The sequence below is a fragment of the Streptomyces sp. NPDC104761 genome, from assembly GCF_055583445.1.
Genome location: NZ_JBVJNZ010000027.1, coordinates 1 through 57,671 on the forward strand (window position 1 = coordinate 1; position 57,671 = coordinate 57,671).

At 71.4% G+C, this 57,671-nt stretch carries 46 protein-coding genes, 1 tRNA gene and 1 pseudogene; 30 read left to right on the plus strand and 18 right to left on the minus strand.

The features are described from left to right. Positions 1-135: 135 nt before the first annotated feature. On the minus strand, positions 136-2,439 hold the full coding sequence (locus ACZ63F_RS40900; RefSeq protein ID WP_469718932.1) for a transglycosylase domain-containing protein: 2,304 nt from the start codon (positions 2,437-2,439) through the stop codon (positions 136-138). A 560-nt stretch (positions 2,440-2,999) separates the two neighbouring features. Here ACZ63F_RS40900 and wblA point away from each other — a divergent pair. Beyond that, complete coding sequence (gene wblA / locus ACZ63F_RS40905) at positions 3,000-3,338, plus strand: transcriptional regulator WblA (protein WP_132856581.1); 339 nt, start codon at positions 3,000-3,002, stop codon at positions 3,336-3,338. A gap of 11 nt (positions 3,339-3,349) precedes the next feature. Here the strand turns inward: wblA and bagB are convergent, their stop codons facing one another. Next, a complete protein-coding gene (gene bagB / locus ACZ63F_RS40910; protein WP_469718934.1) occupies positions 3,350-4,771 on the minus strand; it encodes an ATPase BagB in 1,422 nt (473 codons plus the stop codon). Beyond that, positions 4,768-5,745 carry an ATPase BagA gene (gene bagA / locus ACZ63F_RS40915; RefSeq protein WP_352366999.1) on the minus strand — a complete coding sequence of 326 codons (978 nt, stop codon included), beginning with the start codon at positions 5,743-5,745 and terminating at the stop codon, positions 4,768-4,770. The genes bagB and bagA overlap by 4 nt, the downstream gene beginning before the upstream one ends. Before the next feature lie 107 nt (positions 5,746-5,852). Here bagA and ACZ63F_RS40920 point away from each other — a divergent pair, with 107 nt between their 5' ends. From ACZ63F_RS40920 to ACZ63F_RS40935, 4 genes are all read left to right on the plus strand, one after another. Then, a complete protein-coding gene (locus tag ACZ63F_RS40920) occupies positions 5,853-6,011 on the plus strand; it encodes a DUF4177 domain-containing protein (RefSeq protein WP_019992579.1) in 159 nt (52 codons plus the stop codon). After that, on the plus strand, positions 6,011-6,475 hold the full coding sequence (locus tag ACZ63F_RS40925; protein WP_093500161.1) for a RidA family protein: 465 nt from the start codon (positions 6,011-6,013) through the stop codon (positions 6,473-6,475). The genes ACZ63F_RS40920 and ACZ63F_RS40925 overlap by 1 nt, the downstream gene beginning before the upstream one ends. A 73-nt stretch (positions 6,476-6,548) precedes the next feature. Continuing rightward, on the plus strand, positions 6,549-7,424 hold the full coding sequence (locus ACZ63F_RS40930; protein WP_469718936.1) for an NUDIX hydrolase: 876 nt from the start codon (positions 6,549-6,551) through the stop codon (positions 7,422-7,424). A 2-nt stretch (positions 7,425-7,426) separates the two neighbouring features. Beyond that, complete coding sequence (locus tag ACZ63F_RS40935) at positions 7,427-8,269, plus strand: MBL fold metallo-hydrolase (protein WP_469718938.1); 843 nt, start codon at positions 7,427-7,429, stop codon at positions 8,267-8,269. 7 nt (positions 8,270-8,276) lie between these two features. Here the strand turns inward: ACZ63F_RS40935 and ACZ63F_RS40940 are convergent, their stop codons facing one another. Both ACZ63F_RS40940 and ACZ63F_RS40945 read right to left on the minus strand, forming a co-directional pair. Beyond that, on the minus strand, positions 8,277-9,107 hold the full coding sequence (locus tag ACZ63F_RS40940; protein WP_469718940.1) for a nucleotidyltransferase domain-containing protein: 831 nt from the start codon (positions 9,105-9,107) through the stop codon (positions 8,277-8,279). A 95-nt stretch (positions 9,108-9,202) separates the two neighbouring features. Next, on the minus strand, positions 9,203-9,877 hold the full coding sequence (locus ACZ63F_RS40945; protein WP_018547939.1) for a Crp/Fnr family transcriptional regulator: 675 nt from the start codon (positions 9,875-9,877) through the stop codon (positions 9,203-9,205). 276 nt (positions 9,878-10,153) lie between these two features. Between ACZ63F_RS40945 and nth the strand changes: the two genes are divergently transcribed. From nth to ACZ63F_RS40960, 3 genes are all read left to right on the plus strand, one after another. Further along, positions 10,154-11,254, plus strand: coding sequence for an endonuclease III (nth, locus tag ACZ63F_RS40950; RefSeq protein ID WP_469718941.1), 1,101 nt, complete (start codon positions 10,154-10,156; stop codon positions 11,252-11,254). Between the two features lie 100 nt (positions 11,255-11,354). Next, the gene (locus ACZ63F_RS40955) at positions 11,355-12,059 is read left to right on the plus strand and encodes an NUDIX hydrolase (protein WP_351960862.1); all 705 of its coding nucleotides are present in this window, start codon (positions 11,355-11,357) and stop codon (positions 12,057-12,059) included. 122 nt (positions 12,060-12,181) lie between these two features. Beyond that, complete coding sequence (locus ACZ63F_RS40960) at positions 12,182-13,381, plus strand: MarP family serine protease (RefSeq protein ID WP_469718943.1); 1,200 nt, start codon at positions 12,182-12,184, stop codon at positions 13,379-13,381. 27 nt (positions 13,382-13,408) lie between these two features. On the opposite strand, the gene ACZ63F_RS40965 is transcribed toward ACZ63F_RS40960, so the two are convergent. The 6 genes and pseudogenes from ACZ63F_RS40965 to ACZ63F_RS40990 form a co-directional block, all read right to left on the minus strand. Then, on the minus strand, positions 13,409-13,588 hold the full coding sequence (locus tag ACZ63F_RS40965) for a hypothetical protein (RefSeq protein ID WP_351960864.1): 180 nt from the start codon (positions 13,586-13,588) through the stop codon (positions 13,409-13,411). Positions 13,589-13,715: 127 nt separating this feature from the next. Next, positions 13,716-14,636, minus strand: a complete 921-nt coding sequence (locus tag ACZ63F_RS40970; RefSeq protein ID WP_351960865.1) for an alpha/beta fold hydrolase — start codon at positions 14,634-14,636, stop codon at positions 13,716-13,718. Further along, positions 14,633-15,121, minus strand: a complete 489-nt coding sequence (locus ACZ63F_RS40975) for a phage holin family protein (protein WP_352367006.1) — start codon at positions 15,119-15,121, stop codon at positions 14,633-14,635. Before ACZ63F_RS40975 ends, ACZ63F_RS40970 begins: the two co-directional genes overlap by 4 nt. Before the next feature lie 77 nt (positions 15,122-15,198). Then, positions 15,199-16,650: pseudogene (gene nhaA, locus ACZ63F_RS40980) on the minus strand (Na+/H+ antiporter NhaA). Positions 16,651-16,859: 209 nt separating this feature from the next. Next, on the minus strand, positions 16,860-18,818 hold the full coding sequence (acs, locus tag ACZ63F_RS40985) for an acetate--CoA ligase (RefSeq protein ID WP_469718945.1): 1,959 nt from the start codon (positions 18,816-18,818) through the stop codon (positions 16,860-16,862). A 430-nt stretch (positions 18,819-19,248) separates the two neighbouring features. Beyond that, positions 19,249-21,687: a SulP family inorganic anion transporter gene (locus ACZ63F_RS40990; protein ID WP_469718947.1), complete on the minus strand. Its 2,439-nt coding sequence runs from the start codon at positions 21,685-21,687 to the stop codon at positions 19,249-19,251. Between the two features lie 281 nt (positions 21,688-21,968). On the opposite strand from ACZ63F_RS40990, the gene ACZ63F_RS40995 reads away from it, so the two are divergent. After that, positions 21,969-23,231, plus strand: coding sequence for a polysaccharide deacetylase family protein (locus ACZ63F_RS40995; RefSeq protein ID WP_469718949.1), 1,263 nt, complete (start codon positions 21,969-21,971; stop codon positions 23,229-23,231). A 24-nt stretch (positions 23,232-23,255) separates the two neighbouring features. Here the strand turns inward: ACZ63F_RS40995 and ACZ63F_RS41000 are convergent, their stop codons facing one another. After that, the gene (locus tag ACZ63F_RS41000; RefSeq protein WP_469718950.1) at positions 23,256-24,236 is read right to left on the minus strand and encodes an ATP-binding protein; all 981 of its coding nucleotides are present in this window, start codon (positions 24,234-24,236) and stop codon (positions 23,256-23,258) included. A 100-nt stretch (positions 24,237-24,336) separates the two neighbouring features. On the opposite strand from ACZ63F_RS41000, the gene ACZ63F_RS41005 reads away from it, so the two are divergent. Then, a complete protein-coding gene (locus ACZ63F_RS41005; protein WP_469718952.1) occupies positions 24,337-25,161 on the plus strand; it encodes a Fic family protein in 825 nt (274 codons plus the stop codon). 392 nt (positions 25,162-25,553) lie between these two features. Here the strand turns inward: ACZ63F_RS41005 and ACZ63F_RS41010 are convergent, their stop codons facing one another. Further along, a complete protein-coding gene (locus ACZ63F_RS41010; protein WP_469718954.1) occupies positions 25,554-26,378 on the minus strand; it encodes an HAD family hydrolase in 825 nt (274 codons plus the stop codon). Between the two features lie 584 nt (positions 26,379-26,962). Here ACZ63F_RS41010 and ssd point away from each other — a divergent pair. The 7 genes from ssd to ACZ63F_RS41045 all read left to right on the plus strand — a co-directional run bounded on the left by ssd (position 26,963) and on the right by ACZ63F_RS41045 (position 32,008). Further along, a complete protein-coding gene (gene ssd / locus ACZ63F_RS41015) occupies positions 26,963-28,063 on the plus strand; it encodes a septum site-determining protein Ssd (protein ID WP_469718956.1) in 1,101 nt (366 codons plus the stop codon). Then, positions 28,060-29,241 carry a TadA family conjugal transfer-associated ATPase gene (locus ACZ63F_RS41020; protein ID WP_469718958.1) on the plus strand — a complete coding sequence of 394 codons (1,182 nt, stop codon included), beginning with the start codon at positions 28,060-28,062 and terminating at the stop codon, positions 29,239-29,241. Before ssd ends, ACZ63F_RS41020 begins: the two co-directional genes overlap by 4 nt. An 88-nt stretch (positions 29,242-29,329) precedes the next feature. Continuing rightward, positions 29,330-30,190 (plus strand): type II secretion system F family protein, encoded by an 861-nt coding sequence (locus ACZ63F_RS41025; protein WP_469718960.1) that lies wholly within the window; start codon positions 29,330-29,332, stop codon positions 30,188-30,190. Continuing rightward, positions 30,187-30,975, plus strand: a complete 789-nt coding sequence (locus tag ACZ63F_RS41030) for a type II secretion system F family protein (protein WP_469718962.1) — start codon at positions 30,187-30,189, stop codon at positions 30,973-30,975. Before ACZ63F_RS41025 ends, ACZ63F_RS41030 begins: the two co-directional genes overlap by 4 nt. A 94-nt stretch (positions 30,976-31,069) precedes the next feature. Next, positions 31,070-31,258: a DUF4244 domain-containing protein gene (locus ACZ63F_RS41035; RefSeq protein ID WP_352363449.1), complete on the plus strand. Its 189-nt coding sequence runs from the start codon at positions 31,070-31,072 to the stop codon at positions 31,256-31,258. 28 nt (positions 31,259-31,286) lie between these two features. Next, a complete protein-coding gene (locus ACZ63F_RS41040; RefSeq protein ID WP_469718964.1) occupies positions 31,287-31,601 on the plus strand; it encodes a TadE family type IV pilus minor pilin in 315 nt (104 codons plus the stop codon). A 23-nt stretch (positions 31,602-31,624) separates the two neighbouring features. Next, positions 31,625-32,008, plus strand: coding sequence for an Rv3654c family TadE-like protein (locus ACZ63F_RS41045; protein WP_469718998.1), 384 nt, complete (start codon positions 31,625-31,627; stop codon positions 32,006-32,008). A 93-nt stretch (positions 32,009-32,101) separates the two neighbouring features. On the opposite strand, the gene ACZ63F_RS41050 is transcribed toward ACZ63F_RS41045, so the two are convergent. Then, complete coding sequence (locus ACZ63F_RS41050) at positions 32,102-34,474, minus strand: DEAD/DEAH box helicase (protein ID WP_469718966.1); 2,373 nt, start codon at positions 34,472-34,474, stop codon at positions 32,102-32,104. A 162-nt stretch (positions 34,475-34,636) separates the two neighbouring features. On the opposite strand from ACZ63F_RS41050, the gene bldG reads away from it, so the two are divergent. The 11 genes from bldG to ACZ63F_RS41105 all read left to right on the plus strand — a co-directional run bounded on the left by bldG (position 34,637) and on the right by ACZ63F_RS41105 (position 51,472). Further along, positions 34,637-34,978: an anti-sigma factor antagonist BldG gene (bldG, locus tag ACZ63F_RS41055; RefSeq protein ID WP_010986038.1), complete on the plus strand. Its 342-nt coding sequence runs from the start codon at positions 34,637-34,639 to the stop codon at positions 34,976-34,978. A gap of 249 nt (positions 34,979-35,227) precedes the next feature. Then, entirely contained in the window at positions 35,228-35,662 is a 435-nt protein-coding gene (locus tag ACZ63F_RS41060; protein WP_469718968.1) for an ATP-binding protein, read from the plus strand. 340 nt (positions 35,663-36,002) lie between these two features. Continuing rightward, positions 36,003-38,414, plus strand: coding sequence for a sodium-translocating pyrophosphatase (locus ACZ63F_RS41065; protein ID WP_469718969.1), 2,412 nt, complete (start codon positions 36,003-36,005; stop codon positions 38,412-38,414). A 341-nt stretch (positions 38,415-38,755) separates the two neighbouring features. Further along, positions 38,756-39,412, plus strand: coding sequence for a small secreted protein (locus ACZ63F_RS41070; protein ID WP_469718971.1), 657 nt, complete (start codon positions 38,756-38,758; stop codon positions 39,410-39,412). A gap of 142 nt (positions 39,413-39,554) precedes the next feature. Continuing rightward, positions 39,555-41,084 carry a DUF7059 domain-containing protein gene (locus tag ACZ63F_RS41075; protein WP_469718972.1) on the plus strand — a complete coding sequence of 510 codons (1,530 nt, stop codon included), beginning with the start codon at positions 39,555-39,557 and terminating at the stop codon, positions 41,082-41,084. Between the two features lie 352 nt (positions 41,085-41,436). Continuing rightward, the gene (locus ACZ63F_RS41080; RefSeq protein WP_352363464.1) at positions 41,437-41,634 is read left to right on the plus strand and encodes a hypothetical protein; all 198 of its coding nucleotides are present in this window, start codon (positions 41,437-41,439) and stop codon (positions 41,632-41,634) included. Positions 41,635-41,889: 255 nt separating this feature from the next. Further along, positions 41,890-44,724: a type I DNA topoisomerase gene (topA, locus tag ACZ63F_RS41085; RefSeq protein WP_469718974.1), complete on the plus strand. Its 2,835-nt coding sequence runs from the start codon at positions 41,890-41,892 to the stop codon at positions 44,722-44,724. 168 nt (positions 44,725-44,892) lie between these two features. Next, positions 44,893-48,093: a dTMP kinase gene (gene tmk, locus ACZ63F_RS41090; RefSeq protein ID WP_469718975.1), complete on the plus strand. Its 3,201-nt coding sequence runs from the start codon at positions 44,893-44,895 to the stop codon at positions 48,091-48,093. Between the two features lie 263 nt (positions 48,094-48,356). Further along, positions 48,357-49,562 carry a DNA polymerase III subunit delta' gene (locus tag ACZ63F_RS41095; RefSeq protein WP_352363470.1) on the plus strand — a complete coding sequence of 402 codons (1,206 nt, stop codon included), beginning with the start codon at positions 48,357-48,359 and terminating at the stop codon, positions 49,560-49,562. Positions 49,563-49,671: 109 nt separating this feature from the next. Further along, positions 49,672-51,288, plus strand: coding sequence for an alpha/beta hydrolase (locus tag ACZ63F_RS41100; RefSeq protein ID WP_469718977.1), 1,617 nt, complete (start codon positions 49,672-49,674; stop codon positions 51,286-51,288). Positions 51,289-51,395: 107 nt separating this feature from the next. After that, positions 51,396-51,472 (plus strand) — tRNA-Thr (locus tag ACZ63F_RS41105). Positions 51,473-51,514: 42 nt separating this feature from the next. Here the strand turns inward: ACZ63F_RS41105 and ACZ63F_RS41110 are convergent. The 4 genes from ACZ63F_RS41110 to ACZ63F_RS41125 form a co-directional block, all read right to left on the minus strand. Further along, positions 51,515-52,921, minus strand: a complete 1,407-nt coding sequence (locus tag ACZ63F_RS41110) for a tyrosine-type recombinase/integrase (RefSeq protein WP_469718979.1) — start codon at positions 52,919-52,921, stop codon at positions 51,515-51,517. 65 nt (positions 52,922-52,986) lie between these two features. Further along, positions 52,987-53,187: a helix-turn-helix domain-containing protein gene (locus ACZ63F_RS41115; protein WP_469718981.1), complete on the minus strand. Its 201-nt coding sequence runs from the start codon at positions 53,185-53,187 to the stop codon at positions 52,987-52,989. 447 nt (positions 53,188-53,634) lie between these two features. Then, positions 53,635-55,107 (minus strand): ATP-binding protein, encoded by a 1,473-nt coding sequence (locus ACZ63F_RS41120; RefSeq protein ID WP_469718999.1) that lies wholly within the window; start codon positions 55,105-55,107, stop codon positions 53,635-53,637. A 2-nt stretch (positions 55,108-55,109) separates the two neighbouring features. After that, complete coding sequence (locus ACZ63F_RS41125; protein WP_469718982.1) at positions 55,110-55,949, minus strand: bifunctional DNA primase/polymerase; 840 nt, start codon at positions 55,947-55,949, stop codon at positions 55,110-55,112. 231 nt (positions 55,950-56,180) lie between these two features. Between ACZ63F_RS41125 and ACZ63F_RS41130 the strand changes: the two genes are divergently transcribed. Both ACZ63F_RS41130 and ACZ63F_RS41135 read left to right on the plus strand, forming a co-directional pair. After that, on the plus strand, positions 56,181-56,576 hold the full coding sequence (locus tag ACZ63F_RS41130; protein WP_469718984.1) for a MerR family transcriptional regulator: 396 nt from the start codon (positions 56,181-56,183) through the stop codon (positions 56,574-56,576). Between the two features lie 106 nt (positions 56,577-56,682). Continuing rightward, a complete protein-coding gene (locus ACZ63F_RS41135; protein WP_469718986.1) occupies positions 56,683-57,606 on the plus strand; it encodes an NADP-dependent oxidoreductase in 924 nt (307 codons plus the stop codon). Positions 57,607-57,671: the final 65 nt, after the last annotated feature.

Consider the following 57,671-nt stretch of genomic DNA (forward strand, 5'->3'; position numbering starts at 1 on the left):
AGGGGGGAGCACCCGCCCAAGGAGTGAAAGAACAGCCACGGCGCCGCGCCCCCACCCCCCCCCCCCTCCCCCCCCCCCCCCCCCCGCCGTCGTACCGGGTCGGAGCTGAGGATCAGCCCCGACCCGGGCCGAGGATCAGCCCCGGTTCCCGCCGTTCCCGTTGCGGCCCCCGTTCGCGTTCCCCTGGATGAAGCCGGCGGGGAGGGAGAAGGTCGGGTTCGGGTTGGCGCCGCCGTTCGTCGAGCCGTCCGTCGTCCCGCCGGTGGCGTTGCCACCGGTGTCGTTGCCGCCGATGAGACCGCCGATCAGGCCGCCGTTGTCGTTGCCGCCGTTTCCGTTGTCGTTCCCGTGGCCCTTGTCGTGGTTGTTCTCGTCCGGGATGTCCACGAGGTTGAAGGACTCGTCGGCCTTGCCCTCCAGGGCGCCCGTCATGGCGTCCTTCCAGATCGGGCCCGGGGTGTCGGCGCCGAAGACCTCGGAGTGGTAGACGCCGCCGATGGTGATGTTGGTCATCTCGACGTTCTGCTTCGCGCTGCCGACCCAGACCGCGCCCGCGAGGTTGGGCGTGTAGCCGACGAACCAGGCGTTCTTGCGGGAGTCCGTGGTACCCGTCTTGCCCGCGCTCTCCCGGTCGTCGAGGCCCGCCTGCTGGCCGGTACCGGAGTCGACCACACCGCGCAGCAGGGTGTTGATCGTGTCGGCGGTCTTCTCGCTCATCGCCCGCGAGCAGGTCGACTTCGGGACCGGGATCGACTTCTGCTCGTTGCCGACCTTCTGGGTGATCGACTCGATGGCGACCGGGGTGCAGTACATGCCGCGGTCGGCGAAGGTGGCGTACGCGCTCGCCATGGTCAGCGGCGACAGGCCGATCGCGCCGAGGGCGATCGACGGGGTCTCGGGGAGCTTCGAGCCGTCGCCCTGGTGCACGTGGAGCGCGTCGGTCATCTTGACCACCGGGCACAGGCCGATGTCGGAGATCAGCTGGACGAAGTAGGTGTTGATGGACTTCGCCATCGCCTTCTTCATCTGGTACGGCCCGACCTCGGACTCGTTCTCGTTCTGAACCTGCTCGCCGTCCGTGTTGACCCACTGCTTGCCGTTGCACTGCTGCACGGGGCTCGGGTAGTTCATCTTGTACGGCGACGAGTACTCCTGTGTCGCCGGCGTGCCGCCCTCGATGGCGGCCGCGGCCACGAACGGCTTGAACGTCGAACCCGTCGGGAAGCCGTAGTTGGAGCCGCCGTAGTCCCGGTCGACCGAGAAGTTGTACTCGGTCTCGTTCTTGTTGTAGCCGTACGGCTTCGACTGGCCCATCGCCAGGATCTTGCCGGTGCCGGGCTCCACGAGGGTGGCGGCGGCCGCGACCGAGTCGGACTTGTAGACGTGGTCCTTGATCGACGCCTGCACCGAGTCCTGCGCCTGCGGGTCCAGGGTGGTGCGGATGGTCAGGCCGCCCTGGTTCCAGAGCTTGGCGCGCGCCTCGCGGGTCTTGCCGAAGGTCGGGTCGGTCAGGAAGACGTTCTCGACGTACTTGCAGAAGAACCCGGCGCCCTTGACCGCGGTGATGCAGCCGTTCTTCGGCTGGGTGACGTGCAGGCCGAGCGGGGCCTCCTTGGCCTTGTCGGCCTCCGCCTGGGAGATGTCGCCGAGTTGGGCCATGCGTTCGAGGACGACGTTGCGCCGCTTGGTGGCCTCGGCCTCGTCGTTGACGGGGTCGTAACGGCTCGGCGACTGGACGATGCCGGCCAGCAGGGCGGACTGCTGGAGGTTGAGGTCCTTGGCGTGCTGGGAGAAGTAGCGCTGGGAGGCGGCCTCGATGCCATAGGCCTGCTCGCCGAAGAAGGTGATGTTCAGGTAGTTCTCGAGGATCTTCTTCTTGCCGAGCTTCTCCTCCAGCTGGATCGCGTACTTCAGCTCCTTGACCTTGCGGCCGAGGGTCTGCTGGGTGGCCTCGGCGACCTTGGTCGGGTCGTCGCCGGCCTCCTCGATGAAGTAGTTCTTCACCAGCTGCTGGGTGAGCGTGGACGCGCCCTGGGCGACCCCGCCGCTCTGCGCGTTCTTGTTCAGCGCGCGCAGCACGCCCTTCAGGTCGATGGCGCCGTGCTGGTAGTAGCGCGAGTCCTCGATCGCGACGATCGCCTTCTGCATGTACGGCGAGATGTCCTTGAGCTCCACCACCGTGCGGTCACGGGAGTAGACCTGGGCGATCTGATTGCCCTCGCTGTCGAGGATCCTGGTGCGCTGGCTCAGCTGCGGGCTCTTCAGGTTGGCCGGGATCTCGTCGAAGCCCTGGACCGAACCCTTGGCCGCGAGACCCAGGGCCCCGGCCGCGGGCAGCGCGATGCCCGCCATCACGGCTCCCGCGAGCACACTGACACCGAGGAACTTGGCGGCCTGCTGTGTGGTCGACAGACCACCGCCCGAGCGCTTCTTTGGCATGGAGGCAGCCTAATCCGTAGTCCTGGCCGTTCCCGGGGAGCGGGTGGCTCTCGGGATGTTCGAGTGCCGGATCGTGACATAGAGGGCGACCCGGCGCACCCCGACCGACCGCACGGCATGCTCTGCCCGACGGCACGACGACATGAACGGTCTACCTTGCCATTCGCCGGACACGCGTACAGGCCTTGGCCTAAGCTGCTCTCAACTGTCACAGCAGTGCGGCCACGTATCAATACGTCCGGCGACCCCGAATCGTTCCGGAACCTGCCCGATTTTTTTCGGGTCAGGTGTTGATGGCGTGTCCGAATCCGCCTCGTGTGTCACTCGGCGTCCGTTGTGACGCATCGCAGCTGTCCGGTTTTGCCGCGATCATCACGCATGTCGCCAGCTCACTCCCGCGGGTGATCTGCCGCTTACCCATAGTCCGTTCGGGCCATTCAAGATTGGGCCCGAAGGGGGTGTTGCGCTGTGCCCACCTTCCGTAACGTCCTCAACTGGCGGCGGTGAATATGCCGCTGCCGCCGTGGGGGAGCCTCGATTCGGGAGAGGACGGCGCCGGTATGGGCTGGGTAACCGACTGGAGTGCGCAGGCTGCCTGCCGCACTACCGATCCGGATGAACTGTTCGTTCAGGGAGCAGCGCAGAACAGGGCCAAGGCGGTGTGCACCGGGTGTCCGGTACGCACGGAATGCCTGGCCGACGCGCTGGACAATCGCGTCGAGTTCGGCGTGTGGGGAGGCATGACGGAGCGGGAGCGTCGCGCACTGCTGCGCCGCCGGCCCACCGTGACCTCCTGGCGCAGGCTCCTGGAGACAGCGCGCTCGGAGTACGAGCGGGGGACCGGGATCGTCCCCCTCGACAGCGACGAGGTGTACGAGAACTACGCGGCCGTGAGCTAGACCGGACAGGTCTACGGCAGCTCCGGCCGGCCGGCCGCGAGCCGGTCGCCGATGTCCCGCAGCCCCGTGAGGTCGTGCACGTCGCCGGGCAGCGCGGCCACCTCCACCACGGCCACCTCGGGGTGGCGCGCGGTGAAGCGGTCACGTGTGCGCTGCTCGCGGGAGAGCAGCTGCATGCGCTCGGCGTGCAGCCTCAGCAGGCCTGCGGTGAGCTGGTCGACGGTGCGGTCCGGGCTTTCCGACGACGGACTTTGTGACGACAGGCTTGCTGACGAGGGGGATTCGTCAGCCGTGTCCGCCGTCATGTCCGCAGTCATGTCCACAGTCGTGTCCGCGGGCCCTGACGAGGGGGATCCGTCGGGCCGGGACTCGGACGGCGCGGGCGCGGGTGATTCAGAACTGCCGTACGTGTCGGGAGAGTTACGAAGTCCAGCTTTCCCGCCCCCCTGATCGACAATGCGGGGCTCCTCAAGATTTTCCGCGGCGGCGACCGCGCGCTCGGCCGACAGCCGGGCGGCGCCGCTTCCGTGGACCCGGTTGAGGACCAGACCGACCAGGGGCATGTCCTCCGCAGCCAGCCGCTCCACGAAGTACGCGGCCTCACGCAGCGCGTCCCGCTCCGGAGCCGCCACCACCAGGAACGCCGTACCCGGCGCCTGAAGCAGCTTGTACGTCGCGTCCGCGCGGGTGCGGAACCCGCCGAACGTCGTGTCCATCGCCGCCACGAACGTCTGTACGTCCTTGAGCAGCTGCCCGCCGAGCAGTTTGCCGAGCGTGCCGGTCATCATCGACATGCCGACGTTCAGGAAGGCCATGCCCGCACGGCCGCCGAGCTTCGCGGGGGCGGTCAGCAGCCGGATCAGCCGGCCGTCCAGGAAGGAGCCGAGCCGCTTCGGCGCGTCCAGGAAGTCCAGCGCGGAGCGGGAGGGCGGGGTGTCGACCACGATCAGGTCCCACTCGTCCCGGGCCCGCAGCTGGCCCAGCTTCTCCATCGCCATGTATTCCTGCGTGCCCGCGAAGCCCGCCGAGAGTGACTGGTAGAAGGGGTTGGCCAGGATGGCGGCCGCCCGCGCGGCGTCCGCGTGCGCCTCGACGACCTCGTCGAAGGTGCGCTTCATGTCGAGCATCATGGCGTGCAGTTCGCCGGGGCCCTCGGTGCCCTTCACCCGCCGCGGCACGTTGTCCAGCGAGTCGATGCCCATGGACTGCGCGAGCCGCTTGGCCGGGTCGATGGTCAGTACGACGACCTTGCGGCCCCGCTCGGCCGCCCGCAGGCCCAGGGCCGCCGCGGTGGTGGTCTTCCCGACGCCGCCCGAGCCGCAGCACACCACGATCCGGGTCTCCGGATCGTCGAGCAGCGGATCTACCTCGAGCGCGGGCGCGTGCGACAGGCGCCGGGCGTCGTCCTGCGCCTCGGCCGGGTCCGGAGTCATGACATCCCCTGTTTCCGCAGTTCGCGGGCGAGTTCGTACAGGCCCGCCAGGTCCATCCCCTCGGCGAGCAGCGGCAGTTCGTGCCGCTCCAGGTCCAGCTCGGCGAGGACCGCGCGCTGCTCGTGCTCCAGCGCGTACCGCTCGGCGTACTCGGCGGCCTGCGCGAGCAGCGGGTCCACCAGCTGCTCGGCCTTCCCGCCGCGCCGCGCCCCGCCGAGCCCGGCCGCCGACAGCGTCTGCGCCACGGCGGTGCGCGGCACGGTCCGTACGAGTTCCAGATCGGCGGCGTCCAACACCTCCGGCCGGACCATGTTCACGATGACCCGGCCCACCGGCAGCCGCGCGGCCCGCAGTTCGGCGATGCCGTCGGCGGTCTCCTGGACCGGCATCTCCTCCAGCAGGGTGACCATGTGCACGGCCGTCTCCTTGGACTTCAGCACCCGCATCACCGCCTGCGCCTGATTGTGTATCGGGCCGATCTTGGCCAGCCCGGCCACCTCGTCGTTGACGTTCAGGAAGCGGGTGATGCGGCCGGTCGGCGGGGCGTCCATGACGACGTAGTCGTAGATGAAGCGCCCGGCCTTGTCCTTCCGGCGCACCGCCTCGCACGCCTTGCCGGTCAGCAGCACGTCCCTGAGGCCGGGCGCGACGGTGGTGGCGAAGTCGATCGCGCCCAGCTTCTTCAGCGCCCGGCCCGCCCCGCCGAGCTTGTAGAACATCTGGAGGTAGTCCAGAAGGGCCAGTTCGGGATCGATGGCGAGCGCGTAGACCTCACCGCCTCCCGGCGCCACCGCGATCTTCCGCTCTTCGTAGGGCAACGCCTCCGTCTCGAAGAGCTGGGCGATGCCCTGCCGGCCCTCGACCTCCACGAGAAGCGTCCGCTTCCCCTCGGTCGCGAGGGCCAGCGCGAGTGCGGCGGCGACCGTCGTCTTTCCGGTCCCGCCCTTGCCGCTGACGACCTGGAGCCTGCTCACATCTTCGAGACTAACCAGTCGGCCGGAGACTCACGCGGGAGGCTGTGGATAACCGTGCGTGCGGTGGGCCACGTGTCCCGTCCGTCACAGCGGATACAGTCGGCCCCATGACCAAGTGGGAATACGCAACCGTGCCGCTGCTCGTCCATGCCACGAAGCAGATTCTGGACACCTGGGGCGAGGACGGCTGGGAGCTCGTCCAGGTCGTCCCCGGGCCCAACAACCCCGAGCAGCTCGTGGCCTACCTGAAGCGGGAGAAGCCGTAATGGGCGCCGTGGAGGCCAAACTGGCCGAACTCGGTCTCACGCTGCCCGCGGTCGTCCCGCCGCTCGCCGCCTACCAGCCGGCCGTGCGGTCCGGTGCGTACGTCTACACCTCCGGCCAGCTGCCGATGGTGGACGGCAAGCTCCCGGTCACCGGCAAGGTCGGGGCCGAGGTCACCGCCGAGGAGGCCAAGGAGCTGGCCCGCGTCTGCGCGCTGAACGCCCTGGCCGCCGTGAAGTCCGTCGCCGGTGACCTGGACCGCGTCGCGCGTGTGGTGAAGGTCGTCGGCTTCGTCGCCTCCGCGACCGACTTCACCGGGCAGCCGGGCGTGATCAACGGCGCCAGCGAACTGCTCGGCGAGGTCCTCGGCGACAAGGGCGTGCACGCGCGCAGCGCGGTGGGCGTCGCGGTGCTGCCGCTGGACGCGCCGGTCGAGGTCGAGGTCCAGGTCGAGCTGGAGCCGTAGCCGGACGGAACCGCGGGGGTGATCCGCCGAGGCACCTCTCGAACATTCGCTCCCCACGGGATAGCCTCCGGTAATGGCCGATGGACAGTGGTATCCCCCCGAGTGGCCGGACCGCATCCGCGCACACGCGGAGGGCACCCTCGTGCCGGTGGCCCCGAAGCGCGCGGCCACCGTGCTGCTCCTGAAGGACACCCCGGACGGTCCCGTCGTCCACATGCTGCGCAGACGCGCCTCCATGGCCTTCGCCGGAGGCGCGTACGCGTATCCGGGCGGTGGTGTCGACCCGCGCGACGACGACCACCAGGTCCGCTGGGCGGGCCCCACGCGCGCGTGGTGGGCCGAACGGCTCGGTGTCGACGAGGCGGGCGCCCAGGCGATCGTCTGCGCGGCCGTCCGGGAGACGTACGAGGAAGCCGGCGTGCTGCTCGCCGGTCCCGCCCCGGACGCCGTCGTCGGGGACACCACCGGGGACGACTGGGAGGCCGACCGCGCGGCCCTGGTCGCCCGTGACCTGTCCTTCGCCGAGTTCCTGGACCGGCGGGGCCTGGTCCTGCGCTCGGACCTGCTGGGCGCCTGGACGCGCTGGATCACCCCGGAGTTCGAGAGCCGTCGCTACGACACCTGGTTCTTCGTGGCCGCCCTGCCCGCGGGCCAGCGCACCCGCAACGCCTCCACCGAGGCCGACCGCACGGTGTGGATCCGCCCCGCGGAGGCCGCCGTCGGCTACGACAGGGGCGAGCTGCTGATGATGCCGCCCACCATCGCCACGCTGCGCCAGCTCCTGCCGTACGGCACGGCCGCCGAGACGCTCGCGGCGGCACCCGCGCGGGACATGACCCCGGTGCTCGCCAGCGCCCGGCTGGCGGACGGCGAGATCGTCCTGACCTGGCCGGGCCACGACGAGTTCACCAAGCGCATACCGACCGACCTGACGACCGGTGGAGCCTGACCATGACGGACGCAGCAGCCCTGCCCGGCCAGCCGCGCGGCGGAGTCCTCCCCGGGCCCGCCACCGTGCGGGCCGTCAACGTGCTGGCGCCCAACGCCTCCGCGATGACCCTGGACGGCACCAACACCTGGATCGTCGCCGAGCCCGACTCCGACCTGGCCGTCGTGATCGACCCGGGTCCACTGGACGACGGCCACCTCAAGAACGTCGTCGACACGGCCGAGAAGGCCGGCAAGCGCGTCGCGCTCACCCTGCTCACCCACGGCCATCCGGACCACGCCGAGGGGGCCGTACGGTTCGCGGAACTGACCGGCACGCGCGTGCGTGCCCTCGATCCGGCGCTGCGGCTCGGCGACGAGGGCCTGGCCGCCGGTGACGTGATCACGACCGGCGGCCTCGAGCTGCGGGTCGTACCCACCCCGGGCCACACCGCGGACTCCCTCAGCTTCCACCTCCCGGCCGACCGCGCGGTCCTGACCGGCGACACCGTCCTGGGGCGCGGTACGACGGTCGTGGCGCACCCTGACGGCCGTCTTGGCGACTACCTGGACTCGCTGCGACGGCTGCGCTCGCTGACGGTCGACGACGGCGTCCACACCGTCCTGCCGGGCCACGGACCGGTGCTGGAGGACGCCCAGGGCGCCGTCGAGTTCTACCTGGCCCACCGCGCCCACCGGCTGGCCCAGGTCGAGACGGCCGTCGAGAACGGCCACCGCAGCCCCGCCGAGGTCGTCGCCCACGTCTACGCCGATGTGGACCGCTCCCTGTGGCCGGCGGCGGAACTGTCGGTGCGGGCCCAGATGGACTACCTGACCGAGCACGGGCTGATCCAGGCCGAGATCTAGGACCGATCTAGGACCGGTTCTGCGGTTGTGGCGCCTTGACGCCGTGCACGCGCGCGTATTCGTCCGCCAGCCAGGGGCCGAGGTCGTCCACGTACGACAGCAGTACGGCACGGTCGCCGACCGGCTCGTACCCCAGCACGGCCGCCCGGCGCAGCTGCTCGGCCCGCTCCGGGTAGTAGCCGGCGAACGCCTCGGCCATCTCCCGCAGATCGCTGGTCCAGCCGTTCCAGCGGGGCATGACGAGGGTGAAGCCGGTGCGGACGAGATGGCGCGACATGAAGCGCACCAGGGGCCGCAGGGCCTCCTCGGTGCAGTCCGTGGCCGAGATCCGCTCCCGCCAGCGCGGCAGGTACCGGGCCAGGTCGCCGTTGGTCTCGCGGGCGAGCAGCGAGTCGGGGCGGTAGCGGGGCAGGAACTCGGCGAGGTCCTCGCCGAGCAGCGGGGTGCACAGGCAGGCCACGAACCAGCCGATGTCGTACCGCTCCGGCTCGCTGAGCACCCGCGCGCGGGAGTAGAGCAGGGTCCCGACGCCGTCGATCTCCGGGAACTCCTTGTCGACGGCCTCGCCGAGCAGGCGGGCCGCGTCCCGGTCGGCGCCGGTCGGCTCCTCGCTCAGCACGACCAGCAGATCCAGGTCGCTGCGCCCGACGCGCGCGGTGCCGCGCGGGATCGATCCGTAGAGGTAGGCACTGTCCAGGCGCGCCCCGAAGACGTCCAGGAGCCGGTCGCGGGCGGCGGCGACCACGGGCCGGAAGACGCGCGGCACGCGCGCGTGCGAGCCCTCGCGCTCGATGAAACCCAGGGGATCGAGGCCCCGGGACGCGACTTCTTCAGACATGGGAAACCACATATCAGCCCGCCCGGCGCTCGAGGACGGGGCCGGAGGCCGATGATGCGGGGGTCCGGGGGCAACAGCCCCCAGAGATCCGGCGCCTACCGGGACCGCTTCGCCAGCCGCTCGACGTCCAGCAGGATCACGGCCCGCGCTTCCAAGCGCAGCCAGCCGCGCTGGGCGAAGTCCGCCAGCGCCTTGTTCACGGTCTCGCGGGACGCGCCGACCAGCTGGGCCAGCTCCTCCTGGGTGAGGTCGTGGACGACGTGGATGCCCTCCTCGGACTGCACGCCGAAGCGGCGGGAGAGGTCCAGCAGGGCACGTGCGACCCGGCCCGGTACGTCGGAGAAGACCAGGTCGGACATGGCGTCGTTGGTCTTGCGCAGCCGGCGGGCGACGGCGCGCAGCAGGGCCGTGGCCACCTCGGGACGGGCGTTCAGCCAGGGCTGGAGGTCGCCGTGGCCGAGGCCCAGCAGCTTGACCTCGGTCAGCGCGGTGGCGGTCGCCGTGCGCGGGCCCGGATCGAACAGCGACAGCTCGCCGATCAGCTCGCCGGGGCCGACGACGGCCAGCATGTTCTCCCGGCCGTCGGGGGAGGTGCGGTGGAGCTTGACCTTTCCCTCGGTGACGACGTAGAGCCGGTCGCCCGGGTCGCCCTCGTGGAAAAGGGAGTCGCCACGCGCGAGGGTCACCTCACTCATGGAGGCACGCAGCTCCGCGGACTGCTCGTCATCGAGCGCCGCGAAGAGCGGGTTGCGCCGCAGAACGTCGTCCACGAGTTCTCTCCTTGTCGACCTGCTCAGGGGATCTTGCTCCCCCTTGGTACCAGGGGACCGTGTTCCCCATCTTGCCGGACCGTCCAAACAGTGTGATCTGTCACAAGGATGCCGCACAGGTGTGCCGAGGTAAGCGGCAGGGGTCCAATCGGGGGCTGATCTTCCGGGTCCGGGGCGGATGTCGGTGCCGGGCTTTAGGCTGGCCGGGTGTCCAAAACGCCGGTGAGAGCACAGGCCAAGGGGGCTGGGCGGGTGGTTGTACGAGGTGATTCCGCTGTGGGCGAACAAGGGTCCGATGCAGCCGCCGGTGAACCGAAAAAGGCGGCAAAGGCGGTGAAAGCCGCGAAGAAGGCTGCGGTGAAGAAGGCGGCGGTGAAGAAGGCGGCGGTGGAGGAAACGGCGGTGGAGGAAACGGCGGTGGAGAAGACCGCCGCGAAGAAGACCGCCGCGAAGAAGACGGCGCCGGCGGCGAAGAAGGCGGCTGCCAAGAAGACCGCGGCCAAGAAGACGGCCGCGAAGACGGCGACCGCCAAGAAGACCGCAACGGTCGCGAAGGCTGCCGTCGAGCAGCCGCAGCCCCAGCCGGCCGGGAAGCCCGAGTCGCCGGCCGCGCTGGTGCGCCGGGCCCGCCGGATCAACCGCGAGCTCGCCGAGGTCTACCCGTACGCCCACCCCGAGCTGGACTTCGAGAACCCCTTCCAGCTCCTGGTCGCCACGGTGCTGTCCGCCCAGACCACCGACCTCAGGGTCAACCAGACCACCCCGACGCTGTTCGCGAAGTACCCCACCCCCGAGGACCTCGCCGCCGCCAACCCCGAGGAGGTCGAGGAGATCCTGCGGCCGTGCGGGTTCTTCCGGGCGAAGACCAAGTCGGTGATAGGGCTGTCCAAGGGCCTGGTCGAGCAGTTCGGCGGCGAGGTGCCGGGGCGGCTCGACGACCTCGTCAAGCTGCCCGGCGTCGGCCGCAAGACCGCGTTCGTCGTGCTCGGTAACGCCTTCGGGCGCCCCGGCATCACCGTGGACACGCACTTCCAGCGCCTGGTGAGGCGGTGGCGATGGACCACGGAGACCGACCCCGACAAGATCGAGGCGGCCGTCGGCGCGCTGTTCCCCAAGAGCGAGTGGACCGACCTGTCGCACCACGTCATCTGGCACGGCCGCCGGATGTGCCACGCCCGCAAGCCCGCCTGCGGCGTCTGCCCGATCGCCCCGCTCTGCCCGGCCTACGGGGAGGGCGAGACCGACCCGGAGAAGGCGAAGAAGCTGCTCAAGTACGAGAAGGGCGGCTTCCCCGGCCAGCGGCTCAAGCCGCCGCAGGCGTATCTGGACGCGGGCGGCAGGCCGGCGCCGCCACTGGGCGCCGTATCAGGGACATGACCCAGGGGTCTTCCCAGGGACGGAGAACGGAACGATCAAGGAGACTGCGGGCGTTGGAACGGGCAGCAGGGCGGGGGAGCAGGACAGGACGGGGGATGCCGTGACACACAGCAAGGCACAGACGGGCGGTGCCCGCGGGGATGTGGCACTGAGCAAGGAGGGGCTTCCGGAGTGGCTCGGCCCGGTGGTGCGGGCCGCCGAGACGGTCAAGCCCCTCCAGCTGAGCCGCTTCCTGCCGCCGGAGAACGGGGCGGGGCGGCAGTCGGCCGTGCTGATCCTTTTCGGCGCGGGAGAGCAGGGGCCCGAGCTGTTGCTGATGGAGCGGGCCGGTTCGCTGCGCTCGCACGCCGGGCAGCCCTCCTTCCCCGGCGGTGCCCTCGACCCCGAGGACGGCGACCCGAAGGCCGACGGGCCGCTGCGGGCCGCTCTCCGCGAGGCCGAGGAGGAGACCGGGCTGGATCCGGCCGGGGTCCAGCTGTTCGGGGTGCTGCCCAGGCTGTACATCCCGGTGAGCGAGTTCGTGGTCACCCCGGTGCTGGGCTGGTGGCGCGAGCCGACACCGGTGGGCGTGGTCGATCCGAACGAGACGGCGCGGGTCTTCACGGTCCCCGTGGCGGATCTCACGAATCCGGCCAACCGGGCCACCGCCGTGCACCCCAGCGGTCACCGAGGTCCGGCATTCCTGGTCGAATCGACCCTGGTGTGGGGGTTCACGGCCGGGGTGATCGACCGCCTGCTGCACTATGCGGGATGGGAGCGCTCCTGGGACCGCGAGAAGCTGGTCCCGCTCGACTGGCGGTCATGACAGGGTGTCCACCGTGCCATGTCATCCGGGGGACGCCGTGTCCCGTTGCCGCCGCCTCGCGGCGGGCCGGACCCCCGGCCGACCTGTAGAGACCGCGAAGCGACGAGGCGAGGCCTGACTCGGTGAACGTGCTGGACATCCTGTTGCTGGTCGCCGCCGTGTGGTTCGCGATCGTCGGCTACCGCCAGGGGTTCGTCGTCGGCATCCTGTCGGTGATCGGCTTCCTGGGCGGCGGGCTCGCCGCCGTCTACGCCCTGCCGGTGATCTGGGACGCGGTGACCGACAACGCCGAGGTGAGCACCACCGCCGCGGTCGTCGCCGTGGTCGTCGTCATCGTCTGCGCCTCCGTCGGCCAGGCCCTCACCACCCACCTGGGCAACAAGCTGCGCCGGTACATCACCTGGTCCCCGGCCCGCGCCCTGGACGCCACCGGCGGCGCGCTGGTCAACGTGGTGGCGATGCTGCTGGTCGCCTGGCTGATCGGCTCCGCCCTCGCGGGCACCACCCTGCCGACGCTCGGCAAGGAGGTACGCAGTTCCAAGGTGCTGCTCGGGGTGTCCAGAGCGCTGCCCAACCAGGCCGACACCTGGTTCGCGGACTTCTCCGCGGTCCTCGCGCAGAACGGCTTCCCGCAGGTCTTCAGTCCCTTCGCCAACGAGCCGATCACCGACGTCTCGCCACCCGACCCGGCCCTCGCCAACAGCGCGGTGGCCACCAACGCCAAGCGGTCCATCGTCAAGGTGACGGGCACCGCGCAGAGCTGCGGCAAGATCCTGGAGGGCACCGGCTTCGTCTTCGCCGACCGCCGTGTCATGACCAACGCGCACGTCGTCGGCGGCGTCGACGAGCCCACCGTCCAGATCGGCGGCGAGGGCCGCAAGTACGACGCCAAGGTCGTCCTCTACGACTGGCAGCGCGACATCGCCGTACTGGACGTGCCGGACCTGCGGGCCAGGTCGCTGCAGTTCTCCGCCAAGGACGCGGAGACGACGGACAGCGCGATCGTCGCCGGGTTCCCCGAGAACGGTTCGTACGACGTCCGGCCCGCCCGGGTGCGCGGCCGGATCACGGCCAACGGTCCGGACATCTACCACCGCGGCACCGTCCGCCGTGACGTCTACTCGCTGTACGCGACCGTCCGCCAGGGCAACTCCGGCGGCCCGCTGCTCACGCCCCAGGGCAGGGTGTACGGGGTCGTCTTCGCGAAGTCGCTGGACGACGCCGACACCGGTTACGCCCTCACGGCCGACGAGATCCAGGCGGACATCGCCCGGGGCCGTACCGCGAGCCAGCAGGTGGGCACCGACAGCTGCGCCCTCTAGAGGCCCGTGCGGGGCTCGCTCGAGGGGTCAGCCGCGGGTGTGGCGCAGACGTACCGAGACCCAGCGGGCCCGGCGGCGCAGAATGTGCGGAATCCCCACCCTGAGGTCTGTGCCCGGCAGCTGCGGGGCGGCTCCCCGGTAGGGGTTCGGGCCGCCTGTCGTACGGCGGCTGCGGGGTGCGTCACTGTAGTCGTGCGTCCAGCCCATACCCCGACGTCTGCCCCTGCCCCAAGGTCGATAACCTCCCGCGCGCCCCTCAATCGGCCTATGCGCCGGGCATGTGGCCGTTCGTAGAACAGGTGTCCAGATCCGGATACCGGGCGCATCGGCGCGGTCACCGGTCGGGTTCGGGGTCTTTCAGCCAGTTGACCAGTTCGGCGGAGAAGCCCACCGGGTCCTCTTCGTGCGGGAAGTGCCCCAGCCCGTCGAACAGCCGCCAGCGGTAGGGCGCTTCGACGTACTCGCCGGAGCCGGCCGCGCTGCGGGTGCGGGTGACCGGGTCCAGGGAACCGTGCAGGTGCAGCGTCGGGACGCGCACCGGGCGCTTCATCCTGCGGTTGAACTGGATGCCGTCCGGGCGCGCCAGCGAGCGCACCAGCCAGCGGTACGGCTCGATCGAGCAGTGCGCGGTGGAGGGGATGCACATCGCCCGCTGGTACGTCTCCACGGCCTCGTCGTCCGGCAGCCGCGGCCCGGACCAGTCCCGGATCAGCCGGGCGACCAGCGCCCCGTCGTCGGCGGTGAGCTGCCGCTCGGGGATCCAGGGCCGCTGGAAGCCCCAGATGTAGGAGGCGGCGGCGGTCTGCCGGCGGTCCCGGAGCATCGCCGAGCGCCAGCGCCGCGGGTGCGGCATGGACACCACCGCGAGCCGTCGTACCAGCTTGGGGCGCATCGCGGCCGCCGTCCACGCCAGGTAGCCGCCCAGGTCGTGACCGACCAGCGCGGCGTCCGGCTCGCCGAGGGACCGGATCACGCCGGTGATGTCGAGGGCGAGGTTCGCCGGGTCGTAGCCGCGCGGGGTGCGGTCGCTGCCGCCGACGCCCCGCAGGTCCATGGCGACGGCCCGGAAGCCCGCATCGGCGAGCGCGACCAGCTGGTGCCGCCAGGCCCACCAGAACTGCGGGAAGCCGTGCACCAGCATGACCAGAGGTCCGTCGCCGAGCTCGGCGATGTGGAAGCGGGCGCCGTTGGCGGCGACGTCCCGGTGCGTCCAGGGGCCCTCCAGCCGCACGGCCGAGGGAGCGGGGTCCGTCATGACGACGAGCGTCCCACAGCGGCCTCGATGGCGCGTACGTCGTCCCGGGGAAGTTCCGGGCGCGGATGCGGCTTGGCGTTCTGCAGCACGCCCGCCGACTCCTTCATGGAGGCGGCCACCTTCTGCGGGCCCTGGCCCTTCTTGGCCTTCTTCGCGAACACCACGCCGATCAGCGCGAGGACGACGGCCACCAGGACGTTCGCCGCGAAGGAGAGCAGGAAGCAGATCGCGAGATTCCAGTGGCTCCAGGTCCGAATGCCGTACGCCAGCGCGAAGTTGAGCATGGGCAGGGAGAACAGCAGCAGCACCCCGGCCGCCGAGAACGCGCCACCGCTCGTCGCGCCCCGCTTGACGTCCTGCTTCAGCTGGGCCTTGGCCAGCGCGATCTCGTCGTGCACCAGCGCCGACATCTCGGCCGTGGCCGAGGCGAACAGCTGGCCGATGCTGCGTTCGGCACCGACCGGGCTGCCGTCGGGTGCGCTCATCGCGGTCTCCCTCTGCGTCTTCGTCGTCTTGTGCACCGGCCCTTTTTGCACCGGTCCTTTTGTACCGTCTCGTCAGATCATGCCGGACGGCCGCCCTGCTCGCCTGCCCCGCCCGGCACTTCGGCAAGCGCGTCCCGCCCGCCGGCGCCCTAGGAGGCGGCCTTCTCCGCCGCGATCCTGCGGTGTTCGGCGGCCTTCCGCTCGTAGATCTCCGCCATCCGCAGGTGGTACGCCGGGTCGTCCTGCTCGTAGACGTCCGGGATGCCGTCGAGGTCGTCGTCCCGCTCCTCGGCCTCGACCAGCCTGCGGTAGCGGGTGTTCCGTATCTTCAGCAGCACCGTGGCGCACAGGGCCGCGATGAGCGAGCCGGTGAGCACGGAGGCCTTGACCTCGTCGGTGAGCACGGTGTCGCCGGCGAAGGCGAGTTCGCCGATGAGCAGCGAGACCGTGAAGCCGATGCCGGCCAGCGTGGCCACCGCGAAGACGTCCGCCCATTCGAGGTCCTCGCTGAGCGAGGCCCGGGTGAACCGGGCGGTCAGCCAGGTCCCGCCGAATATCCCGGCCGCCTTGCCGACCACCAGGCCGAGGACCACGCCGAGCGTCTCCGGCTTGGTGAAGACGTCGCCGAGTGCCCCTCCGGACACCTTCACACCGGCGCTGAAGAGCGCGAACAGGGGCACGGCCAGCCCCGCCGACAGCGGCCGCACCAGATGCTCGACGTGCTCTCCGGGGGAGTGCTGCTCGCCCTCGCGGGTGGTGCAGCGCAGCATCAGGCCCATGGCGACACCTGCGATGGTCGCGTGCACGCCGCTGTTGTACATCAGCGCCCAGATCACGACCGCGAGCGGGACGTACACGTACCAGCCGCGCACGCCCTTGCGCAGCAGCAGCCAGAAGACCGCGAGGCCGAGGACCGCGCCGCCGAGCGCGGCGAAGTGGATCCGCTCGGTGAAGAAGACTGCGATGATCAGGATCGCGAACAGGTCGTCGACGACCGCGAGGGTGAGCAGGAAGGCGCGCAGGGCGCCCGGCAGCGAGGTGCCGATCACCGCGAGCACGGCCAGCGCGAAGGCGATGTCGGTGGCCGTGGGCACCGCCCAGCCCTGTGTGGAGCCGCCGTCGGCGAGGTTGGTCAGGGTGTAGACGAGCGCGGGTACGGCCATTCCGCACAGCGCGGCGACCACGGGGAGGACGGCCGCCTTCGGGTCCCGCAGGTCGCCTGCCACCAGCTCCCGCTTGAGCTCGATGCCGGCGACGAAGAAGAAGACGGCGAGCAGGCCGTCGGCGGCCCAGTGGGCGACGGAGAGGTTCAGGCCGAGGGCGCCGGGGCCGAAGTGGAAGTCGGCGACGCTCTCGTAGCCGTGGCGGAGCCCGGGTACGTTCGCCCAGACCAGCGCGGCTATCGCGGCGACGAGCAGCAGCACACCGCCGACGGTCTCGGTCCGCAGCGCGTCCGCCACGATGGTCCGCTCGGGCAGCGAGAGCCGCCCGAGGACCTTCCGGACGGGTGCGGTGCGGGGCGCGGACACGGGAACCTCCGGTCGGTGGGCAGGACAGGGCTACTTGCCGACCAGACTTCCCGGCACACCTTTGGATCACGCTACTTTGCTTAGTTTACCTAAGGTGTGGCGGGAGTTGCCAGGTGAGTCTCACGGTAGGTGCAAAAAGAGCGCCCGGCGCGTTTCGCGCCGGGCGCCCTTCGAGCCCCGCGGGCCCCTCACGGACGGGCCGGTCGGGGTCAGTCCTCGCTCGGCGCCGCCGGCAGCTTCGCCTGGATGAGGTCCATGACCGTCGAGTCGGTCAGCGTCGTCACGTCACCGAGCTGGCGGTTCTCGGCGACGTCGCGCAGCAGCCGGCGCATGATCTTGCCGGAGCGGGTCTTCGGCAGCTCCGCAACCGGCAGGACGCGCTTGGGCTTGGCGATCGGGCCGAGCGTCGCGCCGACGTGGTTGCGCAGGTCGGCGATGAGGTTCTCGTCCTCGGCGTTCGCCGTGCCGCGCAGGATCACGAAGGCGACGATCGCCTGACCGGTCGTCTCGTCCGCCGCGCCGACCACGGCGGCCTCGGCCACCGCCGGGTGGGACACCAGCGCCGACTCCACCTCGGTCGTCGAGATGTTGTGCCCGGAGACGAGCATGACGTCGTCGACCCGGCCGAGCAGCCAGATGTCGCCGTCGTCGTCCTTCTTCGCACCGTCACCGGCGAAGTACTTGCCCTCGAACCGCGACCAGTACGTGTCCAGGAACCGCTGGTCGTCGCCCCAGATCGTGCGCAGCATCGACGGCCACGGCTCGGTCAGCACCAGGTAGCCGCCACCGCCGTTCGGTACCTCGCCCGCTTCGTCGTCGACGACCGTCGCCGAGATGCCGGGCAGCGGGGTCTGCGCGGAACCGGGCTTGGTCGCGGTGACGCCCGGCAGCGGCGAGATCATCATCGCGCCGGTCTCGGTCTGCCACCAGGTGTCCACGATCGGCGTCCGGTCGGCGCCGATGTGCTTGCGGTACCAGATCCACGCCTCGGGGTTGATCGGCTCGCCGACCGACCCGAGCACCCGCAGGCTGCTCAGGTCGAACTTCGCCGGGATGTCGTCGCCCCACTTCATGAACGTGCGGATCGCGGTGGGCGCCGTGTACAGGATCGTCACCCCGTACTTCTGTACGATCTCCCAGAACCGCCCCTGGTGGGGGGTGTCCGGGGTGCCCTCGTACATCACCTGGGTCGCGCCGTTGGCCAGCGGCCCGTACACGATGTACGAGTGGCCGGTCACCCAGCCGACGTCGGCCGTGCACCAGTACACGTCCGTCTCCGGCTTGAGGTCGAAGACCGCCCAGTGCGTGTACGCCGCCTGGGTGAGGTAGCCGCCCGAGGTGTGCAGGATGCCCTTCGGCTTACCCGTCGTACCGGACGTGTAGAGGATGAACAGCGGGTGCTCGGCGTCGAAGGCCTCCGGCGTGTGCTCTGCCGACTGCCGCTCGACGATCTCGTCCCACCACACGTCCCGTGAGTCGTCCCAGGCCACTTCCTGCCCGGTGCGGCGCACGACCAGCACGTGCTCGACGTTGCCCGCCTTGCCGACCGCCTCGTCCACGGCCGGCTTCAGCGCGGCCGGCTTGCCGCGCCGGTAGCCGCCGTCGGAGGTGATGACGACCCTGGCGTCCGCGTCCTGGATCCGGGTGGCCAGCGCGTCCGCCGAGAAGCCGCCGAAGACCACGGAGTGCGCGGCGCCGATCCGGGCGCAGGCGAGCATCGCGATCGCCGTCTCCGGGATCATCGGCATGTAGACCGCGACCCGGTCGCCCTTCTGGACTCCGAGCTCCAGCAGGGCGTTGGCCGCCTTGGAGACCTCGTCCTTCAGCTCGGCGTAGGTGATCGCGCGGCTGTCGCCGGGCTCGCCCTCGAAGTGGATGGCGACCCGGTCGCCGAGTCCGGCCTCCACGTGCCGGTCCACGCAGTTGTACGCGACGTTGAGCTCGCCGTCCTTGAACCACTTGGCGAACGGCGGGTTCGACCAGTCCAGCGTCTCGGTCGGCTCCTTGGCCCAGGTCAGGCGGCGGGCCTGCGCGGCCCAGAAGCCGAGCCTGTCAGCCTTGGCCTGCTCGTACGCCTCGGCCGTGACATTGGCTTTCTCGGCCAGGTCAGCGGGCGGCGCGAAGCGTCGCTCCTCCCTCAAGAGGTTGGCCAGGCTTTCGTTGCTCACGACATCTCCCTTTCGAAGGGTGTCCGTTGTGTCCCAGGCCACAGCTCATCAGACCTGGGGCCCCGGTGACAAGGGCCGCCGAATAATTGGTTTAGACCTATCAGGGCGCGGCGGGGCGGCGTGCGGCGGGGGTGCCGCGGCCGGGCTGCCGCCGCCGGACACGCCGAGCCTGCCAGGGTCCGGCGTGCCGGTGCACACCGGACCCGCCGACGCACGCCGGACCCGCCGGTGCACGCCGGCCCCGCCGGTGTTCACCGGCACGGCCGATGCACACCGGCCCCGCCGGTGTTCACCGGCACGGCCGATGCACACCGGCCCCGCCGGACCCGCCGATGCCCACCGGAACCGCCGGTGCTCACCGGCCCGGCCCACCCGGCCGACCCTGCCGATGCCGACCGGATGGTGCCGGCGGGCCAGGACATCGCGTCGCTCACGCCGGGCTGGGCAGCTCCTCCGTGCCGGGCACCCCCTCGAACACCCCGCCCTCGCCGTCCGCACCGCCCCGGTGCAGCAGGTACGCCTGCGCCTCGCCCACATGGAAGTACATCCCGTGCAGCTCCAGCGCATCCGCCGCCAGCGCCCGCGCCACCGAGTCGTGCGCCCGCAGGTGCTCCAACTGCTGGACCACGTTGGCCAGACACAGCCGCTCCACCGTGTCCGCCGCCGCCCGCCCGGCCAGCCGGACCCCCGCTCCGCCCTCGTCGGCCAGCCGTGCCAGGCTCGGCAGCCCGTGCCGCAGCCACCGCCCGAGCGGGGTCGCCGCGCCCCCGGTCCCGGAGCCGAGCAGCGCCTGCATCGCGCCGCACCCGGAGTGCCCGCACACCGTGATGGAGCGCACCTTCAGCACGTCCACCGCGTACTCGATCGCGGCCGCCACCGAGTCGTCCCCGTTCTCCTCACCCGGAAGAGGGATCAGGTTGCCCACGTTGCGGACCACGAACAGGTCACCGGGACCACTGGAGGTGATCATCGAGGTGACGAGCCGGGAGTCGGCGCAGGCGAGGAAGAGCTGAGAGGGCCGCTGCCCCTCGCGCGCCAGCCGGGCCAGCTCCTCCCGGACCAGGGGAGCGGTGTCGCGCTGGAACGCGCTGATCCCGCGGGCGAGTTCATGACCGCCACCGGCGGATCTCCCGGGCCGGCGCCAGGGACCGAGACCTGCACGCTGTCCGGGACCGAGACCTGCACGCTGTCCGGGGCCGTGACCCGCGGGCTGTCCGGGTCCGTGACCCGCGTGCTGTCCGGGGCGGCGACTGTCCCCCGGCCCGTGGGCGTGCTCCGGGCCATGGCCGTACTCCGGTGAGCTGACGCCCGCGCGGTAACCGGTCAGCTCGGCGGAGCCGCCCTGCGCGGTGTGCGCCCTGCGCCAGTCCCACAGTGACTCGTACGCCGCGTGGTCCATGAACGAACCGTCCAACTCCACCACGGCGTCGGCGCCTTGGGGTACGAGATGCAGGACTCTGCTGAGCCGGGGCACCGCGAGGAACGTCAGCTGTCCTCTTACGTGTACGTGATGGACTCCTCCCTTCTCTTCGTGGGTGATGCGGGTGCGGGCGAGGCGGTGCAGGGCGAGGGCGACGGCCACGGCGACCCCGAGGACCACGCCCGCCAGGACGCCGAGGGCAACCACCCCGAGCGTGGTGACGGCGTACACCAGCACTTCGCGGTGGCGGGTCACCGTGCGGATGTGGTGCAGGGACACCATCTGGATGCCGACGGCCATCACCAGGGCGGCGAGCGAGGCGAGCGGGATGAGGTCCAGGACCGGGACCATCAGCAGCGCGGCGACTACTACGAAAACGCCGTGCAGCATCGTGGAGTTCCGGCTCAGGGCACCGGATTTCACATTCGCCGAACTGCGCACCGCGACCCCCGCGACCGGCAGCCCGCCGAGCGCCCCCGACACGATGTTGGCTGCACCCTGACCGAGCAGTTCCCGGTCCAGGTCCGAGCGGCCGATCCGGGACTGGGGTCCGGTACCGCCTGTCACCAGCTTGTCCACGGCGACCGCGCCCAGCAGCGACTGCACGCTGCACACCAGCGTGGTGGTGAGCACGGCGGCGGCGATGCCGAGCACCGGCCCCTCGGGCAGTCCCGCCAGGGCATGGCTGCTCCAGGACGGCAGGTCGACCCGGGGCAGGGTGAGCCCGGTGAGCGAGGCGGCCGCGGTGGCACCGGCGACCGCGACCAGGGCGGCCGGGACCGTGCCCAGCAGGCGGCCCGCCCTGCCCGGGATCCGGGGCCAGCCCAGCAGCAGGGTCAGGGTCAGTGCGCTGATCGCCACCGCGGCCGGGTGCAGGTTCGCCAACTGGGCGGGCAGTGCCAGGACGTTGGCGAGGACCGAGCTCTGCGGGGTGCCACCGAGGACGATGTGCAGCTGGGCGACGGCGATGGTGACGCCGATGCCGGCGAGCATGCCGTGCACCACCGCCGGGCTGACGGCGAGCGCGGTGCGGGCCACGCGCAGGCAGCCCAGGCCCAGTTGGGCCAGCCCGGCGAGGACGGTGATGCCGCAGGTGGCCCGCCAGCCGTACCGGTGGATCAGGTCGGCGGTGACCACCGTGAGTCCGGCCGCGGGGCCGCTGACCTGGAGCGGACAGCCGCCGAGCCGGCCGGCGACCAGTCCGCCGACGGCCGCCGCCACCAGGCCGGCCTGGAGCGGGGCACCCGTGGCGAGGGCGATGCCCAGGGACAGTGGGAGGGCGATCAGGAACACCGCGACGGACGCGGACAGGTCGGCGCCCGCCAGGCGGCGGCGACGTGGGGGCGTGGGCGGGTGGTGCGGCCGGTCAGTGCCGGGGACTGCGTGGGGAGTTGTGGCTCGGGCGGGGCCGAGGCTCTCGGGGTGGGCGGGTACGCAGGCTGATGACATGTTTCCCGTCTCCTCCGGGGCGGCGCGGTCGCGGATCTGGGCGGGATGAATCAACGTTCAGTAAATGAACCGTAATGCAGAGTAAAGGTCCGGCATGGATTTTCTGCGCAAATGGGGCACCCGTTCACCTCCATGGGTGAAGTGAGCAGTTCATCGGCTTGTCGTATTAATCCCTCTCTCGGTCCTATGCGATCTTGGCCGCGCTGTCGGCAGATATCCGGCACATCGCCATGAAACGCCGTCATCGGCGTCAGCCGAGAGAAGGAAGAAGGTGAGCGGAATTGGCCGCCACCCAGAGGATTGCGGTCGGTGCCGTGGCCGCCGCGGCCTGTGCCGCGTCGGTCGCCGGTTGCGCGACCGGTACCAACTCCGAGGAAGGGGCACCCGGACCGCAGAAGGGAGCGCCGGCGCCCCAGAGCGTGGTCCGTCTGATCGGCGACGGGTCCACCGCGTACACCGGGACGCAGCCGCATCTGCCCCGGCCCGAGCGGCTCAAGGCCGGTGAGAAGCCACCGCAGTTCGTGGTGTTCTCCTGGGACGGTTCGGGCGAGGACAGCCAGAAGCTGTTCTCGCACTTCCGCAAGGTCGCCAAGGAGAACCACGCGAACATGACGTTCTTCCTCAGCGGCGTCTACATGCTGCCCGAGGAGAAGCGTGACCTGTACCGGCCCCCGCAGCACTCGCCCGGCAGCTCCGAGATCGGCTTCAACGACGAGCAGGGCATCACCGACACGGTCAAACAGCTACGGCTGGCCTGGCTGGAGGGCAACGAGATCGGCACCCACTTCAACGGGCACTTCTGCGGCCCCGACGGCGGGGTCGGCGAGTGGTCGGTGGCCGAGTGGAAGAGCGAGATCGCCCAGGCCAAGCAGTTCGTGAAGACCTGGAAGACCAATACCGGCATGAAGGACGCCGCACCGCTGCCCTTCGACTACGACAAGGAGCTCATCGGCGCCCGTACCCCCTGCCTGGAGGGCCAGAAGAACTTCGTCAGAGCGGCGAGCCAGCTCGGCTTCCGCTACGACACCAGTGGCGTCAACAACCAGGTATGGCCCAAGAAGAGGGAAGGGCTGTGGGACCTGTCGATGCAGCTCGTCCCCTTCCCCGGCCACACCTACGAGCAGCTGACCATGGACTACAACTTCATGGTCAACCAGTCCGGCACGTCGACCCAGGGCGACCCCGACAAGTACGACTACTGGGGCGACCAGATGCGCGACGGGCTGCTCCAGGGCTTCAACCGGGCCTACAACGGCAACCGCGCACCGCTCGTCATCGGCAATCACTTCGAGTCCTGGAACGGCGGCACCTACATGCGTGCCCTCGACGAGGTCGTCGCGGACGTCTGCAACAAGCCCGAGGTGCGCTGTGTCTCCTTCCACCAGCTGGCCGACTGGCTGGACGCCCAGGACCCGCAGGTCCTGGCGAGGCTGCGCACTCTGAACGTGGGCGAGGCCCCGCGGCAGGGCTGGGCGTCCTTCCTGTCCGGCCGTCCCGCCCCGGCACCGAAGGGGGTGCCCGGGGCGCCGGCCGTCAAGCAGTAGGCGCCGAGCCGGGGCCGCCGCCCGTCACGCGGGGGCGGCCACTCCCTCGCCGAGCACGAAGCCGGGGTCGATCTGCGCCGCCAGGTCGGTCCCGGTGCGCTCGTTGCCCCAGGTCAGGGCGTTCTTCAGGTGGAAGTGGACCATCTGCCGGGTGTAGCGCTCCCAGTCCCGCAGCTGGTACGTCGCGTCGGTGGCCACCTTCAGGGCGCGCAGGGCACGGGAGTTGGGGTCCTCCAGGAGGTCGAACCGGGGTGGGCGGCCCTTCTCCATGGCGCGCACCCAGTCCGATTGCCCGACCGTGACGAGCAGGTCGTCCCCGACCTCCGAGCGCAGGAAGTCGATGTCCTCCTGCCCCTGCACCTTGTTGCCCACGACCTTCAGGACGACGCCGAAGTCCCGGGCGTACTCCTTGTACTGGCGGTAGACGGAGACCCCCTTCCGGGTCGGCTCGGCGACGAGGAAGGTGATGTCGAAGCGGGTGAACATGCCGGAGGCGAAGGAGTCCGAGCCCGCCGTCATGTCCACCACGACGTACTCGTCGGGGCCGTCGACGAGGTGGTTCAGGAACAGCTCCACCGCGCCCGTCTTGGAGTGGTAGCAGGAGACCCCCAGGTCGGCGTCCGTGAAGGGCCCGGTGACCATCAAACGGACGGCGCCGCCGTCGAGTTCCACCGGCCGCGCGCAGGCGTCGTAGACCGGATTGGGCTCCCGTACCCGGACCAGCCGTGAACCCTCGCCGGGCGGGGTGGTCTTGATCATGGTCGCGGCGGATGCGATGCGCGGGTTGTGGCCACGCAGGTAGTCCTTGATCAGGGAGAGCCGCTCGCCCATCGCGGGCAGTGCCTCCGCCTCCGTGTCGTCGAGGCCGAGCGCGGGGCCCAGGTGCTGGTTGATGTCGGCGTCGATGGCGACGACCGGCGCCCCGACGGCCGCGAGATGGCGGATGAACAGGGAGGAGAGCGTGGTCTTGCCGCTGCCGCCCTTTCCGACGAAAGCAATTTTCATGTTCACGAAGAGTAGTCGCATGGTTGCGTTGTGTGTCATGTGGAGTGAAGAAGACCACTCCTTCGTGGAGCCCCAGGGTGGGGTGCGTACTGTCGTACTCATGAGTACGACAGGTGCGACCGCCGATCCTCTCGCGGCCCTGGGCGCGCTGCCCGGGGTGGCCGAGTCCGTGGAGTCCGTGCGCAAGGCCGTGGACCGGGTCTACGGGCACCGGATCATGCGGCGCCGCAGCAATGCCGTCACCTCGGAGGCCGCGTTGCGGGCCGCCCGGGGCAGTGCCGCACTGTCCGGCGCGGACTGGGCACTGGAGGAGGTGCGGCGGCGCTCCGACTTCGGTGTGGACGGCGACGCGCGCGTGGTCGGCGCGGCCCTGCGGCTGACCGCGGAGGCGGGCCAGCTGCTGTCCATCTGGCGGCAGTCGCCGCTGCGGGTGCTGGCCCGGCTGCACCTCGTGGCGGCCGCGCCGGGCGGCGACGAGGTCGGCCGGCCGCGCCGGGCCGGCGAGCGCGTCGACGAGCCGCTGGTGGAAGTGGAGCTGCCGGATGCCGACGAGGTGTCGGCACGCCTTGAGGGGCTCGCCGAACTCATCGTCGCGGGCAGTGCGGCGCCCGCGCTGGTCACGGCCGCCGTGGTGCACGGCGAACTGCTCGCGCTGCGGCCCTTCACCTCCTGCAACGGGCTGGTCGCCCGCGCGGCCGAGCGGATCGTGCTCATCGGCAGTGGCCTCGACCCCAAGGCGATCTGCCCCGCCGAGGTGGGCCACGCCGAACTGGGCCGCGCCTCCTACCTGGCGGCCCTGGACGGCTATGTCTCCGGTACTCCGGAAGGGATGGCGGCCTGGATCGCGCACTGCGGGCGTGCGGTCGAACTCGGCGTGCGCGAGTCGACGGCGGTGTGCGAGGCGCTGCAGCGCGGGGCGGCGTAGGAGCCGTCCGGAAGGTCGCGTGAGGCCTCGGGAAAGGGTTGCGGCGGTACGAGGGGCCCGTACCGCCGCTGGCATGCTCACCGGGTTACCAAGCGTCCTCGATGTGTCGCCCATCAGGTCGGGTACTTTGCCCGTCACCTGGTGCGGCTGGCCCGTAATCGACGGGTCGACGTCGCGTGGGTGCCCGGTGTTCATGCTCGGTCCGTGGGGCCAAATGCGTTTTAAAGGTGATCCTCTCGGATGTCCTTTGGTCTCGCGGGCCGCTAACCCCTTTGTACTGCAAGCCCGGAGCAAGCGGAACCCCTGCCTGCAGTTCTTTACTTTTAGGTTCAAAGGCGACCGAAAGGGACGTCGATAGGCCGAACGGGTGAAGAACGCCGGGGTTGGCCGGTTCAGGCGACCGTGCTCCGGCGCCGGCTCGCGTACCAGACCAGGCCCGCGGTTGCGGCCGCCGCTCCTATGGCCGCCGCGGCGACCAGGGCCGGGCGCGGAGGCGTGGAGATCCGCTGCTTGAGCCGCACCGGCCGGTGGAAGTCCAGGATCGGCCAGCCGCGGGCGAGGGCCTCGCGGCGCAGCGCGCGGTCCGGGTTCACGGCGTGCGGATGTCCGACGGCCTGGAGCATCGGCAGGTCGGTCGCCGAGTCGCTGTACGCGAAGCTGCGGTCCAGGTCGTACCCCTCGGATGCGGCCAGCTCCCGGACGGCCTCCGCCTTGGTCGGCCCGTACGCGTAGTACTCCACCTCGCCGGTGAAGCAGCCGTCGTCGCCGACGACCATGCGGGTGGCCACCACCCGGTCGGCGCCGAGGAGTTCGCCGATCGGCTCGACCACCTCGGCGCCCGAGGTGGAGACGATGACGACGTCCCGGCCGGCCTTGTGGTGCTCCTCGATGAGGGAGGCCGCCTCGTCGTAGATGATCGGGTCGATCAGGTCGTGCAGGGTCTCGGCGACGATCTCCTTGACCTGCTGGACATTCCAGCCACGGACGAGGCCGGACAGGTATGCGCGCGTGCGCTCCATCTGGTCGTGGTCCATACCGCCGACCAGGAAGACGAACTGCGAGTACGCGTTGCGCAGCGCCGCCCTGCGGTTGATCAGACCGCCTTGGTAGAACGACCTGCTGAACGTGAGCGTGCTCGACTTCGCAATGACCGTCTTGTCCAGGTCAAAGAAGGCCGCTGTGCGGGGCAAGGAGTGGCTTTCCACGCCCCCGAGCATAGGCGCCCACCATTCGGCGTAAGGTGGGGCGCGTGGGTTTGCCTGAGAGGGCTCTCGGGTACACCATGGAAGTCACGGATCGTTCGCGACCGTGCTAACCCGGTCCGGCTCCTCCCCCCCCGAGTCGGCCGTGGAGACGACCCCCACTCTCCCCCCCGGTGGGGGTCGTCGCATGTCCGGGTGGGTTTTCCTCCTCTCTCGCGGGCCGTCGGGCCCCGTCCGGGCGGCTGTGGCCGCCCTTCTCGCATGCCCATGATCCGTCACGGTGGGTAGTCGTGACGCTGCGCTGTGGAAGTCGCACAGGCTCCAGAACGGGGCTCACCGGTATGGGTGACGGCGATATTCACAACCATCGAGTTGTCCACAGTTTTGGACCAAGATCCACAAGATTTTCGGGTCCGCTGCACCGTGATTCCAGCGCGCTCCGGCGGCGGCGAGTTCATGGCCGGTTCCGTTTGTCGGGCGCCAATGGCCGGTTTCTGCCGGCCGTGCATATGGAGGACCGCTTGCCGGTTCTCCGCACGTTTGTGAATCGCGTGGCCGCAGGGGCCATGCGGGAGAACGCAGCCAAGGGGGAAGCTCACGTGGCCGGAACCGTCACCCACGACCCGCCGTCCGCCGCCTCGGGACGGCCCGGACGCCCGATGATCGTCACCGAGGACGCCGAACTCCTCGACGACCTGTTGCGCCTGTGCGCCGCGGCAGGTGCCAAACCGGAGGTTCACCACGGCCCGCCGGACCGCGGCGGCGGCTGGGAGTCCGCCCCGCTCGTCCTGGTCGGCGACGACGCCGCCCGGCGGGTGCGCGGGGCCACGCGCCGGCGCGGGGTGGTCCTCGTGGGCCTCGACCAGGACGACCCGGATGTGTGGAAACGGGCCGTGGAGATCGGTGCCGACCACGTCCTGATGCTGCCCGACGGCGAGCAGTGGCTCGTGGACCGGATCGCCGACGTCGTCGAGGGCGTGGGCCGCCCGGCCCTCACCGTCGGCGTCATCGGCGGCCGGGGCGGGGCCGGCGCCTCCACGCTGGCCTGTGCCCTCGCCGTCACCTCCGCGCGGGAGGGACTGCGCACCCTGCTCGTGGACGCGGATCCGCTGGGCGGCGGAATCGACGTACTCCTCGGCGGCGAGACCGCCGAGGGCCTGCGCTGGCCGGCTTTCGCCGCCTCGCGCGGCCGGCTCGGCAGCGGCGCCCTGGAGGAGTCGCTGCCCGAACTGCACTCGCTGCGGATCCTCAGCTGGGACCGCGGTGACTGCGTGGCGATCCCGCCGCCCGCCGTGCGTGCGGTGCTCGCCGCCGCCCGGCGGCGCGGCGGCACGGTCGTCGTCGACCTGCCGCGCCGCCTGGACGACGAGGTCGCCGAGGTCCTCACCCAGCTCGACCTCGCCGTCCTGGTGGTCCCCGCCGAACTCCGCGCCGTCGCCGCGGCCGGCCGGGTGGCGGCCACCGTCGGCATGGTCGTGCGCGACCTCAGGGTCGCGGTACGGGGGCCGTACGCGCCGGGCCTGGACGACCGCGAGGTGGCCCGGCTGCTCGGACTGCCGCTGGCCGGCGAGGTACCGGCCGAACCAGGCCTGACCCGCCCCGACCGGAAACCGCCGGGCTCCGCCGCACGCGGACCGCTGGCCCGTTTCTGCAAGGGCTTCTGGGAGCGCACGCTGGTCGAGGCGAGCGGTGTCGCATGAGGCCCGGCACCGCGGGCGCGGACGGCCCGGCCCTGCTCGACGGAGTACGGCGCTGGCTCGCCGAGAGCGGCGCCGAACCGACACCCGCGCGGGTGGCCCAGGCACTGCGTGCCCAGGGGCGGGTCCTCGGCGACGCCGAAGTCCTCGGCGCGGCCGAGCGACTGCGCTCCGAACTGGTCGGCAGCGGCCCCTTGGAGCCGCTGCTCGCCGACCCCACGGTCACCGACGTCCTGGTGACCGCCCCGGACCGGGTCTGGGTGGACCGCGGTGGCGGCCTGGAACTCACCCCGGTCGCCTTCCCGGACGCGGCGGCGGTACGGCGCCTCGCGCAGCGGCTGGCCGCGGTGGCCGGCCGGCGCCTGGACGACGCGCGTCCCTGGGCGGACGCCCGGCTGCCCGACGGCACCCGCCTGCACGCGGTCCTGCCCCCGGTGGCCGTCGGGTGCACCTGCCTGTCCCTGCGGGTGGTCCGCCCCCGGGCGTTCACCCTCGACGAACTGGTCACGGCCGGGACCGTGCCCCCGGGCGGCGACCGGATCCTGCGGGCGCTCCTCGCGGCCCGGCTGTCCTTCCTGGTCAGCGGTGGCACGGGCACGGGCAAGACGACCCTCCTGAGCGCCCTTCTGGGGCTCGTCGGCCCGGGCGAGCGGATCGTGCTCGCCGAGGACTCGGCGGAGCTCAGGCCCGAACACCCGCACGTCGTACGGCTGGAGACCAGACCCGCCAACCAGGAGGGCGCCGGCCTCGTCACCCTGGAGGACCTGGTCCGGCAGGCCCTGCGGATGCGGCCCGACCGGCTCGTCGTCGGCGAGGTCCGCGGGCCCGAGGTGGTCCATCTGCTGGCCGCGCTCAACACCGGCCACGAGGGAGGGTGCGGCACCGTGCACGCCAACGCGGCCGCGGACGTGCCGGCCCGCCTGGAGGCCCTCGGCACGGCCGCCGGGCTCGACCGGGCCGCCCTGCACAGCCAGCTCGCCGCCGCGCTGTCGGTGGTGCTGCACCTGGTACGGGACCGCGCCGGCCGACGGCGGATCGCGGAGGTGCACGTTCTGGAGCGGGACGCCTCCGGGCTGGTGCGGACGGTACCGGCGCTGCGCTGGAACGCGGCGGCGTTCGCGCGGGAGCAGGGGTGGGAGCGGCTGCGCGGGCTGCTGCGGAGTGGCGTGGGTGAGCCGTGAGCGCAGGCCTGAAGTGACGTCAGCGATTGATGAGCCGAACGCGATCCGTGAGTTGAGAGCGATCCATGAGCCGAAAGAGGTGTGTGTGATGGGTGAGACGACGATCGGTGCGGCCGTGGTGTGCGGTGGGGTCATGGCCTGGCTGCTGGCCGAGCGGCACCGTGAGGTACGGCGGACTCGGCTGCTGCTCGCCGGCGGCGGGGTGGTGACCACCGGGCCGCCCTCCTGGGAACGGGCGCTCGGGGAACTCCGGCGGCTGCGCGGCCGTTGGCGGGGTGAGTGGTGGGCCCTGGCCGTGGGCATGGCCCTGGCGCTCCTCGCCGCCTCGGTCCTGCCGGTGCTCGCAGGGGCGGCCGGGGTGCCGGCACTGCGCCGGGTGCGGCTGGCGCGCCAGGCGCGACGGGCCCGCCAGACGCGCGCCGACGCGGTGATCGCGCTGTGCGGGACGCTCGCCGGTGAGGTGCGCGCGGGACGGCAGCCGGGTGAGGCGCTGTTGCGGGCCGCGCGGGACTCCGGCGGGCTCGGTGAGGCCCGGCCGGCCGTGGTGGCGGCGGCGCGCTTCGGCGGGGACGTACCGGCGGCGCTGGCGATGGCGGCACGGCAGCCCGGCGCCGACGGCCTGCTGGGGCTCGCGGCCTGCTGGCGGGTGGCGGTCGACCAGGGCGCCGGACTCGCGGCCGGCCTCGACCGCCTGGACGCCGCCCTGCGGGCCGAACGCGACCAACGTGCCGATCTGCGCGCCCAGTTGTCGGGCGCCCGGGCCACCGCGGTGATGCTCGCAGCGCTGCCCGCCCTCGGCCTCCTGCTCGGGTCGGCCCTGGGCGCCGACCCGCTGCGGGTGCTGCTGCACACCGGGGCGGGCCTGGGCTGCCTGGTAGTCGGCGCGGTCTTCGAGGGCGCCGGGATGTGGTGGGCGGCCCGGATCGTGCGGGGAGCTGAGGCGGCGTGAGCGCGGAGCTTGTCCACAGGCTGGGGGTGACGGTCGGGGTGCCGGCGGCCCTGGTCTGGTCTGCATGGCGGCTTGAGCGGGCCAGGCGCAGGCGCTGGGCCCGGCGCAAGGCGGCCGAACTGCTCGGCCTGGAAAGGCCGGAGCAGACGGAGAGGCACTCCGCCGTCGGCGGTGCCGCCCGCGGGTGGCTGCCGGTCGTCGGGGTGGTGTGCGGCGGCTGGGTGCTGGTCGGCGGGGTTGCCGGGGCGCTGCTGGGGCTGGGCGTCGCGGTGGGGCTGTGGCAGTGGCGGCGCCGGGCCGGCGACGGGGACCGGACGGCGGAGACGGCGGCTGCCGAGGCTGCGCGTCAACTCCCTCTCGCCGCCGACCTCCTGGCGGCCTGCATCGCCGCCGGGGCAGGTCCGGTGGTCGCCGCCCAGGCGGTCGGAGAGGCACTCGGCGGACCGGTCGGGGAGGGGCTGGCGCGAGGCGCGGCCGAGGTGCGGCTGGGCGGCGAACCGGCGTCCGCCTGGCGGCGGTTGGCCGGGCTGCCCGGCGCCGCGGCCCTGGCCCGGCTGCTGGAACGCGCGGACGAGTCAGGCATGCCGGCGGCCGCGCCCGTCGCGCGGCTCGCCTCGGACGCCCGCGCCGAGTGGGCGAGGAGTGCCACCGCGCGGGCACGACGGGCGGCCGTGCTGATCTCGGCGCCGGTGGGGCTCTGCTTTCTGCCCGCGTTCATCGCGGTCGGCGTACTCCCCGTGGTGATCGGGCTGGCGGGCGGGGTGCTGCGAGGGGGTGGTGGATGAGGAGGCACGGCAACCGGGTCGCGGACCCGAACTGACGTCAGATCCACCAGATCCATCAGATCCATCAGAGCCAAGCGAGTCAAAGGGAGTCGAAATGCGTGCAATGTACTGGAAGATGTGGAAGCTGGTGCGCCGGGACGCCGGGATGGTCACCTCCGAGTACGCGATGGGGATCATCGCGGCCGTCGGGTTCGCGGCGGTCCTCTACGCCGTCGTCACGAGCGGTCAGGTCAGCGCGGAGCTCCAGGCCATCGTGAAACGAGCCCTCAGTGCGCGGATGTGAGCGCAGGCGCGGGGCGGACCGGGGGTTCGTGACCGCGGAGGCGGCCGTGGTGCTGCCGGTGCTGGTGGCGTTCACGATGGCGCTGGTGTGGGGGCTGCTCGTGGTGGCCGCCCAGATCCGGTGCGTGGACGCCGCCCGCACCGGGGCGCGGGCCGCGGCGCGGCAGGACGCCGAGGCCGCGGTGATCGCGGTGACGAAGGAGGCGGCGCCGGACGGGGCGACGGTGACGGTGGGCCGGGAGGGGGACGTGGTGCGGGTGACGGTGGCGGCGAGACCGCCGGCGCTGGGCGCGTTGCCGTTCGAGGTGCGGGAGTCGGCGGTGGCACTCGCGGAGGGACCGTGAGGGGGCGCGCGGTGGTCGAGCGGCTGCGGGCCGCTGGGGGCCGGTCGCGCGGTTTCCCGCGCCCCTGCGGGGCGGCCGACCGGGGGTCCGCCACAGTCTGGAGCGTCGGGGCGATCGCCGTGCTGTGCGTCGTGTTCGGGGTGGTGCTCGGCCTCGGGCAGGCCGTTGTGGTCCGGCATCGCGCCGCCGGGGGCGCCGACATGGCCGCCCTGGCAGCGGCGGACCACTGGGCCGAGGGCACGGCAGCCGCCTGCGCCCTGGCGGACCGTGTGGCACTGGCTCAGGCCACGCGGCTGACCCGGTGCGTGATCGTCGGTGACGTCTCGGATGTCTCGGCGGCCTCGGGCGGCGGGCCGTTCACGGCGGAGGTCCGGGCCAGAGCCGGCCCTGCCGCAACGAGCCCCTGACGGCGAGCTCCTGAAAACGAGTCCCTGGCAACGTGCCCCCAAAGGGGCGCGGGGAACTGCGCGACCAGCCCCCACCGACCCGCAGCCGACCGCCTACCCCCTCGGCGCCCCCCTCAACAGCACCGTGAGGAGCCGTACCGCCCCCCGCTTGTGCAACGGCTCGTTCCCGTTCCCGCACTTGGGGGACTGGATGCAGGACGGGCACCCGGCGTCGCACTCGCACGCGGCGATCGCCTCCCGGGTGGCCGTCAGCCAGGTGCGGGCGGTGTGGAAGGCGCGCTCCGCGAAGCCGGCGCCGCCGGGGTGGCCGTCGTAGACGAAGACGGTCGGCAGGAGCGTGTCGGGGTGCAGGGGGATCGACACGCCACCGATGTCCCAGCGGTCGCAGGTCGCGAAGAGCGGGAGCAGGCCGATGGAGGCGTGTTCGGCCGCGTGCAGGGCGCCGCCGAGGATCTCCGGGGGGATCCGGGCCTCGTCGAGCTGGTCCTCGGTGACGGTCCACCACACCGCCCGGGTACGCAGCGTACGAGGAGGGAGGTCGAGTTTCGTCTCGCCCAGGACCTCGCCGGTGATGAGCCGGCGGCGCAGGAAGGAGACCACCTGATTGGTGACCTCGACGGAGCCGTAGCAGAGGCGGCCGTCACCCCAGGGGATCTCGGTGTCGGTCTCCAGGACGGAGATGGCCGTGGTGTCGCGGGCGACCGTGGAGTACGGCGGCTCGGCCTGCTCGACCAGGGCCACCGAGTCCTCCAGGTCGAGGGAGCGCACGAGGTAGGTACGGCCCTGGTGCAGGTGGACCGCGCCCTCGTGGACCGTGGAGTGGGCGGCGCTCGCGTCCACCGTGCCGAGCAGGCGTCCGGTGCCCGCCTCGACGACCTGCACCGGGCGGCCGCCCTCGCCGCGGATGTCGGTCAGCTCGGCGGCCCGCTCGCGGCGGGTCCAGTGCCAGGCCTTCGTCCGGCGGCGCAGCAGCTTCGCGGCCTCCAGCTGCGGCAGCAGCTCCTTGCAGGCGGGGCCGAAGAGGTCGAGGTCGTCGTCGGTGAGCGGGAGCTCGGCCGCGGCGGCACACAGGTGCGGGGCGAGGACGTACGGGTTGTCGGGGTCGAGGACCGTCGATTCCACCGGTTGGTCGAACAGGGCCTCGGGATGATGGACGAGGAAGGTGTCCAGCGGATCGTCGCGGGCGATCAGGACGGCGAGTGCGCCCTGCCCGGTACGGCCCGCGCGACCCGCCTGCTGCCACACAGAGGCCCTCGTACCGGGGTACCCGGCGATCAGTACGGCGTCCAGCCCGGAGACGTCCACGCCCAGCTCCAGGGCCGTCGTGGCGGCAAGTCCGAGGAGTTCCCCCGAGTGCAGCGCGCGTTCCAGTGCGCGCCGCTCCTCGGGGAGGTAGCCGCCGCGGTAGGCCGCGACACGCCGGGCGAGGGAACGGTCGACCTCGGCCAGCCGTTCCTGGGCGATGACGGAGATCAGCTCCGCGCCGCGCCGGGAGCGCACGAAGGCGACCGAGCGGACGCCCTGCACGGCCAGGTCGGTCAGCAGGTCGGCGGTCTCGGCGGTGGCGGTACGGCGCACGGGGGCGCCCTTCTCGCCGTGCAGCTCGGTCAGCGGCGGCTCCCACAGGGCGAAGACCAGCTCGCCGCGCGGGGAGGCGTCGTCGGCGATCTCCACGACCGGCAGGCCGGTGAGACGCCCGGCGGCCACGGCCGGCTCGGCGGCGGTCGCGGAGGCCAGCAGGAAGACCGGGGAGGCGCCGTAGCGGGCGCACAGACGGCGCAGCCGGCGCAGCACCTGGGCGACGTGCGAGCCGAAGACGCCCCGGTAGGTGTGGCACTCGTCGACGACGACGTACTTCAGCGACTTCAGGAAGGAGGACCAGCGGGCGTGCCCGGGCAGGATCCCGCGGTGCAGCATGTCGGGGTTGGTGAGCACGTAGTTGGCGTACTGGCGGATCCACTCCCGTTCCTCGTAGGGGGTGTCGCCGTCGTACACCGCGGGGCGCACCGCGTTCCCCAGCGGTTGTGAAAGTTCCTTCACGGCGCGGCACTGGTCGGCCGCCAGCGCCTTGGTGGGCGCCAGGTAGAGGGCGGTGGCGCCACGGCCGCTCGCCGCCTCGGAGCCGTCCAGCAGGGTGGACAGGACCGGTACCAGGTAGGCCAGGGACTTGCCGGAGGCGGTGCCGGTGGCGACCACCACCGAGTCGCCGTCCAGGGCGTGCTCGGCGGCCAGCGCCTGGTGCTCCCAGGGATGCTCGATGCCGCACTCCTGTACGGCCGCGACGACCTCCGAACGAATCCGGTCAGGCCAGACGGCATGCCGACCCGCACGCGGGGGCAAGTGCTCCGTATGAGTGATGCGCGAAGCCCGGCTCGGCCCGGAGGCGAGCCGGTCCAGGACCGTGCCCGGAGAGAACCCGGACACGGCCGGAACCGGCGGTCGATCGGATCGGTGATTTATGGCCATCGGGACCGAGTGTGTCACTGGCGTGACGGACAATGGGGCCAAGGCGTCGTGCACGCCTGCCGTAAGTGATTGAATGCCATCGCGGCTGGCGAACCGTCCCGGGGGCCGCAAGCCGAGGTGTCCCGAGGGGCGACCGCTCGATAGCAAGGTGCTGGAGGATCCGTGGACCTGTCCCTGTCGACCCGTACAGTCGGCGATCGTACGGTCGTCGAGGTCGGTGGCGAAATCGACGTATATACCGCGCCCAAGCTGCGCGAGCAGCTGGTCGAGCTGGTGAACGACGGGAATTTCCACCTCGTCGTCGACATGGAGGGCGTGGACTTCCTCGACTCCACCGGGCTCGGCGTGCTGGTCGGCGGCCTGAAGCGGGTGCGTGCCCATGAGGGCTCGCTGCGCCTGGTCTGCAACCAGGAGCGCATTCTGAAGATCTTCCGTATCACCGGCCTCACCAAGGTGTTCCCGATCCACACCTCGGTCGAGGAAGCGGTGGCGGCCACCGACTGACCCCGGGCCGGCCGACGTACCCCGGACCGCCGATCGGTCCGTGCCGTCCGGCCGGCCCTCGGCACGGGCCCGTGCGCGCCATGCGCCGTACGGACGCCCGTGTCACCCCCGCCCGTTCGGGCCCCGCGTGCCCGTGCCGGCAGCCGTGCACGGGCCGCGGTGCCCGCGGCGGACGCAATTCATCGGGGGGTTCCGGGTTCTTCGGCGGCCCGGCCCCCCATCGCACGCCCTTAGTTCCGAGGGGGACGTATGGCCACCGTTGAACTCCGCTTCAGCGCGCTGCCCGAGCACGTCCGCACCGCCCGACTGGTGGCGGCGGCGGTGGCTCGCAGGGCCGGAGTGGACGAGGCCGTCCTGGACGAGGTCCGGCTGGCCGTCGGCGAGGCCTGTTCCCGTGCCGTGGGTCTGCACCAGACCGGCGGCATCACCGAGCCGGTGCGGGTGGCGCTGATCGAAGAGGAGAAACAGTTCTCCATCGAGGTCGGCGACGAGGCACCCCGTTCGGTCCCCGGCGACCGGGGATCCGACGGCGCGGCGGACGCGGACGTGGAGGCCGAGGAGGACGAGATGGGCCTCGCGGTCATCAGCGGCCTCGTGGACGACGTGGAGGTCACGGCCGGGGAGCACGGCGGGCTGATCCGCATGACCTGGCCGACGACCCCGCCCGGAGTCGCCCTCACCTGAGAGCCGCTCTGTCCGTGCGACGAAGGGCCCCACCGAGTGGGGCCCTTCGTCATGTCCGCACGCTCCCGCAGCCGTTTCACCTGCGGCCGGTCGTAAAGTGATCTCGTGTGATGTGTTTAGTGAATTCATTCACGACCGGTCGGGCGATAATTTGATCAAGTAAACGACCGCTGTCAATGCTTTTAGGGCATTACCGCTTTCGGGTTCGTCGGCCTGATCTCGATCATTTGCTGAAGAGCACGAGAAGGCCAATTCCGTTTACCGTCCCCTGTTTAGATCACTCCCGGGTACCTAGAATCCGTCCACATCTTGAGCTCAGCCCAAGCGTCAAGGAGGACGAATGGCGGGGCTTTCTACCCCTCATCAGTTGGGCCATCACCCCACAACCTTCGCAGCCGCAGTCCTGACCGACGACAACCGGGTCCTGGTGGCGGTCATCGCCGCCGTGGCGCTGGCCGCGCTCGTGGTCGCCTGGATCCTGGTCCGCCAGGTGCTCGCGGCCGGCGAGGGCACCGACAGCATGAAGAAGATCGCGGCGGCGGTCCAGGAAGGCGCCAACGCCTATCTGGGCCGACAGTTGCGCACCCTCGGCGTATTCGCCGTCGTGGTGTTCTTCCTGCTCCTGCTGCTGCCCGCGGACGACTGGAATCAGCGCGCCGGCCGGTCGATCTTCTTCTTGATCGGCGCCGCGTTCTCGGCGACCACCGGTTATATCGGCATGTGGCTCGCCGTACGCAGCAATGTGCGCGTCGCCGCGGCGGCCCGTGAAGCCACTCCGGCGGAAGGCGAACCGGAAAAGGATCTCACCGCCGTCTCGCACAAGGCCATGAAGATCGCTTTCCGCACGGGCGGCGTCGTCGGCATGTTCACGGTGGGGCTCGGCCTGCTCGGCGCCTCCTGTGTGGTGCTGGTGTACGCGGCCGACGCGCCGAAGGTGCTCGAAGGCTTCGGTCTCGGTGCCGCCCTGATCGCGATGTTCATGCGTGTCGGCGGTGGCATCTTCACCAAGGCCGCCGACGTCGGCGCCGACCTGGTCGGAAAGGTCGAACAGGGCATTCCGGAGGACGACCCGCGCAATGCCGCGACCATCGCCGACAACGTGGGCGACAACGTCGGCGACTGCGCGGGCATGGCGGCCGACCTCTTCGAGTCGTACGCCGTGACCCTGGTCGCCGCGCTGATCCTCGGCAAGGCGGCCTTCGGCGACTCCGGACTCGCCTTCCCGCTCCTGGTACCGGCCATCGGCGTGCTCACGGCGATGGTCGGCATCTTCGCGGTGGCGCCGCGCCGCAGCGACCGCAGCGGCATGAGCGCCATCAACCGCGGCTTCTTCATCTCCGCGGTGATCTCGCTCGTGCTCGTCGCGATCGCGGTCTTCGTGTACCTGCCGGGGAAGTACTCCGACCTGGACGGCATTGGTGACGCGGCCATCCGGGCCAAGGACGGCGACCCGCGGATCCTCGCGCTCGTCGCGGTGGCCATCGGCATCCTGCTGGCGGCCGTCATCCAGCAGCTGACCGGCTACTTCACCGAGACCAACCGGCGGCCGGTCATGGACATCGGCAAGACCTCGCTGACCGGCCCGGCCACCGTGGTCCTCGCCGGTATCTCGGTCGGCCTCGAATCGGCCGTCTACACCGCGCTGCTGATCGGCCTCGGCGTCTACGGCGCGTTCCTGCTCGGCGGTACGTCGATCATGCTCGCGCTGTTCGCGGTGGCGCTGGCCGGCACCGGTCTGCTCACCACGGTCGGCGTGATCGTCGCCATGGACACCTTCGGGCCGGTCTCCGACAACGCCCAGGGCATCGCCGAGATGTCCGGCGACGTCGAGGGCGCGGGCGCGCAGGTGCTCACCAACCTGGACGCCGTCGGCAACACCACCAAGGCCATCACCAAGGGCATCGCCATCGCCACCGCCGTCCTCGCGGCGTCGGCGCTCTTCGGGTCGTACCGGGACGCGATCACCACGAACGTGCAGGACGTGGGCGCGAAACTCAGCGGTGCGGGCTCCCCGTTGACCCTGTCCATGGACATCTCGCAGCCCAACAACCTGGTCGGGCTCGTCGCCGGCGCGGCGGTCGTCTTCCTGTTCTCCGGACTCGCCATCAACGCCGTGTCGCGGTCGGCGGGTTCGGTGGTCTTCGAGGTGCGGCGGCAGTTCCGCGAGCACCCCGGGATCATGGACTACACGGAGCAGCCCGAGTACGGCAAGGTCGTCGACATCTGCACCAAGGACGCCCTGCGCGAGCTGGCCACGCCGGGACTGCTCGCCGTGATGGCGCCCATCTTCATCGGGTTCACGCTCGGTGTCGGCGCCCTCGGTTCGTACCTCGCGGGCGCGATCGGCGCGGGCACCCTGATGGCCGTCTTCCTGGCCAACTCCGGCGGTGCCTGGGACAACGCCAAGAAACTCGTCGAGGACGGTCACCACGGCGGCAAGGGCAGCGAGGCCCACGCCGCCACGGTCATCGGCGACACGGTCGGCGACCCCTTCAAGGACACCGCGGGACCCGCGATCAACCCGCTGCTCAAGGTCATGAACCTGGTCTCCCTGCTCATCGCGCCCGCGGTGATCAAGTTCTCCTACGGCCATGACAAGAGCATCGGCATCCGGATCCTGATCGCGGTCCTCGCGCTGATCGTGATCGTCGGCGCGGTCTACGTCTCCAAGCGGCGCGGTATCGCCGTCGGCGACGACGAGGACAGCGCGGAACGGGTGGCCAAGTCGGCCGATCCCGCGGTGGTTTCGTAGGCGGTCTTACGACGCCCACCGGTGCCCTCGCGAGAGGGGGCCGGGCAACGAGCGGGCGGACGGCGTGTGCTGACACGCCGTCCGCCCGTTTCGTACGCCCGGGCGCCTGATGCCCGTCGCGCGCCGGAGTGCGGCAGGTGCCGGAGTGTGGTGTGTACCGGAGGGTGCGGCGCGGGCCGGAGTGTGTCGGCGCGGGCCGGACTGCGTTCGGGACCGGGATGTGCGCGTCGTCTCGTCGTGAGCCTTCTCTCCCTGGCGCAAATCTACCCAAAAGCTTATTTACTGGGTGCTTCCATGGGGGCGCTGTCCGTCCGCCGTGTAGATTCCGGGGGCCGAGAGCCATGGAAGGGACCGATCCGGTGAACAAGAAGCTCGCGGCCGCACTGTCCGGCGGTGCGGTACTGGTAGTGGCGCTGTCCGGGTGCAGCAGCAACAAGGGCACCGACCCCAAGCTGATCGCCTGGGCCAAGACCGTGTGCGACGCGGTGCCGGCGCAGGACGCGAAGATCAAGGCGGCGAACGAGGCGATCTCCACAACGGCCTCGGACACCACGAGTTCGGCCGCGACCATCCAGAAGACCGACTCGCAGGCCTTCCAGGACATGTCCGACGGCTACAAGGCACTCGCCGCGGCCATCAGCAGCGCCGGCGCGCCCCCCGGGGTGGACGACGGCGCCAAGCGCCAGCAGAACGTCGTCACGACCCTCAACAGCCTCTCCGCGTCCTACGCCGACCTGAAGAAGAAGGTCGACGCGCTCGACACCAAGAACCAGGCGAAGTTCGCCACCGGTCTGCAGGACGTCGCCTCCCAGACGACGCAGCTGGAGACGCAGAGCAAGAGCGGCACCGCGGCGCTGAACGCCCTGGAGCAGGGCGAGGTCAAGGACGCGATCGCCGAGCAGGCCAGCTGCAAGAAGGTCTCCTCGACGACGTCGACCGGTGCGTCGTCCCCGGCTTCGACCTCCACCTCGACGTCGACGTCGTCGACCGCGGGCTGAGGCCGGGGCACAGCCCCGAGGCCAGGCCGGGCCAGACCTGTCCGGGCCGGGCCGGGGCCAGGTCCGGGTTCGTGCGCCGGGCGGAGTTCCGCGGTCCGCGACCGTGTGCTGAGCCCGTGGCCGGGCCTGGCCGCGGGCCACAATGGAGGGCGTGACTGACTCCGGCCTCGCCACCCTGCCCGCCTCCGACCGCCCCGACGTCGCCGCGCGGCTGCGCACCGCCCTGCTGGGCTCCTCCTTCACCGCCGACGGCCTGCTCGACCTGCTCGGTGCCCCCGCGTACGCGGCGCTGGCCCGCAGCGAGACGGTGCCCGCGCTGCGCGCGACCCGCGGGGACACGCCCCTGGAGACGCTCGTCCGGCTGTTCCTCCTCCAGCAGCCTGTGCCGCACGCGCGCGTGGCCGGCATCCTGCCCGTCGACGACCTCCTGGACAGCGGCTGGCTGACCCGCGCGGGCGGCGACGAGGTCGCGGCCACCGTGGACGTACGGCCGTACGGCGGGCCCGACGGCGAGGACTGGTTCATCGTCTCCGACCTCGGATGTGCCGTCGGCGGAGCGGGCGGCATCGGCCGCCGGCACGAAGAAGTCGTCCTCGGGGTCGGCGGCGCGTCCACGACCCTCGCCGGTATCACCGTCCGCACGCCCGTCGCCGCCGCCCTCGACCTCGGCACCGGCTCCGGGATCCAGGCACTGCACGCCGCCCAGCACGCCACGCGGGTGACGGCGACCGACGTCAACCCGCGCGCGCTGCACATCACGGCGCTCACGCTGGCGCTCTCCGGCGCACCGGCGGCCGACCTGCGCGAGGGCTCGCTCTTCGAGCCGGTCAAGGAAGGGGAGACGTTCGATCTGATCGTCTCCAACCCGCCGTTCGTGATCTCTCCCGGCGCCCGGCTGACGTACCGGGACGGCGGGATGAGCGGGGACGATCTGTGCCGCTCGCTCGTTCAACAGGCCGGGGAGCGGCTGAACGAGGGCGGGTTCGCGCAGTTCCTCGCCAACTGGCAGCACGTCGCGGGGGAGGACTGGCAGGACAGGGTCAGGTCGTGGGTGCCGCGCGGCTGCGACGCGTGGATCGTGCAGCGCGAGGTGCAGGACGTCACCCAGTACGCCGAGCTGTGGCTCAGGGACTCCGGAGACCACCGCGAGGATCCGGCGGAGTACCAGGCGCGGTACGACGCCTGGCTCGACGAGTTCGAGGCACGCAAGGTGAAGGGGGTGGGATTCGGCTGGATCACGCTGCGGAAGACGGGCGCCGCCGTGCCCTCGGTCACCGTCGAGGAGTGGCCGCATCCGATCGAACAGCCGCTCGGCGAGACGATCCGCGCGCACTTCCACCGCCTCGACTACCTCCGGGACCACGACGACGCGGATCTTCTGGAAGGCCACTTCAGGCTCGCCGTCGAGGTGGTCCAGGAGCAGGTCGGACTGCCCGGCGCCGAGGACCCCGAGCACGTGGTGCTGCGCCAGCACCGCGGTATGCGCCGCGCGACCAAGGTGGACACGGTGGGCGCCGGCTTCGCAGGGGTGTGCGACGGCACGCTGAGCGCAGGGCGGATTCTCGACGCCATCGCGCAATTGACCGGCGAGGACCCGGTGATGCTGCGCGACCGCACGCCCGCGCAGATCCGGCTGCTGGTGGAGCAGGGGTTCCTGGAGCCGGCCGTCTGACGGACCGGAAGACGTACCCGGCCGCCGAAGCGAGCCGGGCCCGGGGACGAGCCGCTTTGGCGGGCCGGGGACGACCGCGGGCGGGCCCGCGGGACACGCCGGAGAAGAAAAAGACCGGAAAAATCTGGCCGGAACGTTCGCCCCGCCTTCCAGCGGCGGCCCATGGCGATCCATCGGCGGTCCGCCGCACGTCCGCTGCAGGTCCGCCTCTCGTCCGCCGATCGGATGTTCGAGGGCTTTCCGGCCGTTCGTTCACCTTGATTTCGCCCGTCGGCCTCCCACCCGCCGCCCGTACGTGCCAGTCTCCGGGCGCTGGGCAGTCACGGGCGGCAGGGGAGGGGGGGCGCGGGCCATGGAGAGCGCACCGGCGATCTTCGCGGGGGTGGTGTTCGCCCTGTTCGGAGGCGCGCTGCTGGCGTGGACCGGCGTCCGGCTCCGGCGTGGCGAACCCGTCGCCCAGGGTGTGAGTCAGGTCGCATCGGCGACCCTCGCGAGCCTCGCCGCGGTGATCGCGCTGGGCCTCGGGGCGTACTGCCTGACCCGGCTCTGAAGGCGCCCCTCGGGTAATCGGAGCATCACGCTCCGGACAGGGCCCGGAGGGCGACCGGGGACTCCGGGCGGCAGGAATGGCGGTAGTCGGGTTACCGTTCGAGTGGCCGTTGTGGGCTTTTCCCGTTTGACACGGGGGCGGGATGTACCGTCACACTCCGCAGCGTCACCAAGTGAGCGGGCATCCCTGCCCGTGCCACGACCCCGGGAGCAAGGCCTGGGGAGGCCCCAGCGTCGACCGGAGAGAAGAGCGAAGTTGTCCCCGACCAGCGAGACCGCACAGGGCGGCCGCCGACTCGTCATCGTCGAGTCCCCTGCCAAGGCGAAGACGATCAAGGGCTATCTGGGCCCCGGATACGTCGTCGAAGCGAGCGTCGGGCACATCCGTGACCTTCCCAACGGCGCCGCGGAGGTGCCCGAGCAGTACACCGGCGAGGTCCGGCGCCTCGGCGTGGACGTCGAGCACGACTTCCAGCCCATCTACGTGATCAACGCCGACAAAAGGGCGCAGGTCAAGAAGCTCAAGGACCTGCTGAAGGAGTCCGACGAGCTCTTCCTCGCCACCGATGAGGACCGCGAGGGCGAGGCCATCGCCTGGCACCTCCAGGAGGTCCTCAAGCCGAAGATCCCCGTCAAGCGGATGGTCTTCCACGAGATCACCAAGGACGCGATCCGGGCCGCCGTCGCCAACCCGCGCCAGCTCAACCAGAAGCTCGTCGACGCCCAGGAGACCCGCCGCATCCTCGACCGCCTCTACGGCTACGAGGTCTCGCCGGTCCTGTGGAAGAAGGTCATGCCGCGCCTGTCGGCCGGCCGTGTCCAGTCCGTGGCGACCCGGCTCGTGGTGGAGCGGGAGCGGGAGCGCATCGCGTTCCGGTCCGCCGAGTACTGGGACCTGACCGGCACCTTCGGGACCGGCCGGGCCGGTGACCCGAGCGACCCGTCGTCCCTGGTCGCCCGCCTGCAGGCCGTCGACGGCAAGCGGGTCGCCCAGGGCCGCGACTTCGACTCGCTCGGACAGCTGAAGACCGCGAACACCCTGCACCTCGACGAGGCGAACGCCCGCGCGCTCGCCGCCGCCCTGGAGAACACCCGGTTCTCGGTCCGCTCGGTCGAGTCCAAGCCGTACCGCCGCTCGCCCTACGCCCCGTTCCGTACGACGACCCTCCAGCAGGAGGCCTCGCGCAAGCTCGGCTTCGGCGCGAAGGCCACCATGCAGGTGGCCCAGAAGCTGTACGAGAACGGCTACATCACGTACATGCGTACCGACTCCACGACGCTGAGCGACACCGCGATCGCGGCCGCCCGCGCCCAGGTCACGCAGCTCTACGGCGCCGACTACCTGCCCTCGGCTCCGCGGACGTACGCCGCGAAGGTCAAGAACGCGCAGGAGGCGCACGAGGCGATCCGTCCCTCGGGTGATCGTTTCCGCACCCCCGCCGAGACCGGACTCACCGGTGACCAGTTCAAGCTCTACGAGCTGATCTGGAAGCGGACCGTCGCCTCCCAGATGAAGGACGCGACCGGCAACAGCGTCACCGTCAAGATCGGTGGCACCGCCGCCGACGGCCGGGACGTCGAGTTCAGCGCCTCCGGCAAGACGATCACCTTCCACGGCTTCCTCAAGGCCTACGTCGAGGGTGCCGACGACCCGAACGCCGAGCTGGACGACCGCGAGCGCCGGCTGCCCCAGGTCGCCGAGGGCGACCCGCTGTCCGCCGAGGAGATCACGGTCGACGGGCACGCCACCAAGCCCCCGGCCCGCTACACCGAGGCCTCGCTGGTCAAGGAGCTGGAAGAGCGCGAGATCGGCCGCCCGTCGACGTACGCGTCGATCATCGGCACGATCCTGGACCGCGGCTACGTCTTCAAGAAGGGCACGGCCCTCGTGCCGTCCTTCCTCTCCTTCGCCGTGGTCAACCTGCTGGAGAAGCACTTCGGCCGGCTGGTCGACTACGACTTCACCGCCCGCATGGAGGACGACCTCGACCGCATCGCCGCAGGTCAGGCCCAGGCCGTGCCGTGGCTGAAGCGCTTCTACTTCGGCGAGGGCGGCGAGGACACCACCCCCGGCGGCGCGGCCGACGCCGGCAACGGCGACGGGGACCACCTCGGCGGCCTCAAGGAGCTGGTGACCGACCTGGGCGCGATCGACGCGCGCGAGGTGTCGTCGTTCCCGGTGGGCAACAACATCGTGCTGCGGGTCGGCCGCTACGGCCCGTACATCGAGCGCGGCGAGAAGGACTCCGAGGGCCACCAGCGCGCGGACGTGCCGGAGGACCTGGCCCCCGACGAGCTCTCCGTCGAGCTCGCGGAGGAGCTGCTCGCCAAGCCGAGCGGCGACTTCGAGCTGGGCGCCGACCCGGAGACCGGCCACCAGATCATCGCCCGGGACGGCCGCTACGGCCCGTACGTCACCGAGGTGCTCCCCGAGGGCACCCCGAAGACCGGCAAGAACGCGGTCAAGCCGCGCACCGCCTCGCTCTTCAAGACCATGTCCCTGGACACGGTCACCCTGGAGGACGCGCTCAGGCTGATGTCGCTGCCGCGCGTCGTCGGCACCGACGCCGAGGGCCAGGAGATCACCGCGCAGAACGGGCGCTACGGGCCGTACCTGAAGAAGGGCACGGACTCGCGCTCGCTCACCTCCGAGGACCAGCTCTTCACGATCACCCTCGAAGAGGCGCTGCAGATCTACTCCCAGCCCAAGCAGCGCGGCCGGGCCGCCGCCAAGCCGCCGCTGAAGGAGCTGGGCACCGACCCGGTCAGCGAGAAGCCGGTGGTGGTGAAGGACGGCCGCTTCGGCCCGTACGTCACCGACGGGGAGACCAACGCGACGCTGCGCTCCGGCGACAGCGTCGAGACGATCACCCCGGAGCGCGGCTACGAGCTGCTCGCCGAGAAGCGGGCCAAGGCGCCCGCCAAGAAGACGGCGAAGAAGGCGCCCGCGAAGAAGACCGCGGCCGCCAAGAAGGCCGCACCGGCGAAGAAGACGGCGGCGAAGAAGACCGCCGCGAAGAAGACGACGACGGCCGCGAAGAAGGCACCCGCCAAGAAGGCGACGGCCTCCAAGACGGCCGCGGAGGACTGAGCCGGCCGTCCCGGACCGGCTCCGGGCCTCCCGGGACCACTGAGGCGTCTTCAGGCGTCCTCACATCGGCTTCGCATTGTGAACGCCCCGGCATCAACTTGGTGTCGGGGCGTGCGCAGCTGTGGACGGTCGCCGCGGGCTGTCCGTGGCTGCCGATAGGCTGAAAGCATGACGCGAGCCGAGCAGCCAACGGCCCCCCAGACAGACCCGGACGACGCGCTGGTAGCGGATTCCCGCGAGCGCGCCGTCCGCTCGCTGCTGCGCCGACCCGAACTGAAGCGGTTGTGGAGCGCCCAGCTCGTGAGCGGGATCGGCGACAGCCTGGCATTGCTGGTGCTTGTCGTGCTCACGCTCCAGGCAGCCGTGGCCCAGGGCTCCTTCGGCGGTGGCTACCGCGGTGCGGCGCTGGCGGTGGCGGTCGTCTTCGGGGTGCGCGTTCTCGCCACCCTGCTCTTCGGCGCGGTCCTGCTGGGCCCCCTCACCACGCTGACCGCACAGGACGGCCCGCTCGACCGCCGCTGGACCATGGTCGGCGCCGACGGCCTGCGCACGGTCCTGCTGATCATCGCGCCCCTGTGGATCGACTGGACCCCGGCGAACGCCCTGACGCTCGTCCTCGCGACGGCCTTCGTCACCGGGGTCGCCGAGCGCTTCTGGACCGTCTGCCGGGAGAGCGCGGCCCCTGCGCTGCTGCCCGCCCCGCCCCCCGAGGGCGCCACGGTCCGACCGCTGCCCGACCACCTGGACGCCCTGCGCCGCCTCTCGCTGCGGACGACGTTCCTCACGGTCCCGCTCGCGGCCGCCGCCCTGGTCGGCGCGTCGCTGGTCAACAACCTGCTGGGCACGGGCATCGCCTGGTTCGCCCAGCACCAGGCGGCCCTCGGCTCGTACCTGGCGGCGGGCCTGTTCGCCGCTTCCCTCTCGGTGCTGGTCTCCCTGGAGGTGCCCGGCACCCGCACCCCCCGCGCGCGGTCGCCGCTGGAGGGCCTGCGCCGGCCCAAGACCGCCGACGGCACCGACACCGGCCGCACCGGCGCCATCCCGCTCCTCGTGCTGGCCTGCGCCGCGATCGCCGGTGCCATCTCCGCCGCCGTCGCCGTCTCGGTGCTGCACGCCAGGGACCTGGGCGGCGGCCCGGTCCTGTACGGCCTGCTGGTGCTCGCCCTGACCGGCGGGGTCGCCGCCGGCATCCGTACGGCGCCCGCGCTGCTCCCGACGCTCTCCCGCCGCCGCCTGCTGTCCCTGGCGATCGCCTTCACCGGCATCGCGCTGCTGGCCGCGGGCCTGGTTCCCGACGTCACCACCGTGCTCCTGATCGTCGCGCTGGCCGGCATCGGCGCGGGTGTGGCCGCCAACACCGGGCACACCCTGCTCGACCAGGAGACCGAGGACTCCCGCCGGATCCGGACGACCGAGCACCTGCACGCGGTGGTCCGGGTCGCCATGGCGCTCGGCGCGCTCATCGCCCCCCTCGTGGCAGCGCTGATCGGACCGCACCGCCTGGAGAACGGCAAGTTCGTGTTCGCGCACGGCGGCGCCGCGTTCACGCTGATGCTGGTCGGGGCGCTGCTGCTGCCGGTGGCCGCGGTGGTGCTCGCCAAGGTCGACGACCGCGCGGGCGTACCGCTCCGGCACGACCTGCGGGACGCGCTGCTCGGCGGCGACGACCCGGCGCAGGCACCCACGGCCAACGGTTTCTTCATCGCCCTGGAGGGCGGCGACGGTGCCGGCAAGTCCACCCAGGCCGAGGCCCTCGCCGAGTGGATCCGGGCCAAGGGCCACGAGGTCGTCCTCACCCGCGAGCCAGGCGCCACCCCGGTCGGCAAGCGGCTGCGCTCGATCCTCCTCGACGTCTCGTCCGCCGGTCTGTCGCACCGGGCCGAGGCCCTGCTGTACGCGGCCGACCGCGCGGAGCACGTCGACACCGTCGTCCGGCCCGCCCTGGAGCGTGGCGCGGTCGTCATCTCCGACCGGTACATCGACTCCTCCGTCGCGTACCAGGGCGCGGGCCGCGACCTCTCGCCGACCGAGGTCGCCCGCATCAACCGCTGGGCGACCGCGGGACTCGTCCCGCACCTGACCGTCCTGCTGGACGTGGAGCCCGAGACCGCCCGCGAGCGGTTCACCGAGGCGCCCGACCGGCTGGAGTCCGAGCCCGCCGAGTTCCACGCGCGCGTACGAGCCGGCTTCCTCACCCTCGCCGCCTCCGACCCCGGCCGCTACCTGGTGGTCGACGCCGGCCAGGAGCCCGAGTCGGTCACCACCGTCATCCGGGCCCGGCTCGACACCGTGCTGCCGCTCTCCGAGGCCGAGATCAAGGCCGCCGAGGAGGCCCGCAAGGCCGCCGAGGAGGAGGCCCGGCGCAAGGCGGAGCTGGAGGCCGCGCGCAAGGCCGAGGAGGAGCGCGTCGAACGCGAGCGTCAGGAACAGCTCGCCAAGCTCCGTGCCGAGGAGGAGGAGCGCAAGCGCCGCGAGCTGGAGGAGGCGCAGCGCCACGAGGCCGAACGGCAGGCGGAGGAGGCCCGGCTGCGGGCGGAGGAGGCGCGCAGGCGGGCCGAGGAGGAGCAGGCCCGGCTGCTCGCCGAGGAGAAGGCCCGCGCGGAGGCCGAGGCCCGCCGCAAGGCCGAGGAGGAGCAGCGCCGCAGGCAGGCCGAGGAGGAGGCCCGGCTGCGTGCCGAGGCCGAGGAACGGCGCCTGGAGAAGCAGCGCAAGGCCGAGGAGGCACTCCTCAAGGCCGAGCAGGCGCGGCGCGCCGCAGCGGAGGCGGCCGCAGCGGCCGACATGGCCGCCCAGCAGTCCGCCGCACGGCAGCCGACGGCTCCGGGCGTCACACCGGAGGCGACGACCATGCCGACGCCGGTGGTGAAGCCGGACGCCCGGGACGACGAGACGACGGTGCTGCGTCCGGTACGGGACGAGCAGGCACCCGCGGCCCACGAGTCCGACGCCGAGGTGACGGCACAGCTGCCGCAGCCGCCGGTGCGGCCCGCGGGTGCGGCCGACGAGACCGCCGTACTGCCGCCGGTGCCGCCGGGCGCCGCGGACGAGACCGCCGTGCTGCCTCCCGTGCGGGACGACGCCGGGGCGCCCACCGACGGCCCCGCGGACCGGATGCCGCCCGGCTTCTTCCGGGACGAGCGTGCGGGCGCGAGCCCCGACGGCTCCGAGGACCGCACCCGCGAGATGCCGCAGGTCGACGCGGACGGCGCCGCCGACGGCCAGGCGCGGCGCCGGCGCCCCCGGCCCGACTGGGCCGAGGAGACCCCGCTGGACGACCTGCCGTCGCTGGCGGACGAGCTGCTGGGGTCGTACGAGGAGCCGGAGCACGACGACGAGCGCGGCCGCCGGGGTCGCGGCCGGCGCGGCTGAAGGCGGGGCTGACCGCGGACGGCCGCGCAGACACGGGTGCGGCGGGGGCGGTGCGGGCCGGGATGCCGGCCGCGCCGCCCCTCGTTGTCAGTGGGCACCCGCACAATGGAGTCCGGACCGCAAACACGGGACTTCGACGGCGAAGCCGGAGCGCCCGGATCTTCGAACCGGCACGTAGGGCGACCGCGGCATGCCGGGCATGCCGGGCATGACGTGAAGAACATGATGACCACGGCGAACATGACGAAAGGGCGGCGTGACCCATGACCGTGTGGGACGACCTCGTCGGGCAGGAGCGGGTGAGCGAGGTGCTCACCGCCGCCGCCCGGGACGCCGACGCCCTGGTCACCGCCGCCGCGACCGACCAGCCGCCGCCGGAGTCGTCGAAGATGACCCACGCCTGGCTGTTCACCGGCCCGCCCGGCGCCGGCCGCAACCAGACGGCGCGGGCCTTCGCCGCCGCCCTCCAGTGCGTGAGCCCCGACCGCGCCCTGGGCGGCGCCCCCGGCTGCGGCTTCTGCGACGGCTGCCACACCGCGCTGATCGGCACCCACGCGGACGTCACCACGGTCGCGGCCGTCGGCGCCGAGATCCTGGTCAAGGACATGCGCGACACGGTCCGCAAGTCGTACACCGCCCCGGCGACCGGACGCTGGCAGATCATCCTGGTCGAGGACGCCGAGCGGCTGAACGAGAAGTCGGCCAACGCCGTCCTCAAGGCCGTCGAGGAGCCCGCCCCCCGCACGGTCTGGTTGCTCTGCGCGCCCTCGCTGGAGGACGTGCTGCCCACGATCCGCTCCCGCTGCCGCCACCTGAACCTGCGCACGCCCTCGGTGGACGCGGTCGCGGACATGCTCGTCCGGCGCGAGGGCATCGAGCCCCAGGTGGCCGCGGCCGCCGCCCGCGCCACCCAGGGGCACGTCGACCGGGCCCGCCGGCTGGCCACCGACCCGGCAGCCCGCGAGCGCCGCGCGGCCGTGCTGAAGCTGCCGCTGCGGCTGGACGAGATCGGCGCGTGCCTGAAGGCCGCCCAAGAGCTGGTGGACGCGGCGGCGGAGGACGCCAAGCAGCTCGCCGAGGAGATGGACGGCAAGGAGACCGAGGAGCTGAAGGCGGCGCTCGGCGCGGCCCAGGGCGGTCGTCTGCCGCGCGGCACGGCGGGCGTGATGAAGGACCTGGAGGACATGCAGAAGCGCCGCCGCACCAGGACCCAGCGCGACAGCCTCGACGTCGCCCTCACCGACCTGACCGGCTTCTACCGCGATGTCCTCGCGCTCCAGCTGGGCTCCAGGGTCGCGATCGCCAACGCGGACGCCGAGGACTCCCTGGAGCGGCTGGCCCGCGCCGGTTCGCCCGAGGCCACGCTGCGCCGGATCGAGGCGATCGCGGCCTGCCGGGACGCCCTCGACCGGAACGTGGCGCCGCTGCTGGCGGTGGAGGCGATGACGATGGCGCTCAGAGCGGGCTGACGGCGGCATCCGACGCCCTGGACGTGCATGACGTTGACCGGGGTCACCCGTACGAGCCACAGTCGCCGTGCACGGCACGGAGATCATTTCCCGGCGTTACGCTCGATTGATGCACATCAGGCGAATCACCCGCCGGACCCCAATTCGATCCCGGGCCCACACCCGGACGATGGCGGCCGCCCTGCTCTCGGCCGCCGCCCTGCTCGCCTCCGCGTGCTCCTCCGCGGGGAGCGCGTCGACGGCGACGTCGGCGTCCACGTCGGCCGGCACCGCCGAGCTGGCCGCGCTGCCCCGCTCGACACCGTCCGCGCTGGCGCCGTACTACGCCCAGAAGCTCACCTGGCGGGACTGCGGCGTCCCCGGTTTCCAGTGCACGACGATGAGGGCCCCGCTGGACTACGCCGAGCCCGGCGCGGGTGACGTCCGGCTGGCGGTCGCCCGCAAGAAGGCCACCGGCAAGGCGAAGCCGCTCGGATCGCTGCTGGTCAACCCGGGCGGGCCGGGCGGCTCCGCGGTGGACTACCTCCAGCAGTACGCGGGCATCGGCTACCCCGCCGAGGTGCGGGCGCGCTACGACATGGTCGCCGTCGATCCGCGCGGAGTGGCCCGCAGCGAGCCGGTCGAGTGCCTGGACGGGCCGCAGATGGACACGTTCACCGAGACCGACATGACCCCCGACGACCAGCAGGAGACGGATCGCCTGGTCGCGGAGTTCAAGACGTTCGCGGAGGCCTGCGGGAAGCGTTCGGCGCACCTGCTGCGCCACGTCTCCACCGCCGACTCGGCGCGGGACATGGACATCCTGCGGGCGGCGCTCGGCGACCAGAGGCTGAACTATGTGGGGGCGTCCTACGGCACCTTCCTCGGCGCGACCTACGCCGGCCTGTTCCCGGCACGCGTGGGACGGATGGTCCTGGACGGCGCGATGAACCCGTCCCTGTCCGCGCGCGAGCTGAACCTCCAGCAGACGGCGGGGTTCGAGACGGCGTTCCAGTCCTTCGCCAGGGACTGCGCGAAGCGCCCCGACTGCCCGCTCGGCGACAAGGGCAGCACGTCGACGCAGATCGCCGACAACCTCGCAACGTTCTTCAAGAAGCTGGACGCGCACCCCGTCCCGACCGGCGACCCGGACGGCCGCAAGCTGACCGAGTCCCTGGCGACGACCGGCGTGATCGCGGCGATGTACGACCAGGCCGAGTGGGAGCAGCTGCGCGACGCCCTGCACACGGCGATGAAGGACAACGACGGCGCGGGCCTGCTCGCCCTCTCCGACAGCTACTACGAGCGGGACGCGGACGGCCGCTACTCGAACCTCATGTTCGCCAATGCCGCGGTGAACTGCCTGGACCTGCCGCCCGCCTTCACCAGCCCCGAGGGGGTCGAGAAGGCACTGCCCGAGTTCGAGAAGGCGTCCCCGGTGTTCGGCCCGAACCTGGCGTGGGCCTCGCTGAACTGCGCGTACTGGCCGGTGCGGGCCACCGGCGAGCCGCACCGGATCGAGGCGAAGGGCGCCACCCCCATCGTCGTGGTCGGCACCACCCGCGACCCCGCGACCCCCTACCCCTGGGCCCAGTCCCTGGCCGGCCAGCTCTCCTCCGGCCGCCTCCTCACCTACGTCGGCGACGGCCACACCGCCTACGGCCGGGGCAGCGCCTGCATCGACTCCGCGATCGACACCTACCTCCTCAACGGCGCCCCACCGGCGAAGGGAAAGCGCTGCTCATAGCCCCTGTGGCCGTCCCCGGAGCCCCCGCTCCGGGGCGTGTACGGAGCACCCCCGGAAACTGTGTAGACTTACCGAAGTCGCTGATCGCACCATAGTGCGGGCGACGCGCCGCTTTAGCTCAGATGGCCAGAGCAACGCACTCGTAATGCGTAGGTCTCGGGTTCGAATCCCGAAAGCGGCTCCACTGAAACCCAGCTCAGACGGTGTCTGAGCTGGGTTTTCTCGTTCAGCGGATGCGGCGACGGCGCTGGGCGCGGGCCGCCCGGCTATTGGCGGTCTCAGTTCTGGTCTCAGTTGGGGGTTCCGGCGAGGGATCCGCACTGGCCGGACCGGGCATGAACGCGTCTCCCATCCGGCGCATCGCGTCCTTCGTCAGGTGGGACCGGCCCTTGACGTAGCGGCGGGTCTGGCTGATCTGGGTGTGCCGGAGTATCTCCATGATCGTGGGCATGTCTACCCCGAGTTCGTTCAGGATCGTGCCCGCGGTGTGCCGGCTGCCGTCGTACAGGCGGCGGTCATCGATTCCGGCCTCTTCGAGCAGCTCCTTGAATTCCTCCCAGTCCTGGCGCGGGTCGAGAGGGCGACCGTCAGGGCGAGAGAAGACAACGCGGTGCTCCTCCCACCCTTCGCCAGCCACCGCCCGCATCGCGTCCTGCTGGGCTTTGTGCTCGACCAGGTACGGGATGAATGGCGGAGGGATGGGCACGGGGTTCTGGCTCTTCTTCGTCTTGGGGCGGGTGAAGACCAGTCCACCGCCTTTCCGGTAGGGGCAGGCGCTCGCGTGCTTCGTGCAGCCCTTCATGCAGGGCTTCGGACATCCGCGCTTGTAGCCCTTGTGCGTGTTGCAGTCCGGCGGGCACGGCTCGAACCGGTGGAGCCGGGCCCCGCAGGTGTGAGCGTTGACGCAGCCGTGGCGCCAGGTGAGCCGCTGTATCTGCCACTTGGGGTGGAACAGCTCATTCTCGAAATCAACGTAGGGCCACCGCAGCCCGAGCGTTTCACCCTGCCGGAATCCCATGCCGACACCGACGCACCACCGCATGAAGGTGGGCCGTTTTGCGGCCGCCTCCAGGAAGGCCTTTGCCTCTTCCCTCGTGAAGGGGTTCGCCTCGGTCTCGTCCACGGTGGGTGGGTCAACGAGGGTGGCGACGTTTTCGACAATGAGGCGGCGGCGGTGGGCGATTTTCAGGGCGCGCGACAGGATGCGGTGCACTTTGAGGACGTGGGAGGGGGCGTGTCCCTCATCGAGCATGACGCGGTACATCCGCTCCAGGTGTTCGGGCTGGAGCTTGTCGATGCGGTGCTTTCCGATGCCGGGGACGATGTCGTTCCTGATCTTGGACCAGTAGTCGTCCAGGGAGCGCGGCTTGAGCTTTAGGGACGCGATGTCGGTGAGGTAGGTGGTCATCCACTGTTCTACGGTCGGCTTGCGGCCGGCCTTGGGCGCGCGTCCCTTGTCACGCAGGTCTTCGAGTTCACGGACCTTGCGCTTGACTTCGGCTTCCGTCCGGGCGCGACGGTGGCGCCGGTCGGGACTGCCGTCGTCCTTAACGCCCATGGTGACGCGGCCGTGCCACCAGCCGTCGTTGCCCTCGTAGATGGACGATTCCATGTTCGGGTTGCGGGTGCTCATGCACTCCTCCATGCAGGAAGCCGCCCCGGACCAGGTGTCCGGGGCGGCTTCGCGAGTGGTCTGGTTCAGTTGGGGAGCAGTTCGAGGCTGTTCGCGTAGGCCTCAAGGACGTCCCAGCGGATGCGGCGGGAGCGTCCGCGCTTGACGTACTTGAGGTCACCGGCGGCCATCAGCTCGTAGAGGGTGGAGCGGCCGAAGCTCAGCACCTTCGCGGCTTCCTCCGGGGTGTAGAGCAACTGGGTGGGGGCGAGGACAGGGGTACTCATCGGGGCGTACACCTCCGGTGCTCGTGGGGGCTTCCCAGGGGGCCCGTGTGTGTCCGAGGTAGGGATTTCTGCGTCACAGCGTCACCCGCGTCACGCAGGCTTCTGACCGGCTGGTTTGGTGTGACGCAGAGGCGCGGGGGTGCGTCACGGGTGACGCAGGCTCTCGTCACCCGTGACGCAGGTGACGCGGCGTGACGCAGAGATGGGTGGTCTGCGTCACGCCCTTCTGCGCAGGTCACCAGCCGTTTTTCAAGATCGTGTGACGCTGTGACGCAGCGTTCCCCTACTTAGGAAAAAAGAGGGGGCGTCTGTGGTGGTGTGGTGCGGCTCAGGGCGTGAAGAAGGAGCCGCTTCGCGGCGCGATCTGGGGGCGGCGCGAGCGCCGAACAGCAAGAGGAGCACGCCGGGCCGGTGGTGCTCCTCTTGCTTGTACGGCCGTGGCGCCGGTCAGAACGTCTGCTGTTCGTGCGGCGGCGCGGCCTGGGTGCGGGTGAGCACGAGGTAGCGGCCCTCTCGGGTGCGGCCGGAGTCGATGAGGACGCCGCGGGCGGCGAGGGTGGGCTGTAGCCGCTTGAGCCGGTCGGAGAGCACCTTGCCGGTGGTCGGCCATCCCTTGGGCAGGGCCCGGAAGTCGTCTCCGGTGTAGACGCGGCTGAGGCAGTGCAGCCACTCCGTCGACGTCATCCGCTGCTCTGCCCCCGCCTCCAGACCGGCGGCGTACTGCAACACGGTCTGCGCCAGGAGGTCGCCCTCAATGACGTCGTCGTTGAGGTCATCCAGACTGGCCCGGTACGCCGTGAGCGCACCCAGACCGGTGGCCGCGTCGAGCTGCGCGCACAGATGGGCAAAGTCCGCCATCCGCAGGTCGGTCGGAGTCTCCGCTTCCGCCGCCCGGACCTTGACCGTCAGGTCCAGGAGCGAGCCGAGAACGATCGGCAGCACTTCGGCGTACTCCGTCCACAGCTCATCCTCGGTGCGCCGCACCCGAGGCCGCTCCAACCGCAACGGCAGCAACCGCTCCGCAAGGTCCGGCCGGATGACCCCGACGTCGATGCCCGTCAGGAGTAGGGGGCGACGGTAGCCGATGCGGAAGACGTCCCCGTCGGTGAACAGGGCGCGTTTGACGTCCTCGGCGCCGGTGACGATGCGGCACATGGCGTCGGAGAGGTCCGGCGTCATGTGGGAAAGGTTGTCCAGGGCGGTGACCCATCCGGCGGCCACGGCCGTGGTCAGGTTTTCCTCGTCCTTCGGGGCGCGGCGCAGGTCGCCGCTCATGCCCTCGATGATCCGCACGAGCATGCGCCCGCCGGTGGATTTGCCTGCGCCCTGCGGGCCGGTGAGGAACGGGGCGGGGACGGGCACGTTCGGAGCGAGGCAGCCGATGAGCCACGCGATGGCCAGGCACTCGGTCTCGGCGGTGGCGAAGTTGCACAGCCGCATCAGCAGGTCGATGCCCTTGCCGTCCGTGTCCTTGACCGGCATCGGGAGTTCCCCGGTGAGCTGGGTGCGCCGCCAGCACACCTCACGCGGGTCAGGGACGGCGATGTCCCACCCGGTGGGGTGGATGCGGACCGACTGTCCGTCGGCGCGGCCCAGGTCCAACCAGGTGGCCCCGTCGAACCCCGGCGCGACGCGGATGTACACAGCCTGTGTCTCCTCGGTGAGCGCGAGTGCTTCGATCAGGTCCAACGCCTCCTTGAGCGCGGTCCCGTTGAACACGCCGATCCCGTCCTTGAACAGGCCGACCATGAGTTCCTGGCGGTGACTGCCGGTGGTGCCCTGGGAGCGGATCGGGCGGGCGACGGGGTGGCCGTTGCGCTGCGCGTACACGGTCCCGTCGGCGGTGCGGAAGTACCGGAAGTGCGCCTGCGCGTAGTCGGTGATGATTTCGCGGGCCGGGCTCTTGTCGTCGTCGGACATGGTCACAGTCCCAACGTCGTCAGGGCGTTGGTCCACGCGTCGGTGCAGTGCCGGGCCGTTTCGCCCTTGGCCTGCGCGGCGGTGAACAGCCGGCGGACATGGGCGTCGGTCAGGCAGCCGCACCGGCCGTGCGTGGACAGGACCGCGAGGAACGTCCGGTAGACCGTCGTGTGAACCGCGCTACGAGCCTCGCTGATCCGCTGCACGCCCATGGCGATACCTCGGTCCAGATAGGTCGGCGTGCGGTGCGGGCACTCGCCCCTGTGGCCCCTCAGTGACACTGTGAGGCTCTGTGGCGCCCTACGAGCGGTGGACGGGTCCCTTACTGCCAGCGCGCGGACAGCGTCCGGCAGAGGGGCTGTAGCGCCCGTGCCGTTTCCGAGCCAACGCGCATACGCCATGAGGGACTTGATGTCCACGCCGGGCCGTACGGCGTTCGAGGACGGCATGGTGCCTCGGTAGATCCAGTGTTCGCCGCGCGTCGTGGGCACGGTGCGGGTGGCAGGCAGCGTCTCGCGGGCCCACTGGACGGCGGCGGGGTCGTCGAGGTCGACCACGGTGAAGCCGGCGCCGCCGGGGTGGTAGGCGACCGCCGCCGCCTGCTGCCACGCGGACGCCCACTCGTGCGAGTTGAGTACGTGCGGGTCGGTGGTGGCGGCGGCCCAGCCGTGGCACGGGAGCGGGCAGGCGCAGGGTCCGGGCGTCTTCATGTTCGGTCGGCCTCCGCACGCGTTGTGCGCGCAGGAGGGGCAGTTGCCGAACGGCAACTTTCCCTCTCGCAGGGGAAGCACGGGCAGGCCGTCGGCGGCCAGAGGCAGAGCGGTGCGCAGGTGCTCGCTCATGCTGCCACCACCAGCGCGGGCGCGAGGGAGGCGAGGTAGGTAGGAACGCCGCGAGGCGGCTCGGGCGCGGAGCCGTGTGTCGGCGTACTGAGAAAAGTGCTCAGGCGTGTACAGACGAACGTGCTCAGTCGTGGGACCGGGACGACAACCCTGCGGCCGTGGGGGTGTCCGCGAGCGTCCATGACTCGCCGGCGGTCTGAACCTGGAGCACGCGGGCGTAGGCTCTCAGGGATGCGGATCGGCGAGTTGTCCAAGCGCACGGGCGTGAGTCCGCGCTCACTGCGGTACTACGAAGAGCAGGGCCTGCTGACCAGCTCACGCTCCAACGCGGGGCAGCGCCACTATTCCGATGCTGCGGTCCAGCGCGTGTCACTCATCCGACAGCTGTTCGACGCGGGTATGTCCAGCAGGGTGATCGCGACTGTGCTGCCGTGTGTGGACGTCCCGGGTGACCTGGGCGTCGCCGAGGAGACGTTCACGGCGATGATGCGCGAGCGCGACCGGATCGACGCCGACATCGCGCACCTGATCGAGACCCGGGATGCACTCGACGTGCTGATCAGGGCCAACAGCCGACACCGGGCGGAGCTGTCCACGGCCCCGGAACCGGTGGCGCAGTCGGCCTGATGCTGTGATCTGCATCTCAGCCGGTTGCCCCTCACATCAATGTCAGAGGTGAGGATGGCGACAGCGCCCGGAATCACCGGGTCGGTCATACGAGAGGCGGCGGAAGATGGGGCAGGCGTGGGGTTTCGGCAGGTATGGCGGGCCCGAGGTGCAGGAGTTCTTCGATCGTCCCGATCCCGTCCCCGGTCGCGGCGAGGTGCTGATCCGGGTCGACGTCGCCGGCGTGAATCCCCTTGACCACGTTCTGCGCTCGGGTCTGGTCGACGGGCTCGACAGCGGGCGTCCGTTTCCCCGCGTGCTGGGCATGGAGGCAGCCGGAACCGTTCTCGCCCGGGGCGAGGACGTCGACGGGCTCGAGGTGGGTGACGCGGTCTTCGGCTTCGCACTCACCGGTGGCGGCACCTACGCCGAGACGACGGTGCTGTCCGCGCCGAACACCGCGCGCATCCCGGAGGGCCTGTCCGCGACCGTGGCGGCAACGCTGCCAGTAGCCGGGACGACCGCGGTGGACGTGCTCGACCAGCTCGGCCTCCCGGCCGGTGCCACGGTCCTGGTCAACGGAGTCGGGGGCGGGGTCGGCCTCGCCGTCGCCCGGCTGGCTATCGGGCGCGAGCTGCGTGTGATCGGCACCGGGAGTACCGCCAAACGCGAGCACGCCGAGGCCATCGGGGTGCGGTTCATCGACTACACCGCCGAGGACGTCGCCGCCGCGGCACGCGAGCTGGTTCCGGACGGCTTCGACGGGATCGTCGACCTGGCCGGAGGCACTTCGCTGCGGACGGTCGCTCCGCTGGCCCAGGATCCCCGCAACGTCATCGCTGTGGGTGATATGTCTGTGCCCGATCTCGGTGGGCGTTTCGTCGAGCGTCGCGTCGACCGCGAGAACCTGGAGCGGTCGGCCCGGCTGGCCCTCGACGGACTCCTCGCACCCGTAATCACCGCGGTCCATCCGCTCTCCGACGCCCCGGCCGCCCTCGCCACCGTCGAGAACGGTCACGCCTCGGGCAAGGTTGTCATCAAGGTGGCATGAGAAGTGCCCGGCCGTCTGACGCTGTCGACCGTCCATTGCGGACTGACGAGAACCCGTGGTCAGCG

What these genes read in the sequence shown, in the direction of transcription:
- ACZ63F_RS40900 (WP_469718932.1), bottom strand. Translation starts at nt 2,439, where the DNA reads ATGCCAAAGAAGCGCTCGGGCGGTGGTCTGTCGACCACACAGCAGGCC.
- wblA (WP_132856581.1), top strand. Translation starts at nt 3,000, where the DNA reads ATGGGCTGGGTAACCGACTGGAGTGCGCAGGCTGCCTGCCGCACTACC.
- bagB (WP_469718934.1), bottom strand. Translation starts at nt 4,771, where the DNA reads ATGACTCCGGACCCGGCCGAGGCGCAGGACGACGCCCGGCGCCTGTCG.
- ACZ63F_RS40920 (WP_019992579.1), top strand. Translation starts at nt 5,853, where the DNA reads ATGACCAAGTGGGAATACGCAACCGTGCCGCTGCTCGTCCATGCCACG.
- ACZ63F_RS40925 (WP_093500161.1), top strand. Translation starts at nt 6,011, where the DNA reads ATGGGCGCCGTGGAGGCCAAACTGGCCGAACTCGGTCTCACGCTGCCC.
- ACZ63F_RS40930 (WP_469718936.1), top strand. Translation starts at nt 6,549, where the DNA reads ATGGCCGATGGACAGTGGTATCCCCCCGAGTGGCCGGACCGCATCCGC.
- ACZ63F_RS40935 (WP_469718938.1), top strand. Translation starts at nt 7,427, where the DNA reads ATGACGGACGCAGCAGCCCTGCCCGGCCAGCCGCGCGGCGGAGTCCTC.
- ACZ63F_RS40940 (WP_469718940.1), bottom strand. Translation starts at nt 9,107, where the DNA reads ATGTCTGAAGAAGTCGCGTCCCGGGGCCTCGATCCCCTGGGTTTCATC.
- ACZ63F_RS40965 (WP_351960864.1), bottom strand. Translation starts at nt 13,588, where the DNA reads ATGGGCTGGACGCACGACTACAGTGACGCACCCCGCAGCCGCCGTACG.
- ACZ63F_RS40970 (WP_351960865.1), bottom strand. Translation starts at nt 14,636, where the DNA reads ATGACGGACCCCGCTCCCTCGGCCGTGCGGCTGGAGGGCCCCTGGACG.
- ACZ63F_RS40975 (WP_352367006.1), bottom strand. Translation starts at nt 15,121, where the DNA reads ATGAGCGCACCCGACGGCAGCCCGGTCGGTGCCGAACGCAGCATCGGC.
- ACZ63F_RS40990 (WP_469718947.1), bottom strand. Translation starts at nt 21,687, where the DNA reads ATGTCATCAGCCTGCGTACCCGCCCACCCCGAGAGCCTCGGCCCCGCC.
- ACZ63F_RS41000 (WP_469718950.1), bottom strand. Translation starts at nt 24,236, where the DNA reads ATGAAAATTGCTTTCGTCGGAAAGGGCGGCAGCGGCAAGACCACGCTC.
- ACZ63F_RS41005 (WP_469718952.1), top strand. Translation starts at nt 24,337, where the DNA reads ATGAGTACGACAGGTGCGACCGCCGATCCTCTCGCGGCCCTGGGCGCG.
- ACZ63F_RS41010 (WP_469718954.1), bottom strand. Translation starts at nt 26,378, where the DNA reads ATGCTCGGGGGCGTGGAAAGCCACTCCTTGCCCCGCACAGCGGCCTTC.
- ACZ63F_RS41020 (WP_469718958.1), top strand. Translation starts at nt 28,060, where the DNA reads ATGAGGCCCGGCACCGCGGGCGCGGACGGCCCGGCCCTGCTCGACGGA.
- ACZ63F_RS41025 (WP_469718960.1), top strand. Translation starts at nt 29,330, where the DNA reads ATGGGTGAGACGACGATCGGTGCGGCCGTGGTGTGCGGTGGGGTCATG.
- ACZ63F_RS41035 (WP_352363449.1), top strand. Translation starts at nt 31,070, where the DNA reads ATGCGTGCAATGTACTGGAAGATGTGGAAGCTGGTGCGCCGGGACGCC.
- ACZ63F_RS41050 (WP_469718966.1), bottom strand. Translation starts at nt 34,474, where the DNA reads ATGGCCATAAATCACCGATCCGATCGACCGCCGGTTCCGGCCGTGTCC.
- ACZ63F_RS41060 (WP_469718968.1), top strand. Translation starts at nt 35,228, where the DNA reads ATGGCCACCGTTGAACTCCGCTTCAGCGCGCTGCCCGAGCACGTCCGC.
- ACZ63F_RS41065 (WP_469718969.1), top strand. Translation starts at nt 36,003, where the DNA reads ATGGCGGGGCTTTCTACCCCTCATCAGTTGGGCCATCACCCCACAACC.
- ACZ63F_RS41070 (WP_469718971.1), top strand. Translation starts at nt 38,756, where the DNA reads ATGGAAGGGACCGATCCGGTGAACAAGAAGCTCGCGGCCGCACTGTCC.
- ACZ63F_RS41075 (WP_469718972.1), top strand. Translation starts at nt 39,555, where the DNA reads ATGGAGGGCGTGACTGACTCCGGCCTCGCCACCCTGCCCGCCTCCGAC.
- ACZ63F_RS41080 (WP_352363464.1), top strand. Translation starts at nt 41,437, where the DNA reads ATGGAGAGCGCACCGGCGATCTTCGCGGGGGTGGTGTTCGCCCTGTTC.
- tmk (WP_469718975.1), top strand. Translation starts at nt 44,893, where the DNA reads ATGACGCGAGCCGAGCAGCCAACGGCCCCCCAGACAGACCCGGACGAC.
- ACZ63F_RS41095 (WP_352363470.1), top strand. Translation starts at nt 48,357, where the DNA reads ATGACCGTGTGGGACGACCTCGTCGGGCAGGAGCGGGTGAGCGAGGTG.
- ACZ63F_RS41100 (WP_469718977.1), top strand. Translation starts at nt 49,672, where the DNA reads ATGCACATCAGGCGAATCACCCGCCGGACCCCAATTCGATCCCGGGCC.
- ACZ63F_RS41110 (WP_469718979.1), bottom strand. Translation starts at nt 52,921, where the DNA reads ATGAGCACCCGCAACCCGAACATGGAATCGTCCATCTACGAGGGCAAC.
- ACZ63F_RS41115 (WP_469718981.1), bottom strand. Translation starts at nt 53,187, where the DNA reads ATGAGTACCCCTGTCCTCGCCCCCACCCAGTTGCTCTACACCCCGGAG.
- ACZ63F_RS41120 (WP_469718999.1), bottom strand. Translation starts at nt 55,107, where the DNA reads ATGTCCGACGACGACAAGAGCCCGGCCCGCGAAATCATCACCGACTAC.
- ACZ63F_RS41125 (WP_469718982.1), bottom strand. Translation starts at nt 55,949, where the DNA reads ATGAGCGAGCACCTGCGCACCGCTCTGCCTCTGGCCGCCGACGGCCTG.
- ACZ63F_RS41130 (WP_469718984.1), top strand. Translation starts at nt 56,181, where the DNA reads ATGCGGATCGGCGAGTTGTCCAAGCGCACGGGCGTGAGTCCGCGCTCA.
- ACZ63F_RS41135 (WP_469718986.1), top strand. Translation starts at nt 56,683, where the DNA reads ATGGGGCAGGCGTGGGGTTTCGGCAGGTATGGCGGGCCCGAGGTGCAG.